The organism is Microcoleus sp. MON2_D5 (genome assembly GCF_036701905.1).
In the GTDB taxonomy this organism is placed as follows: Bacteria; Cyanobacteriota; Cyanobacteriia; order Cyanobacteriales; family Microcoleaceae; genus Microcoleus.
In genome coordinates, this window is the sequence record NZ_JAUBRM010000027.1 from 1 (window position 1) to 57,671 (window position 57,671).

General features: G+C 46.8%; 45 protein-coding genes (1 of these 45 running past the window's edge). 25 read left to right on the forward strand and 20 right to left on the reverse strand.

Going from position 1 to position 57,671, the window contains the following annotated elements; translation table 11 throughout:
- Positions 1-1,244: 1,244 nt before the first annotated feature.
- The 4 genes from QUA47_RS11895 (at position 1,245) to QUA47_RS11910 (ending at position 12,186) form a co-directional block, all read left to right on the forward strand.
- Positions 1,245-9,488, forward strand: coding sequence for a PAS domain S-box protein (locus QUA47_RS11895; protein WP_445302506.1), 8,244 nt, complete (start codon positions 1,245-1,247; stop codon positions 9,486-9,488).
- A gap of 3 nt (positions 9,489-9,491) precedes the next feature.
- Positions 9,492-10,568 carry a hybrid sensor histidine kinase/response regulator gene (locus QUA47_RS11900; protein WP_333430889.1) on the forward strand — a complete coding sequence of 359 codons (1,077 nt, stop codon included), beginning with the start codon at positions 9,492-9,494 and terminating at the stop codon, positions 10,566-10,568.
- A 57-nt stretch (positions 10,569-10,625) separates the two neighbouring features.
- Positions 10,626-11,759, forward strand: coding sequence for a hybrid sensor histidine kinase/response regulator (locus QUA47_RS11905; RefSeq protein WP_445302508.1), 1,134 nt, complete (start codon positions 10,626-10,628; stop codon positions 11,757-11,759).
- Between the two features lie 277 nt (positions 11,760-12,036).
- Positions 12,037-12,186, forward strand: a complete 150-nt coding sequence (locus QUA47_RS11910; RefSeq protein ID WP_333430891.1) for a hypothetical protein — start codon at positions 12,037-12,039, stop codon at positions 12,184-12,186.
- A gap of 71 nt (positions 12,187-12,257) precedes the next feature.
- Here the strand turns inward: QUA47_RS11910 and QUA47_RS11915 are convergent, their stop codons facing one another.
- Complete coding sequence (locus QUA47_RS11915) at positions 12,258-13,463, reverse strand: RNA-guided endonuclease TnpB family protein (protein WP_190661344.1); 1,206 nt, start codon at positions 13,461-13,463, stop codon at positions 12,258-12,260.
- 131 nt (positions 13,464-13,594) lie between these two features.
- Between QUA47_RS11915 and QUA47_RS11920 the strand changes: the two genes are divergently transcribed.
- The gene (locus tag QUA47_RS11920; protein ID WP_006632752.1) at positions 13,595-15,238 is read left to right on the forward strand and encodes a YcjF family protein; all 1,644 of its coding nucleotides are present in this window, start codon (positions 13,595-13,597) and stop codon (positions 15,236-15,238) included.
- A gap of 236 nt (positions 15,239-15,474) precedes the next feature.
- Positions 15,475-16,404 (forward strand): phosphoribulokinase, encoded by a 930-nt coding sequence (locus QUA47_RS11925; protein WP_333430931.1) that lies wholly within the window; start codon positions 15,475-15,477, stop codon positions 16,402-16,404.
- An 89-nt stretch (positions 16,405-16,493) separates the two neighbouring features.
- On the opposite strand, the gene QUA47_RS11930 is transcribed toward QUA47_RS11925, so the two are convergent.
- Positions 16,494-16,682, reverse strand: coding sequence for a hypothetical protein (locus QUA47_RS11930; protein WP_190661348.1), 189 nt, complete (start codon positions 16,680-16,682; stop codon positions 16,494-16,496).
- 110 nt (positions 16,683-16,792) lie between these two features.
- On the opposite strand from QUA47_RS11930, the gene QUA47_RS11935 reads away from it, so the two are divergent.
- Positions 16,793-17,773 carry an ABC transporter ATP-binding protein gene (locus QUA47_RS11935; protein ID WP_333430892.1) on the forward strand — a complete coding sequence of 327 codons (981 nt, stop codon included), beginning with the start codon at positions 16,793-16,795 and terminating at the stop codon, positions 17,771-17,773.
- A gap of 132 nt (positions 17,774-17,905) precedes the next feature.
- Here the strand turns inward: QUA47_RS11935 and QUA47_RS11940 are convergent, their stop codons facing one another.
- Complete coding sequence (locus QUA47_RS11940) at positions 17,906-19,549, reverse strand: NB-ARC domain-containing protein (protein ID WP_333430893.1); 1,644 nt, start codon at positions 19,547-19,549, stop codon at positions 17,906-17,908.
- A gap of 364 nt (positions 19,550-19,913) precedes the next feature.
- Here QUA47_RS11940 and QUA47_RS11945 point away from each other — a divergent pair, with 364 nt between their 5' ends.
- Complete coding sequence (locus tag QUA47_RS11945) at positions 19,914-23,846, forward strand: VWA domain-containing protein (RefSeq protein WP_333430894.1); 3,933 nt, start codon at positions 19,914-19,916, stop codon at positions 23,844-23,846.
- 241 nt (positions 23,847-24,087) lie between these two features.
- Here QUA47_RS11945 and QUA47_RS11950 read toward each other — a convergent pair whose 3' ends face one another.
- Complete coding sequence (locus tag QUA47_RS11950) at positions 24,088-25,104, reverse strand: adenosine kinase (RefSeq protein ID WP_333430895.1); 1,017 nt, start codon at positions 25,102-25,104, stop codon at positions 24,088-24,090.
- Positions 25,105-25,256: 152 nt separating this feature from the next.
- Between QUA47_RS11950 and QUA47_RS11955 the strand changes: the two genes are divergently transcribed.
- The 4 genes from QUA47_RS11955 to QUA47_RS11970 all read left to right on the forward strand — a co-directional run bounded on the left by QUA47_RS11955 (position 25,257) and on the right by QUA47_RS11970 (position 28,594).
- The gene (locus tag QUA47_RS11955; protein WP_333430896.1) at positions 25,257-26,822 is read left to right on the forward strand and encodes an AAA family ATPase; all 1,566 of its coding nucleotides are present in this window, start codon (positions 25,257-25,259) and stop codon (positions 26,820-26,822) included.
- An 86-nt stretch (positions 26,823-26,908) separates the two neighbouring features.
- Positions 26,909-27,235, forward strand: a complete 327-nt coding sequence (locus QUA47_RS11960) for a hypothetical protein (protein ID WP_333220791.1) — start codon at positions 26,909-26,911, stop codon at positions 27,233-27,235.
- A 181-nt stretch (positions 27,236-27,416) separates the two neighbouring features.
- Positions 27,417-28,211: a YdcF family protein gene (locus QUA47_RS11965; RefSeq protein ID WP_333430897.1), complete on the forward strand. Its 795-nt coding sequence runs from the start codon at positions 27,417-27,419 to the stop codon at positions 28,209-28,211.
- 149 nt (positions 28,212-28,360) lie between these two features.
- The gene (locus QUA47_RS11970) at positions 28,361-28,594 is read left to right on the forward strand and encodes a hypothetical protein (RefSeq protein WP_190661358.1); all 234 of its coding nucleotides are present in this window, start codon (positions 28,361-28,363) and stop codon (positions 28,592-28,594) included.
- A gap of 291 nt (positions 28,595-28,885) precedes the next feature.
- Here the strand turns inward: QUA47_RS11970 and QUA47_RS11975 are convergent, their stop codons facing one another.
- Positions 28,886-29,119, reverse strand: coding sequence for a ferredoxin-thioredoxin reductase variable chain (locus QUA47_RS11975; protein WP_006635793.1), 234 nt, complete (start codon positions 29,117-29,119; stop codon positions 28,886-28,888).
- A 275-nt stretch (positions 29,120-29,394) separates the two neighbouring features.
- Entirely contained in the window at positions 29,395-32,166 is a 2,772-nt protein-coding gene (locus QUA47_RS11980) for a DUF3536 domain-containing protein (protein ID WP_333430898.1), read from the reverse strand.
- Between the two features lie 509 nt (positions 32,167-32,675).
- Between QUA47_RS11980 and QUA47_RS11985 the strand changes: the two genes are divergently transcribed.
- The 5 genes from QUA47_RS11985 to QUA47_RS12005 all read left to right on the forward strand — a co-directional run bounded on the left by QUA47_RS11985 (position 32,676) and on the right by QUA47_RS12005 (position 35,089).
- Positions 32,676-32,930 (forward strand): hypothetical protein, encoded by a 255-nt coding sequence (locus tag QUA47_RS11985; protein WP_333430899.1) that lies wholly within the window; start codon positions 32,676-32,678, stop codon positions 32,928-32,930.
- A gap of 99 nt (positions 32,931-33,029) precedes the next feature.
- Positions 33,030-33,125, forward strand: coding sequence for a hypothetical protein (locus tag QUA47_RS11990; RefSeq protein WP_333430932.1), 96 nt, complete (start codon positions 33,030-33,032; stop codon positions 33,123-33,125).
- A gap of 378 nt (positions 33,126-33,503) precedes the next feature.
- Entirely contained in the window at positions 33,504-34,025 is a 522-nt protein-coding gene (locus QUA47_RS11995) for a hypothetical protein (RefSeq protein WP_333430900.1), read from the forward strand.
- Between the two features lie 33 nt (positions 34,026-34,058).
- A complete protein-coding gene (locus QUA47_RS12000; RefSeq protein ID WP_333430933.1) occupies positions 34,059-34,550 on the forward strand; it encodes a DUF4365 domain-containing protein in 492 nt (163 codons plus the stop codon).
- Positions 34,547-35,089: a hypothetical protein gene (locus QUA47_RS12005; RefSeq protein ID WP_333430901.1), complete on the forward strand. Its 543-nt coding sequence runs from the start codon at positions 34,547-34,549 to the stop codon at positions 35,087-35,089. The genes QUA47_RS12000 and QUA47_RS12005 overlap by 4 nt, the downstream gene beginning before the upstream one ends.
- 27 nt (positions 35,090-35,116) lie before the next feature.
- Here the strand turns inward: QUA47_RS12005 and QUA47_RS12010 are convergent, their stop codons facing one another.
- From QUA47_RS12010 to QUA47_RS12025, 4 genes are all read right to left on the reverse strand, one after another.
- Positions 35,117-35,932 (reverse strand): alpha/beta hydrolase, encoded by an 816-nt coding sequence (locus tag QUA47_RS12010; protein WP_333430902.1) that lies wholly within the window; start codon positions 35,930-35,932, stop codon positions 35,117-35,119.
- A gap of 32 nt (positions 35,933-35,964) precedes the next feature.
- Positions 35,965-37,164, reverse strand: coding sequence for an FAD-dependent monooxygenase (locus QUA47_RS12015; RefSeq protein WP_333430903.1), 1,200 nt, complete (start codon positions 37,162-37,164; stop codon positions 35,965-35,967).
- 78 nt (positions 37,165-37,242) lie between these two features.
- Positions 37,243-37,839: a Uma2 family endonuclease gene (locus tag QUA47_RS12020; protein ID WP_333430904.1), complete on the reverse strand. Its 597-nt coding sequence runs from the start codon at positions 37,837-37,839 to the stop codon at positions 37,243-37,245.
- 67 nt (positions 37,840-37,906) lie between these two features.
- The gene (locus QUA47_RS12025) at positions 37,907-38,323 is read right to left on the reverse strand and encodes a VOC family protein (RefSeq protein ID WP_333430905.1); all 417 of its coding nucleotides are present in this window, start codon (positions 38,321-38,323) and stop codon (positions 37,907-37,909) included.
- 379 nt (positions 38,324-38,702) lie between these two features.
- Here QUA47_RS12025 and QUA47_RS12030 point away from each other — a divergent pair, with 379 nt between their 5' ends.
- Both QUA47_RS12030 and QUA47_RS12035 read left to right on the forward strand, forming a co-directional pair.
- A complete protein-coding gene (locus QUA47_RS12030; RefSeq protein WP_190736601.1) occupies positions 38,703-39,077 on the forward strand; it encodes a response regulator in 375 nt (124 codons plus the stop codon).
- A gap of 239 nt (positions 39,078-39,316) precedes the next feature.
- The gene (locus tag QUA47_RS12035; RefSeq protein ID WP_333430906.1) at positions 39,317-40,642 is read left to right on the forward strand and encodes a HAMP domain-containing sensor histidine kinase; all 1,326 of its coding nucleotides are present in this window, start codon (positions 39,317-39,319) and stop codon (positions 40,640-40,642) included.
- Positions 40,643-41,001: 359 nt separating this feature from the next.
- Here QUA47_RS12035 and QUA47_RS12040 read toward each other — a convergent pair whose 3' ends face one another.
- From QUA47_RS12040 to QUA47_RS12055, 5 genes are all read right to left on the reverse strand, one after another.
- The gene (locus QUA47_RS12040) at positions 41,002-41,643 is read right to left on the reverse strand and encodes an ISAs1 family transposase (RefSeq protein ID WP_333430907.1); all 642 of its coding nucleotides are present in this window, start codon (positions 41,641-41,643) and stop codon (positions 41,002-41,004) included.
- Entirely contained in the window at positions 41,591-41,887 is a 297-nt protein-coding gene (locus tag QUA47_RS12045; protein ID WP_333430908.1) for a hypothetical protein, read from the reverse strand. Before QUA47_RS12045 ends, QUA47_RS12040 begins: the two co-directional genes overlap by 53 nt.
- Positions 41,847-42,155, reverse strand: a complete 309-nt coding sequence (locus QUA47_RS30985; protein ID WP_445302507.1) for a transposase family protein — start codon at positions 42,153-42,155, stop codon at positions 41,847-41,849. The genes QUA47_RS12045 and QUA47_RS30985 overlap by 41 nt, the downstream gene beginning before the upstream one ends.
- A 137-nt stretch (positions 42,156-42,292) precedes the next feature.
- Positions 42,293-42,829, reverse strand: a complete 537-nt coding sequence (locus QUA47_RS12050; RefSeq protein WP_333430909.1) for a GrpB family protein — start codon at positions 42,827-42,829, stop codon at positions 42,293-42,295.
- Positions 42,830-42,912: 83 nt separating this feature from the next.
- Positions 42,913-43,461: a GNAT family N-acetyltransferase gene (locus tag QUA47_RS12055; protein ID WP_333430910.1), complete on the reverse strand. Its 549-nt coding sequence runs from the start codon at positions 43,459-43,461 to the stop codon at positions 42,913-42,915.
- Between the two features lie 200 nt (positions 43,462-43,661).
- Here QUA47_RS12055 and cax point away from each other — a divergent pair, with 200 nt between their 5' ends.
- Positions 43,662-44,783 (forward strand): calcium/proton exchanger, encoded by a 1,122-nt coding sequence (gene cax, locus QUA47_RS12060; RefSeq protein WP_190659801.1) that lies wholly within the window; start codon positions 43,662-43,664, stop codon positions 44,781-44,783.
- A gap of 1,114 nt (positions 44,784-45,897) precedes the next feature.
- Complete coding sequence (locus tag QUA47_RS12065) at positions 45,898-47,964, forward strand: serine/threonine-protein kinase (RefSeq protein WP_333430911.1); 2,067 nt, start codon at positions 45,898-45,900, stop codon at positions 47,962-47,964.
- A 105-nt stretch (positions 47,965-48,069) separates the two neighbouring features.
- Here QUA47_RS12065 and QUA47_RS12070 read toward each other — a convergent pair whose 3' ends face one another.
- The 3 genes from QUA47_RS12070 to QUA47_RS12080 form a co-directional block, all read right to left on the reverse strand.
- Positions 48,070-48,621 carry a GUN4 domain-containing protein gene (locus tag QUA47_RS12070; RefSeq protein ID WP_333430912.1) on the reverse strand — a complete coding sequence of 184 codons (552 nt, stop codon included), beginning with the start codon at positions 48,619-48,621 and terminating at the stop codon, positions 48,070-48,072.
- 59 nt (positions 48,622-48,680) lie between these two features.
- Complete coding sequence (locus QUA47_RS12075) at positions 48,681-50,393, reverse strand: calcium-binding protein (protein WP_333430913.1); 1,713 nt, start codon at positions 50,391-50,393, stop codon at positions 48,681-48,683.
- A 227-nt stretch (positions 50,394-50,620) separates the two neighbouring features.
- Positions 50,621-51,259 carry a transaldolase family protein gene (locus QUA47_RS12080; RefSeq protein ID WP_333430914.1) on the reverse strand — a complete coding sequence of 213 codons (639 nt, stop codon included), beginning with the start codon at positions 51,257-51,259 and terminating at the stop codon, positions 50,621-50,623.
- A gap of 437 nt (positions 51,260-51,696) precedes the next feature.
- Here QUA47_RS12080 and QUA47_RS12085 point away from each other — a divergent pair, with 437 nt between their 5' ends.
- The gene (locus tag QUA47_RS12085) at positions 51,697-51,924 is read left to right on the forward strand and encodes a hypothetical protein (RefSeq protein WP_333217934.1); all 228 of its coding nucleotides are present in this window, start codon (positions 51,697-51,699) and stop codon (positions 51,922-51,924) included.
- A 176-nt stretch (positions 51,925-52,100) separates the two neighbouring features.
- Here QUA47_RS12085 and QUA47_RS12090 read toward each other — a convergent pair whose 3' ends face one another.
- Positions 52,101-52,769, reverse strand: a complete 669-nt coding sequence (locus QUA47_RS12090) for an ElyC/SanA/YdcF family protein (protein ID WP_333430915.1) — start codon at positions 52,767-52,769, stop codon at positions 52,101-52,103.
- Between the two features lie 96 nt (positions 52,770-52,865).
- Here QUA47_RS12090 and QUA47_RS12095 point away from each other — a divergent pair, with 96 nt between their 5' ends.
- Positions 52,866-53,537 carry an aminotransferase class IV gene (locus QUA47_RS12095; protein ID WP_333430916.1) on the forward strand — a complete coding sequence of 224 codons (672 nt, stop codon included), beginning with the start codon at positions 52,866-52,868 and terminating at the stop codon, positions 53,535-53,537.
- A 116-nt stretch (positions 53,538-53,653) separates the two neighbouring features.
- Positions 53,654-55,105, forward strand: coding sequence for an anthranilate synthase component I (locus QUA47_RS12100; protein WP_333430917.1), 1,452 nt, complete (start codon positions 53,654-53,656; stop codon positions 55,103-55,105).
- A gap of 385 nt (positions 55,106-55,490) precedes the next feature.
- On the opposite strand, the gene QUA47_RS12105 is transcribed toward QUA47_RS12100, so the two are convergent.
- Positions 55,491-56,651 carry a quinone-dependent dihydroorotate dehydrogenase gene (locus QUA47_RS12105; RefSeq protein WP_333430918.1) on the reverse strand — a complete coding sequence of 387 codons (1,161 nt, stop codon included), beginning with the start codon at positions 56,649-56,651 and terminating at the stop codon, positions 55,491-55,493.
- A 231-nt stretch (positions 56,652-56,882) separates the two neighbouring features.
- Between QUA47_RS12105 and QUA47_RS12110 the strand changes: the two genes are divergently transcribed.
- Positions 56,883-57,671: the start of a GAF domain-containing protein gene (locus QUA47_RS12110; RefSeq protein ID WP_333430919.1), read on the forward strand. The gene runs 2,133 nt beyond the window's last position; 789 of the gene's 2,922 nt are visible here — the first part of the coding sequence; its start codon is at positions 56,883-56,885; its stop codon lies off the right edge, out of view.

Here is a 57,671-nt window from a genome sequence, read left to right on the forward strand (position 1 = left end):
ATGCACCTTACTTGCTCTCCATTTTTGGACACCATACCTAATTTACCACTATTTGAGCCTTAACTGAACCGTATTGGAATAGAACGCTCTTTTTGTAATTTCTAATATAATCCTGTTGTATGTTGGGAGCTTTTTTTGAGGTTTTATTATAAAAACTCTATGTCTTCTTCTTTTAACTTCTGTTTTAAAAAGCGGTCACGAAATTACCCAACCTTTTTCGTTCATAGTTTGTGCCATTTAGGTAAAACCTATTTCCCTGTTTGTGGAGTCCAATTAATCCGGAGCAGCTATTTTTCCAACGTACCAGCCATGTGCATTTAATCTAACTAAAAGGGCGGGCGTACTTAAGTTTTTGTGTTCCATCCGCCGTTCTCAATTCTCAGAGATTTGTGTCTTGCTTTTGAGTCAAAAATACCCTTAATATAGCCCCCATATATTTAGTTTACTCAGTAGAAACATTCTCTGTAGTCACTTATATCTTTAACAGAGTTTTATTTTCTAACGCCTACTTATTAAAACTATATTTGGGTGTTGACCTCGTTTTAGAGAATCGGTTATATTCCCTTTTTTTAAATCTCCTACTTTATCAACAATAATTATAAAAAATTATTATGCTGGTAGTTCTTGTAGAATAAGGTTTAATCTAGCTCTCTCAAGCCTTCTAATTTTCAAGTAATTCGCTGAGAAAATCCCAGAGTTTTTGTTGATTGCTTAATCCCACTACACGAGATATTGCTGGTAGTGTTTTACGCTTCCTATCAGAAAAATCCCACATGAAAGTAATTAAACGCCTCACAATTTCTCACTTCGGGGAATAGTGTTCTGTATGCTCTGTATAATTCACCGTAATCGTCAATCGTCAACAAATTTTATCTTTACGCCGAGTTCTCCGAGCTTCAACATAGTCGTAAAGGGTTTACGGCACTTTCTTTTTTTATTATTTCAGGAAAGTAATGAAAGAGCGTTACTTTGGGTTTTTATTATCTCATGAAATAGATGAAAGAGCGTTACTTTAGATTTTTATTATCTCATGAAATTGATAAGAAATCGTTATTTTAGAGTCGCCGAATTTCCCTAACTCATTTCATGCAAAAGCGAACTGTAAGTAAATATAATATTTAGAGAATGTCGTGCAGCTAAGTAACTATTCTCGTTACTATGGCTGACGCCAAGCTACGCTATCAGCTCATGTGTTTAAGGCGAAGTGTTTAAAAAAATAATCAGCAATAAAACCCTATAAACTCATGTTCATGCGTACTACGGCTCTCACTCCAATAGAACTCAGGACTGCGATCGTCCGGGAACCCTTGGTGGTTTCGCCCGATACGACGGTGATGGATGCGATCGCCCAAATGAGCGGCGTGCGATCGCTCTGCAACACTGCTAGAACGGCCGACGGTCAACTCGACGACCTCCACCTAGAGGCGCGATCGAGTTGCGTGTTGGTAGTGGAAAACGAGCAATTGGTCGGCGTACTGACCGAGCGAGACGTGGTGCGGCTGAGTGCCCAACAGCGTTCCTTGGAGAATGTGGCGCTCCGGGAGGTGATGGCACATCCCGTCGTCACCCTCCGCGAGTCCGCCTTCACCGATTTATTTTTTGCGATTAATCTGCTCCAGCAGCACCAAATTCGCCATTTGCCCATCCTGGACGAGCTCGATCGCCTAGTGGGCCTAGTGACTCACGAAAGTCTGCGCCAAACCTCTCGACCGATCGACCTGCTGCGGTTGCGTATGGTAGCAGAAGTGATGACCCGCGAAGTGATTTGTGCTGCGCCAGATTCTTCGCTACTGGCGATCGCCCAACTTATGGCAGAGCATCGCGTCAGTTCCGTGATGATCGTGCGCCCAGGCGGAATCTCTACTGAACCGCTACAAATTCCAGTGGGGATTCTTACCGAGCGGGATATTGTGCAATTTCAGACATTGGGCTTGCACCTGGAAACCTGTCTAGCTCAGGCGGTAATGAGTACGCCGATTTTTGCCGTTAGACCCGACGATTCGCTCTGGACTGTGCAGGAGATCGTGGAGCAGCGATCGATCCGTCAGTTGGCGGTGACAGGGGAGCTAGGAGAACTATTAGGCATCGTCACCCAGAGCAGTTTGCTGCAAGCCCTCAACCCGCTGGAGCTATACAAACTAATCCAGAAGTGGGAAGAGAAGGTGGTGCGCCTAGAGGCGGAAAAGGTGGCGCTGCTGGCAAATCGCAACCTTGAGCTCGAGCAGCAGGTGGAAGCTCGGACAGCCGCCCTCAAAGCAAAGGCCGATCGAGAGCAACTTCTCAATACCATTGCCGAGCAGATCCGCTCGTCCCTGAATTTGTCAGATATTCTGCAGACTACGGTGCAGGAAATTCACTCGCTTCTGGGGTGCGATCGCGTCATCATTTACGAGTTTCGGCCTGACTTTAGCGGCACCGTGATTGCGGAAGCGATTACCGACACTGCGCGATCGGTGCTCCATACAGAAGCCCGCGATCCTTGCATGAGCCCAGAATGGCTTGAACCCTATCGCCAGGGCACAATTCGCATCATCAACGACATCTACGGCGCAGAAATGACCCAGTGCCATCAGGAAATGTTAGTGCGGTTTGATATTCGCGCCAAGCTGATGGTGCCCATCGTGATTGAGCAACAACTGCGCGGATTAATGATCGCCAGTTATCGAGCCACTGCACACTCTTGGACGACTGACGAGATCGAACTCCTGCGACAAGTTTGTCTACAGGTGGCGATCGCCCTTGGGCAATCCACGATCCAGCAAAAATTGCAGAATGAACTGATAAAGCGACAGCGGATCGAAGCCACCCTGATCGAGAGCGAACAACGCTACGCCGCCCTTGCCGCTGCTGCTCCGGTGGGGATTTTTCGCACCGATGCGGAGGGGCTATGCACCTATGTCAACGATCGCTACTTTCAGATCAGCGGACTCACACCAGGAGCCACTATCGGACACGGATGGCAACAAGGAGTGCACCCCGACGATCGCGATTGGGTCATGGCCGAATGGAAGCAATTCACTCAAGGTAACCGCTCTTTTGAACTCGAATATCGCTTTCAATGTCCCGACGGTACGGTAACGTGGGTTTATGGGCAGTGCGTCGCCGAACTCGATGCCAATGGACATCGGAGCGGCTATATAGGCACCATTACCGACATTAGCGATCGCAAACGAACAGAAGCCTTCCTGCAAGAAAGCGAAGAACGCTACGTCAGCCTAGTGGAAGCCGTACCAGTGGGGATTTTCCGCGCCGATGCTGTGGGCAAGTGCATCTATGTTAACGATTGGTGGTGTCTGATCAGCGGACTCACCCCAACAACCGCCATCGGGGAAGGATGGCAACAAGGGCTACACCCCGACGATCGCGATTGGGTCATCGCCGAATGGGAGCAATCTCTCCAAGAAAAGGGCTCTTTCCAACTCGAATATCGCTTTCAACATCCCGACGGTGGTGTGGTTTGGGTATATGGGCAGTCCGTTCCCGAACTGGATGCAGACGGGCAAGTTGTCGGGTATGTAGGAACTACTACAGACATTAGCGATCGCAAACAAGCCGAACAAAAACTCCAGCAACTCAACCAACAGCTAGAAACCAAAGTCGCAGAACGCACCCAAGAGTTTTGGCAAGTCAACAGCCTGCAACGCGCCATCCTCGATTGTGCTGATTACTCGATCCTCTCCACTGACCCAACTGGCATCATCCAGACCTTGAATGCCGCAGGCGAAAGGATGCTGGGTTACAGTGCTCAAGAAATCATTGGCCAAGCCACCCCCGCACTCATCCACGATGCAAATGAGGTTATTGACCGCGCAGCATCACTCTCTGCCGAACTAGGGCAAAATATTTCCCCCGGCTTTGAGGTTTTTGTTGCCAAAGCACGCCAAGGCTTGGTCAGCGAAGAAGAGTGGAGCTATATCCGCAAAGATGGTTCTCGATTTCCGGTGTCGCTATCCATCACCGCCCTCAAGGATATCAATCAGCAAATTATCGGCTTTTTAGGCATCGCCAAAGATATTAGCGATCGCAAACGTGCAGAAGCGGAACTAAAGAAAGTATCGGATCGCCTCGCTTTGTCTCTCAAATCAGGGGCGATCGGCTGTTGGGACTTCGATCTTGCACAGAACACCGTCTTTTGGGATGAGCGGATGTACGAACTGTACGGTGTCACAAAAGAATCTGATTCCTCTCTGCCTTACCACATTTGGGCAAACCGCCTACATCCCGAAGACCGCACTGCCACCGAAACATTGCTCCAGCAAGCCGTCTTAGGACAGGCAGAATACGATATCGAGTTTCGAGTGGTGCATCCCGATGGCATCATCCACTTTATTAAAGCCAATGGAGTGGTGGTACGAGATGCCCAAGGCCATCCCCAGAGCATGATTGGGATCAACTTTGATATTAGCAGACGCAAACAGGCTGAACTCCAACGACAGCAGTTAATTCAAGAATTATCAGCCTTTAAACAGGCCTTGGATCAGTCTGCCCTTGTGGTCATCACCGATCGCGAAGGGGTAATATCCTACGTCAACGATCGCTTCTGTGTAGTCTCTGGCTACTCCCGCGATCGGCTGATCGGACAAACCCATCGCATTGTCAACTCTGGCTATCATCCCCCTGCTTTTTTCCAAGACTTGTGGCGCACCATTAACAGCAGTCAGATTTGGCGCGGTGAAATTTGCAATCTGGCAAAAAACGGTAGCCTGTACTGGGTGGCCACCACCATCGTTCCCTTTTTGGACGAACAAGGGCGACCTTTTCAGTATCTAGCCATTGGCTTCGACATTACCGATCGCAAGTTGGCCGAAGCAACGCTTCGGCAGGAAAATACTTTCCGTCAACAAATTGTAGAAAACATGGCAGAAGGGCTGTGCGTTTTCCATCAAGTTGAGGAGTTTCCCTTTGTCCGCTTCACAGTCTGGAATCAGCAAATGCAAACGATTACGGGTTACACCTTAGAAGAAATTAACCGTCTGGGGTGGTATCAAACCTTGTACCCGAATCAAGAAGATCGAGAACAGGCGATCGCCAACTGCAGACAGATGCAGCCGATCGCTGTGGAAAGGGAAATCCAGCGTCAAGATGGACAGCGGCGCACTATCTCCATTTCCACCTCTATCCTATCGGGTGATGATGGACATCTCTATTCGCTGGCCCTGATCCAAGACATCACCCATCGCCAACAGACAGAGCGAGAAAATCGCCTGTTGAAAGAACGCCTCGAATTTCTTCTGGCATCCAGTCCCGCCATGATCTATAGCTGTAAGCCCTATGGCGACTATGAATTAACCTTCATGAGCAAAAATATGTCAGCTATTTTGGGCTACAAGCCAGAAGAATTTTTATCGGAATCTGGCTTCTGGGCTAACCATCTTCACCCAGAAGATGCCCCTAGAGTTTTTGCAGATCTATCCACTCTCTTTGAGTACAATACTCATCAGCATGAATATCGATTTTTGCATCGCGATGGTCACTACGTTTGGCTACGGGATGAGCTGCGCGTGGTGCGAGATGAAGAAGGTCGCCCAATCGAGATTATCGGCTATTTTGCCGATATTAGCGATGTCAAACAAACCGAAGAAACCCTAAAAATACAACTGGCGGCAATTGAGGCAGCGATCGACGGCATTGCCATTATCCAAGGAGATACCTACCTCTATTTGAATCAAGCCCATCTAGAATTGTTTGGCTACGAACGCCCTGAAGAAATTTTGGGCAAATCTTGGAAACTTTTGTATTCCCCAGAGGAGTTAGAACGGTTTGAGCGGGAAGTCTTTCCGGTGCTGGGGCGCGATCGCGCTTGGGAGGGAGAGGCGATCGCCATGCGTAAAGATGGCTCTACCTTTGCCGAAGGGCTGTCCCTCACCCTCACAGACGATGGATTATTGATTTGTGTATGCCGCGATATCAGCGATCGCAAACAGATCGAAGCCGAATTAGCAGAGAGTGAAGCTAAATTCCGGCGGCTGGTAGAAGGGGCTAATGATTTGATCTGGTCATGTGAACCCGATGGCATACTCACTTATGTGTCACCGCAATTCAAGACCATGTTTGGCTGGGACGAGAGTGCATGGATTGGTAAGTCGTTTATATATCTGGTGCATCCAGACGATCGCTCTTTGGTGGTTACTGATTATCGGGAGAATATGACACTTGGTAAAAAGTCAAGTGATTATGAGTTCCGACACCGCCACCGAGATGGCAATTATGTCTGGGTGAGAAGCAGCGCCACACCCGTTATAAATGCTGAAGGGGAATTGATTAGCATTCAGGGAATTTTATCGGATATCAGCGATCGCAAAGAAGCTGAACTCGCAAGAGAAAGCAGTGAAATTCGCTTCCGCCGGGTGTTTGAGTCCAGTGTGAGCGGCATGATGTTTGCCGATTTTCAGGGGAACATTATCGATGCCAACGATCGCTTCTTACAGATGGTTGGCTACACTCGGGAGGAACTAGATGCGGGGCTAATTCATTGGGATGCCATGACCCCCCCCGAATATGCCCACGCTGATGTTGTAGTGATGGAGCGCCTGATGCAGGATGGCGCGATCGATTCCTGGGAAAAGGAATACTACCGTAAGGATGGCAGCCGGATTTCTGTGCTGATCGGAGCCGCACTCCTCCCCGGCTCAGACGATCAAAGTATTTGTGTATTAGTAGACATCACCGAGCGCAAACAGGCCCAGAAGGCTTTGCAGGAATCTCAGCAGTTTCTGCAAACGGTACTCGATACCATCCCGCTCGCCGTGTTTTGGAAGAATCGAGAGTCGGTTTTTTTAGGATGCAATCAGCAGTTTGCCAAAACTCTAGGCTTGCCATCTACGATCGAAAGTATAGGTAAAAAAGACTTAGATATTTGCCAGGAAGAAGTCGAGGCGAACGAGTATTGTGCGATGGATCGGCGGTTAATGGAAACGGGTGAAGCTATATTAGGGATCGAAGAAACGCTAACTCTACCCAATGGTCAACTAATATTTATCGAAACCCACAAGGCTCCCCTGCGAGACTGCTCAGATAATGTTATTGGTCTGGTAGGCACGTTTCAGGATATCACCGATCGCAAAGAAGCCGAACAGAGATTGCAACAACAAGCAAAACAGGAACGTTTGCTGGGAGCGATTACTAAACGGATGCGATCGTCTCTGAATCTGGACGAGATTCTCAATAGCACTGTTGAGGAAATCCATCAGCTCTTGCAATCAGACCGAACGCTGGTTTATCGGGTTTTTCCTGAAGGGACGGGGGCTGCCATTGCTGAATCTGTTTCGCCAAATAGGCTTAAGCTCCTGGATATCCTCTTCCCAGAAGAGGTTTTCCCCGAAGACACCTACGAGCGCTATATCCAAGGAAGAGTTTATGCCCTCAACGATAGCGAAGATGAAAACGAGTCAATCTTACCCTGCTTGGTTGAATTCCTCGCAGACATCGAGGTCAGAGCCAAACTCGTAGTTCCAATTATTCAGAATCAAACCCTCTGGGGGTTGCTGATTGTTCATCAATGCGATCGTCCGCGCCAATGGCAAGACTGGGAAATCAATTTACTTAAACAAATTGCTAACCAATTAGCGATCGCAATTCAGCAATCTTACCTCTACGAACAGGTACAATCGGAACTGGCTATCCGCAAGCAAACAGAAAATGCGATCGCTTTACAACTGCAACGGCAGCGAACTTTGGGAGCGATCGCCCAGCAAATTCGCGAATCGTTAGATATTAACCAAATTTTGGCGGCTGTGACACAGCAAGTCAAAGAAATCTTGCAAGGCGATCGGATCATCGTGTTCCGGCTATTTGGGGATGGCAGAAGTCAAATTGTTGAAGAAGCTGTGTCTAGCGAGTTCCCTGCGCTCAAAGACCTTCACTGGGAGGACGAACGGTGGTCGCAAGAAATCCTAAACCGGTACTGGCAGGGCAAGCCCCGCATCGTCCCCGATGTAATGACCGATATCTGGACTGATTGCTTGGTGGAATACGTAAGGGTTGGTCAAGTCCAGTCCAAAATCGTTGCACCTATCCTGCAAGAAGTCCGAACCAGCGAAAGCCATAGATGGGTTGCCCCGGGGCAAACCAAGAAGCTGTGGGGGGTTTTAGTCGTCCATGCCTGTCGAGAACAACGAGTATGGCAAGAGTCTGAAGCGCAACTCCTGCAACAAATTGCCAACCAGTTGGCGATCGCAATTCAACAAGCTAGCCTATTTAAGCAGTTGCAGCAAGAACTCACCGAACGACAACAAGCCCAGCAGCAACTCACCGAGCGCAACCAACAACTAGGAGCCTCTAACGAAGAACTCGCCCGTGCTACCCGTCTCAAAGACGAATTCCTTGCCAACATGAGCCACGAACTCCGCACCCCCCTTAACGCCATTCTGGGCATGAGCGAGGGGCTACAAGAGCAAGTCTTTGGCACCGTCAACGAACAACAAATCAAAGCTTTACAAACCATCGAGCGCAGTAGCTCTCACTTACTAGAGTTAATCAACGACATTTTGGATGTCGCCAAAATTGAATCGGGCCAAATGGAACTCGATTGCACCCCAGTTTCAATCAATCATCTCTGTCAATCCAGTCTGGCCTTTATCAAACAACAAGCCCTGCAAAAACGCATCCAGCTAGAGATTCAAATGCCACTCACTCTGCCCGACTTATTGATTGATGAACGGCGGATGCGCCAAGTCTTGATCAACCTGCTCAATAACGCTGTCAAATTCACTCCTAATGGAGGACGCATCACCCTAGAAGTCAGCCGTCAACAGCGCCCTGCCGACCCAGACTCTGCCGATTCCCCACCCCATTTTTTGGTCAAAGAGACCCTGCGAATTGCCGTCATCGATACAGGTATTGGTATTGCCCCAGAACATATCAACAAACTGTTTCAGCCCTTTATCCAAATCGATGGCGCGCTGAATCGTCAATATACAGGCACTGGCTTGGGGCTTGCCCTGGTGAAACGCATTGTCGAACTCCACGGCGGGCAGGTGGGGCTCAGCAGCACAGTGGGTGTAGGAAGTTGCTTCACGATCGACCTTCCCTGCACTGGTTGTGCGCCCTCCTCTGTTGATGTGGAATCCCAAACAGAGTCCCGCATCGAACCCAGCCAGCCCGAACAGGGAGGCTCTCCCTTAATCTTGCTGGCAGAAGACAACGAAGCTAATATCACTACGATTTCGAGCTACCTGAGAGCTAAAGGCTATCGCATTCTCTTGGCTAAGAATGGAGAAGAGGCGATCGCCCTGGCAAAGTCTGAAAACCCCAATCTAATTTTGATGGATATTCAAATGCCTGGTATGGATGGTCTAGAAGCTATGCAGCGTATTCGCAGCGATCCAAACTTAGTTGATATGCCGATCGTTGCCCTAACTGCCTTAGCCATGACGGGCGATCGCGATCGTTGCCTTGCCGCCGGAGCCAATGATTACCTCACCAAACCCGTCAAGCTGAAGCAATTGGCAAGCACTATTCAACAACTTTTAGCTTCTAAGCAAAGATAACCCGTGAACAGACCATCCGTTTTAATCATTGACGACGATCCCAATAATTTTGATGTAATTGAAACCCTCTTGAGCGAGCAAGACTATCAATTGCATTACGCTGCCAGCGGGCAAGAGGCGATCGCATCCCTCGACATATTTGATCCGGATCTTATTTTGCTGGATGTGATGATGCCAGGAATAGATGGCATCGAAGTTTGTCGCCAAATCAAAGCCATGTCAAAATGGCAAGCCGTTCCCATCATTATGGTGACAGCATTAAACTCAAAATCAGACCTTGCCTATTGTCTCACTGTCGGTGCTGACGACTTCATTAGTAAACCTGTAAATGCTATTGAACTGCGTGCCCGAGTTCACTCCATGTTGCGAATTAAGCACCAGTATGACGACCTGCAAAGCTTACTCAAATTGCGGGAAGACATGGTTAAAATGGTAGTCCACGATTTACGCAATCCCCTGGCTGGTATCTTGCTTGGCTTGGAAGTCCTAAAAACCATAGAGTATCCTAGAGAAAAACTACAAACCCAACTGGCTCGACTTTACTCTTCAGCACAAGCAATACAGCTATTAATTGATGATTTATTGCAAATTGCTTTACTAGAATCCGGTAAAACTCGTCTCAATTACACAGAGGTTAATCTGTCCGAACTCGTCAACTCTGCCATATCAAGCTTTGAAGCTATCGCTGCTAAAAAAAATCAGTCGCTGGTCGCTCAATTACCCGAAGAAACCAGTAGGAAAGTCTCGCTTGATGCCACCATGATACATCGAACGCTGGATAATCTCCTCTCGAATGCCATTAAGTTTTCCCCACGCAATAGTCAAATCATAGTGAATGTAGAATTCCCCAGATCGGGCAACGCCAAAATCCAGGTTATAGACTCTGGGCCTGGTGTTCCTGATACATTGCGACACAAGATTTTTGAGAAATACGAGATTGGAAATCTGATGTCGGATGTCTCTCAAATAGGGTTGGGTTTAGCTTTCTGCAAAATGGTCGTTGAGGCACATGGGGGTGACATTTCTGTAAGAAGTAATCAACCACAAGGAGCCATTTTTGAAATCAGTTTGGCCGCCTAGCTGATGGCTATCACATCAACTAATAAAAAATTTTCCATTATTGAAAGGGTGGCAATTATGTCTCAATTCTCTCTCTTAATTGTTGATGATGAGCCGGATAACTTTGATGTAATTGAAACCCTGTTATCAGAGCAGGATTATCAATTGCATTACGCTGCCAGCGGGCAAGAGGCGATCGCATCCCTCGACCTATTTGATCCGGATCTTATTTTGCTGGATGTGATGATGCCGGGAATAGACGGCATCGAGATTTGTCGGCAAATCAAAGCCATGTCAAAATGGCAAGCCGTTCCCATCATTATGGTGACAGCATTAAGCTCAAAATCAGACCTTGCCAACTGTCTAACTGCCGGAGCCGACGACTTCATCAGTAAACCTGTAAATGCTATTGAACTGCGTGCTCGCGTGCATTCAATGCTCAGAATCAAGCAACAGTATGATAATATCCAGAACTTATACCACATCCAAGAAAATACCATCAATCTCTTGGACAGCACCCTCAATGAGCTGCGTGGCAACTTAGCTTCTACTCTATCCCACGAACTGAATACGCCCCTCAATGGCATCTTAGGCACGATCGGGTGGCTCAAGGACGAGATCGGAGACATTGAGATCGCCGAAATCCGTGAGCTCTTAGGCTGGGCATATAACTCGGCCCGTCGCCTAGAAACATTAACGAAAAAATTCCTGATTTATTTAGGATTAGAACTATCGGCAAGTCAACAGCACAAGATCGAATCTGCGCGGACTGAATTTTCAGCTTCCGCCATTGAAGCCGAGTTGAAATATCAGGCTCAGAAGGTCAACCGTAGCAACGATCTGTTGTTCAGTCTTGAGGAAGCGGAGATTGCTCTATCAGAGCGATATCTATCAACGATGCTCCGTGAATTAATTGATAATGCACTGAAATTCTCCGCACCAGAGACAACCATTAAAGTTAGCAGTCAAGTCGTAGGGGAGATGCTGCATTTATCTGTACAAGACTCGGGGCAGGGCATGACAGAAGAGCAAATTGCTAAAATTGGTGCCTTCATGCAGTTTGAGCGCAAGAAGTATGAGCAACAGGGTACTGGTATCGGCTTAAAAATTGTCCAGAAAATAGTCGAACTGGCAGGAGGAGAGTTCTCAATTACCAGTATCTATCAAAAGGAAACAACGGTACATCTCACTCTGCCGATTGTCGGCAATTAGCATGAGTTTTTCTATCAAGTCTGGTGGCATCGTTATGGAGAATGAGAAGGAATAAATTTGCTTTGTATCGGAGCGGCAACAGATAAAAAAAGATGAACTAGCAGGATAAATATTTGACTCCGAATTAGAGCTTGCTTCTGCGCTAATTCATGGAATAGAAGCTAAAGAAAAAACCGTACACAACCCTACACAACCCATTAAATTTAACTCGAATCACCCTACTTCATCTTTTGTTACATACTGGTGGCGAATTTTCCCACCGACTTACTGAGTTCTCGTGCAAGCTACAATTGGAGACTCCGGCGCGATCGCACTTTATCTGCACCCGCTACCGCTAAAACCCCGCAAATCGCGCCCGCAGTGCGACAGAATCGGGATTTGCGGGTTCGCGCAGTACGATCGGGCGCTTCGCCATTTTAGATTTTAGATTTTAGATTAGCAATGACTGATGACTATCGGCTTGACATCCTCCCCGGCCGTACCGCAGGATTCCAAGAATCACTTCTTGGGCTTCCTCTTTCCACGACTCGACTTACATTGAGGAGTTGCCTCACCAATGCAGAGGTCGATGTCTTCAGAGGCGTTTAACGTTCCCGTGTGCCCCACGGTACGGAGTGCTAACTCAAGTATGTTAATTGCTGCATTCCAGTCTCGGTCTATTACAAAACCACAATGGTGACAGCGATGTGTTCTTTGACTCAAAGACTTCTTGATGACTTCCCCACAGTTGGAACAGTTTTGAGAAGTGTAGTGCGGTGGTACGGCAACCGTTACCACACCAAACACCTTGCCAAAATATTCTAACCATTGACGGAAAGCCGACCACGCAGCATCAGATATAGACTTTGACAGTTGTCTGTTTCTAACCATGTTACGCACCTGCAAGTCCTCATAGGCAACCAAGTCGTTAGACTGGATGACGCATCTTGCTAACTTCACGGCAAAATCTTTACGCTGCCTACTTACCTTGAGGTGCTTTCGACTCAGGCGATTTCTCGCTTTGACTCTGTTTTTCGACCCTTTGGTCGTGCGAGAAAGTTTACGACTAAGACGCTTTATCGCTTTCTCGGACTTTCTCAGATGACGGGGGTTCTCGATTGTCTGACCGTCCGAATCGGTGTAGAAGTGAGTCAATCCAACATCCAGTCCCAGGGTCTTACCCGTTGGCTGTCTCTTCTCTACCCGTTCTTGGTCAAGGCAAAACTGAACGTAGTACCCATCAGCTCTACGAACAACACGCACTCGCTTAATCTGCTTCAACTGGTAGAAGTGAAGGTCACGAGTTCCCCACATCTTGAAGCTTCCTGCTTCAAACCCATCAGTGAAGGTGATAGTTCGTCTATCGAACGACAACTTCCAGCCCGTTGTTTTATATTCAACAGAGCCATGTGTTTGATGCTTCTTAAAGCGTGGGAAGCCTTTCTTCCCTGGCTTGCTTTTTTTGCAGTTGTCATAAAACCGAGCGATAGAACTCCAAGCCCGCGAAGCCGAAGCTTGTCGAGCTTGGGAGTTAAGTTTGCCAGCGAACGGGAACTTTTTGGCGAGAACAGCGCAATAGGCGCTCAACTCGTACTTGCCAATCCCCAAGTTGTCCAACCAGTATCTAAGGCAGCTATTGCGGACAAAGCGAGCAGTACGAATGGCTTCATCGAGCCGCTCGTACTGCTGTGCAAGTCCCTCTAGTTTTGCCTCAAAAACAAGCATACTTACGCTGACATAACTAGCGTAAGTATACCACCGTTAAAGAAAGCCGTCCTAGAAGGGCGGGGCTTTAAACCCATTATTTTTGGTAATGTAAAAATCAAAGCATAACCCTTTTATTTGCCACTCCCCTCATGCCTTTGCCGCGCCTGTTAACCTTAATTGCTGCTTTCTGCCTCGCCCTGGGGCTGATTATTGGGCTGGTGAGTTCCTTAACAGGGCTTTACAGTCAAGTTGCGTGGTCTGCTTCTCCGCTGCTGGCTAATTTGCTGATTTTCCTGATAATTGTACTTTTGGGAACCCTAATTTTTGCGCTGGTTTACTATTTTAGGCTGCTGCAACGCCCTCAGAAAGTTAAGGGAAAACGGCCGATTACTCCGAAGGTTCCTGTTGTCAAAAGTGAAGCTGCTTCGGAAAATCTCAAAGCAATCAGGCAACAAGTCGATCGCATTCAAGATGAAGTAGCGCGGCAAGCTTTGCTGTTGAGAGCCCGCGAAATTGAAGCTAGCATGGCTAGGGGCAGCGTTCGAGTAGTTGTTTTCGGCACCGGTTCTGCGGGCAAAACTTCCGCTGTGAATGCGCTGGTGGGGCGGATGGCGGGACAGGTGGGCGCGCCGATGGGAACTACCGAAGTTGGGGAAACTTACACTCTGAAATTGAAAGGAATCGATCGAGAATTAGCAATTACTGATACCCCAGGCATCTTGGAAGCGGGAGTTGCGGGAACTTACAGAGAGGAATTGGCGAGGCAGTTGGCGGCGAGGGCAGATTTGATCTTATTTGTTTTGGACGGCGATTTGCGAAAATCTGAGTACGAACCGCTGCGGACTTTGGCGGAAATTGGCAAAAGGTCGATCGTGGTTTTTAATAAAGTTGACCTTTATCCCGACACCGACAGAGATGAAATTCTCGATCGACTGCGGCAGCGAGTCAAAGGTTTTGTATCAGCAATGGATGTAGTAGCCATTAGCGCCAATCCGCAAAAAGTTGTACTAGAAGACGGCACAATTTTTCAGCCAGACCCGGATATTATGCCATTAATTCGGCGCGTCGCTGCGATTTTGCGAGCTGAAGGCGAAGACTTAATTGCGGACAATATTTTGCTGCAATCTCAGCACTTGGGAGACCAAGCGCGCAAGTTAATTGATGCTCAAAGAAGGCGGCAAGCTGATAAGGCAGTAGAGCGATTTCAGTGGATCGGAGCCGGAGTAATTGCCGTAACGCCTTTGCCAGTTGTGGATTTGTTAGCGACAGCAGCAGTTAACGCTCAAATGGTAGTAGAAATTGCCAAGATTTACGGCTGCGAATTAAATATCGATCGCGCGAAAGAATTGGCATTGTCTCTAGCAAAAACCCTAGCAAGTTTGGGAATAGTTGAAGGTGTAATTCAAGTAGTGTCAAGGGCGTTGCAGCTAAGCGTAGCCGGGTTTGTACTTGGCAAAGCAATTCAAGCCGTCAGTGCCGCTTATTTAACTAGAATTGCTGGTAAAAGTTTTATTGAATATTTCCGCCATGACCAAGATTGGGGCGATGGCGGCATCGCCGAAGTCGTGCAAAGGCAGTTTCAGTTAAATAGGAAAGACGAGTTTGTCAAAGCATTTGTCAAAGATGCGATCGCCCGCGTTGTCGAACCTCTGAATATTTATCAGCAAGAATCGGAACCAGAATTAGAAATGTCCGCCGAATTGGAATCAGAAATAGAACCAGAAGCATTGTATCAGCGGCCGCAAGACGACGATTGGGAAACCCACAGCAACAAACGAAAGGATGAGTGGTAATGGGCCAAACAGGGAATTGGGCAAACAGGGAATTGAGAATTGGGTAATTACGATCGTTCAATGAGATGTTCCCTGAGTATGCTTTGTTGAATTTTATTAAGAAGTTTTACAAAAATTTTACACATGGGAGAGACTCCGGGGGGGATCAAGTCAACCCGAGCGATCGGATGGAACACAATTTTGATAAAATTGAAGATTCACAACAAAATTTGCTATTGTGCGTCCGGGTAAAAACAATGAGCGATCGACCAATTATTCTCGGTATTGTCGGAGATAGCGCAGCGGGCAAAACCACCCTCACGCGGGGAATTGCCCAAGTATTGGGGCCAGAAAATGTCACGGTGATTTGCACTGACGACTATCACCGCTACGACAGAAAGCAGCGGGCCGAAATCGGAATCACAGCATTGCATCCCGACTGCAATTACCTCGACATCATGCAGCAGCACCTCAGCCTGCTTCGTACCGGACAAGCAATTCTCAAACCCATCTACAACCACACGACAGGTACATTCGACCCACCGGAATACATCAAGCCGAGCAAATTTGTCATAGTTGAAGGTTTGCTGGGTTACGCAACTCGAACAATCCGCGATTCTTACGACGTAAAAGTGTATCTTGCTCCTCCCGAAGAGTTGCGAACTCAGTGGAAAGTTAAGCGCGATATTATGAAGCGCGGCTATACTGAAGAACAGGTGCTTGCAGAAATAAAAAAACGGGAACCGGACTCTGAAGACTTCATTCGCCCTCAGCGCAAATCGGCCGACGTTGTAGTTAGTTTTTACCCGGCAGAAGCGGACAATCAATCGGATTTGAGCGTCCGTTTAGTGCTCAGACCGACAATTCCTCACCCTGATTTTACTGAAATTTTAGGTCGAGGCAGCGAGAGTTTTCAACCTGCAATTCGCTTGGGACTCGATCGGGATATGGGCAAACCTGTTGACGTTTTGGAAGTAGACTCCCACGCTACCAGCGAGCAAGTAAACGAACTGGAAATGCTCTTGTGCAGCGAGTTGCCACACCTGCGGGGATTTTGCACCGCCCAAGGCAACCCGGAAATTGGCAAACTGATCGGCACAACTGGCGAAGTTTTGCAAAGTTACCCGCTCGCTTTGACGCAGTTGCTAGTTGCATATCACATGATGAAAGCAATTCATGTGTATTAGTTAGTTGTTAGTTGTTAGTTGGCAGTTCTTGGTTGTTAATTGTTAGTTGTTATTGCAATGATTAATAACCAATAACCAATAACCAATAACTAATGTACTCGCAAAGTCGGGTTGGCAGTGCCTAATTGCTGAATTGGCATGGAGACTGGCAACTGACTTTGAGGTGCGGGCACCATTTCGCCTCGGAAGTCGAGGAGGGTGACGAGCAGCAGGTAGGCAACTGCTAAAATTATAGAAATCACCCCAGTGATAATAGCAATAATTTTTGAACGATCCATATTCTGCCAATTTTAAGTACAGCTAATATTAGTTTAACATTAAAAACAGCAATTATTACTGAAGTTATGCAATAGAATATAATCAGGTGCTAGTTATTTCTCTGACAAAAATGGAACCTCTTATAGATGCGCCAACTTTCACCGAGATGCCCGGAGCTACCCCAGTGGTGGAAACATTTAATCTGGGGAAGTTCTACCGTACCGGCTTCTGGATGAATGAAAAAATTGAATCGCTCAAAAATTGCACTCTGACTGTCTCTGAGGGGGAAACTTTCGGGTTATTAGGGCAAAATGGAGCGGGGAAAACTACGCTGCTGAAAACTTTGCTGGGTATAGTACGGCCGACTTCTGGCAGGGCACTGCTGTTGGGGAGGCCTTTGGGCGATCGCACCGTGAAGCAGCGAGTCGGCTATTTGCCAGAAAATCCCTATTTTTACGATTATCTCACCGGCTGGGAATTCTTGCAATTTGCGGCGGGCTTGTTTGAAATTCCCCCCTCAATTCAGCGACAGCGAATTCCGAATTTGCTAGACTTAGTTGGGCTATCTAAATCCGCGGCAATTAAAAAACAGTTGCGCCAGTATTCTAAGGGAATGCTGCAACGGATCGGCATGGCTCAAGCTTTGATTAACAATCCAGATGTGGTATTTTTGGATGAGCCGATGTCGGGTTTAGATCCGATGGGACGCTATCAGATGCGGGAGATAATTTTATCGCTGAAAAATCAAGGAAAAACAATTTTTTTTAATTCGCATATATTGTCTGATGTGGAGAAGATTTGCGATCGAGTGGCTATTTTGGCAAAGGGTGAATTAATCTGCATTGGTGCGATCGACGAAATCCTAGGTAATACTGAAACTTACCGGGTTGAAGGTAGGGGCGGCCACTTGAATATCCTGAAAAAATGGATACCGGATATGGAAGTGGATAATGATTTGTGGTACGGTCATTTGCAGGGCGATCCGAAGGAGTTTCTTTCTAGTCTGAGCGGTACGGGAGGGCAGCTAATTGGGATGAATTTGGCTAAGCCTACTTTGGAAGAGTTTTTTATGCAGCAACTGCAAGAAAGAGGGATTTATTCGAGTAGTTGAAGTCTATACATCAAGTTGATTGTGGGGAGTAGGGATTGGGCATCTTGCCCGCCCTGACTAATAAGAAAACGGGCAAGATGCCCGTTCCACAGCAGATCAAATTTCTTGTGGGGTGGGCATCTTGCCCGCCCCTTAAAGGCTAATGTTTTTTACTTCCGTTAACAATGGCAACTGTAGATTTACACATACTAACTCTGCACAATTCCACTGCCGCAAATACTCATAGACTTCAGAAATAATCGCATTTGCCGCATCTAAATCTCCTGCTTGAGAAGCATGATAGTGCGCTCTGATTAGGGGCTTAATATCCTCGATATCTTGCCATTCCGATTTAGTTTTGAGGGGAATGCTTATATAATAGTGATAGGCTTGGCTGTGGGCGGTACGGAGATTTTCGGGAGGTTGACTTAGTAGGTACTCGCCCTTTTCTCGGACTAGCGGATGCAACTGATAGGATTTAAAGTGGCGATCGTAATATAGCAATTGTCGGCGCTTGAGTGCCTGAATAATATTTTCTTTAAGTTCATACTTGCTAACTTCTGGCATTTGAGCGCTAATTCCTGCAAAAGATAGTGGATATTCTGAGGTTTGATAGACAGAAATTCGGCTGAGACAAGTTTGCTCGCCGTCGCTGAGACGCGCTATGATTTCATCGATCGCTCTTTCAATATCTCGAATCAGCAACCAGTCTCTCTGGTGTAGAAAAATTCCGACATTTCCCTGAAACTCGGTATCGTCTCGAATCAAAGCTGCGACGAGTTGTAACGCTTTGGGATGTCCAGAATAGCGATCGCACATTTCGGCTAATTCTTCTGGATTTGCAGTCAGATTAAAAGATTGCAATAGGGCAACTGCTGCATCTCGATCCAATCCGTTTAGCTGGATTTCGCGGGTGACTGTTGACGGCAATTCGGCTAAGCTTTCGCGACTGGTGAAAATAATTTTGCTTTGATGTTCTGTTTCTAAAAGTTGTTTGAATAACCAAGCATATTCTGCACAATCGTCGGCGAAATAACCAGCCGCTTTTGCCTCTCCTGTTTTCAAAAGTGTGTCGGCGCGATCGAAAACGAGCAAGCAAGGTTTAGCTTTGAGAATTTTTATCAGTTTTTCGGTTTTTTTGAAAGAGTCATCTTGAGCATTGACGGCTGCGGTAATGTCGCCGTTGGAGAGGGTGAATAGCAGCGAGTCAATTGTGCGATCGCACCGGGGTGCTTTGCCAGTTGCGGATTGCAAGGATTGCCAAGCGGCGCAGGTGAAGGGGGTATTTTCTGTGTGGAGTTGGCGAATTAGTTGGCTGACGAGGGTGGTTTTTCCGATTCCCGGTAATCCGACTATTGAGATGGCGATGGGAACCCCCCAGGGCGGGCACGGGGGCACCGCCCCTACAAGATGGGGTTCAACAATTAGGGTTTTTAAGGTGTCGATTTCTTTGGTGCGCTGTACCCAATTTCTGACGGGGGGTAAGTTTTCTGGGAGGGGGAAAGTGCGATCGGTTTGGTTGTCTTGGGGGATATCTGCGATCGCGGCTGATAGTAATTCTGGTTCTTGAATTTCCCGCGCAACAATGTCTTGCCAGTTTTTCACACCTACAGCTTTGCAAATGTGTATAAAAGTCTCTCGTCTAATTGGTTGCTGCGTCCAAAATCGCTTTAAAGTTGCTTTTGAAGTGAGAGCAGCCTGACACCAGAGCTCATCTGCTTTATTCCATCCGAGATTGCGTCTTACCATGTCAATGATTTTTAGCCCTTCTTCGGATGCTCTGAGCAAACCTGCCATTGCTACTCCTCTAGGGAAACTCTGCCTTAGTCAAGAATTTTACATGATTTGGTGAGCCAAATGAGCCAAATGAGCCAAATGAGCCTTTGATGTTGAGCCAAATGGTGAGCCGTTAAGCCTATACAGATTCAGGATTGTGGAGTATTGTGAAATGATGTGTTTGGCTGTCAGCTACGTTTGACGGTGCATCTGGCGGGCGATCGGGGATACGGCCGATCTGCTGTTGGGAACAATGTAAAGTTTTGTTACAAAAACAGGGCGAACTGCATAAAAAGCAGATGAAGGCCCTGATAGATATCTAGGAAGGCTTGCTAGGCGGGCTTTGCTGGTTTTGACGCAACTATATTTTTGGGGAGATGGGATTATGAACTTACTGACAGATGATGTGTTGTTGGGTAGTGCAGTGGATGCAAGTGCGATCGCACCTCTAGAGGAAGAGATTAAGGGCGATCGAATCTTGTCCTATGGTTTGGATACCCGCAGTGCTAGCCAGTTAGGGGCCAGTTCGTCTTTCATTTCGACCTTCGACGGACTAAGGGGACAAGTTGGAACGATCGATCCGTCAGCCAAATTTACCCAAATTGCTAGTACCTTCAGTTTCTCCGACATCGCTGTTTCTAAAGACGGGACGATTTTCGGAATTACCCCCACTCAGTTATTCAAAATCGATCCAGTATCGGGTTTAACTTCATATGTTGGCGATCTGGGTGCAGGTGTTGTCAACATTAATGCTCTAGAATTTGCCAATGATGTCCTCTATGCGGCTGGCAATTCCAACTTATATACAATTAATACCAGTAACGGGGCAGCATCTTTCGCAGCTAACTTAGGCCCTGGGTTTACCAGCAGTGGGGATTTAGTATTTGACGCTGCGAACAATCGATTTTTAGCCACATCGAGAGGAGATACAAGCGATAGTTTGTTTGCGGTATCTCTCACAGGTCAAGCAACGAAAATTGGTGACATTGGTATCAATAATGTTTGGGCATTGTTGTTTGAGGGCGGAAAACTTTTCGGTTTCACAGGAGATGGGAAGCGAATTGCGATCGATCCTGCAACAGGAAGAGGTGCAGTTGATAGTAATATCACTGGTGTTAACACTCAAATTGGGGGAGCCTCTGGTATTCAAATTAAGAAAGGAGAGATACTGTCGAGCACTCCGGGAACTATTCTCTCAGCGGATACGATAGATGTGTTTTTGCCGCCCGGTGGCGAAATTACTTTAGATATTACAGTGACGGTGCCTGGGGATGCTTCTAGTTCAACCACTCGCAGCGCATTAAGTGTTGAAAGTGTGGATACTGTGGCTGCTCTGATGCCAAGTTCTTCAGCGGTTAGTGCAAGTGCGACGAATGACCAGCTTCCGCTTGATGTTTTTCTGCTGCAAGACGCTTCTAACTCGTTTAATGACGATGTGTCTACTTTCCAGCGTCTAGTACCAAATTTAGTTGATACTCTGTCAAATCAGCAGCCGAATACTCAATTTGGTCTGGGCAGTTTTGTTGACAAGCCAATAGAAGGAATCGGAAATATTGAGGATGGTCATTATGTTTATCGTACTAATCTAGCACTAACCCAAAATGAAAATGAACTGCAATCTGCAGTGAATAATCTAACTATTCTCCCTGGTAATGCTCAAGAGCCGGAAGCATCACTGGAAGCCCTGTTACAAACGGCACGTCGTGCTGGCACTTCTGAAATTGGTTTCCGAGATAGTGCGCGACGTGTTGTTGTTGTAGCTACAGATGCACCGTTTTACCAAGCGGGTGATGGTGGGATTCAGGCGGGAATTACCAGACCAAACAATGGCGATGCTGTCCTTGATGGCAATCCGCCGGGAACCGGAGAAGATTATCCGAGTATTCAGCAAGTTCGCGAGGCCCTGATTGATGCAGGTATAGTGCCTATTTTTGCTGTTACATCTATATCCGAAATAGATAAGGTAAACAATATTTCAGTATATAACGACCTAGTTAATAAATTAGGTTTCGGTAAAGTTGTCAGATTAGACTCAGATAGTGCTAATTTGGTGAGTGCAATTACAGAGGGCTTAGATCGAGTCAGTCAGGAAATTACTCTCGTACCTGCTGATGATGATTTCAACTATGTGAAAGATATTTCACCCAAGAAATTTGAAAATGTCAAGCCGGGTGATCAGCTAAATTTTAAAGTCACATTAAAATCGGATAGTGCAGGTGGTGACGATAATCTGAAACTGCAAATACCTGGATTTGGTAATCTGGGTGATACGAAGATTAATGTGCGAACAGATCGAGTTCCCACATCAGTCAACAACCCTGCCGCAGTCATACAAGGTTCTGTAACTGGTGACTTCAAATTATCACCTGATGATTTTTTATTGCAACAGAATTTGGTAGCAACGGCTGGGGGTCTTCTTGGTGGTGCAATAGGAGTAACCTTTGTTAACCCGTTAGCTGGACTTACGGCAGCAGTAGGAGCCGCTTATGCTGTTCCAAAACTTGGTGAAGGTGCCGGATCTTTTCCTTATGGAGTCTTGGGTCGTACAAAGTTTGAAATCACAGATCCCGACAATCCTTCTCAACTAAAAATGGTTGATCTACGAGATATTCGAGATCCTTCTTCTCCACAACCGAAACCTGGTGATTCGACAACTTCAGAGCGCCAAATTGAGCTAAAACTGTTTAGCCCTACAGATAAGCAACCATCTCCCTTTGAGTCAGAAACTGAAACAGGAAAAACCTGGGTTGTTATTCACGGGTGGAATGATGGGCCGACGGGAAACTTACGCCAACTAGCAGCAGCTTTAGCAAATGTCCGACCTAATGATAGAGTTTATTTCTTAAACTGGGAGCAAGCTTCTGTTAATGGTCGAATAAGTAATGATGATACAAACCCTGTTGATCCATCTTTAAGAGTAGGTAACTATTTGGCGGCGAAGTGGATTAGACCTGTTGCAGAATTTGTGGTTACAAAACTACTAAAAGAATTAAAAATAGATTCTGTGGCAGCTAGCAAAAGTCTAAACTTAATAGGTCATAGTCTGGGTTCATTAGTCAGCGGTGAAATCGGTCGCCTCTACAAAGAAGGCTTCAAAGATGACCAAGGCAACGAAATAAAACCTAATGGAGTAGGTGTTAGCACAATTACTGCTTTAGATCCACCATCAGAAAGCAACATCGATCTCCTAAGCCTTGCAGGTGTTGATTATGATTTAGATGGTCGAAATACTCAAGCAGATTCGCCCAATAAATTTAGTGAAGTCTCTAATTACTCTCTAGCACTTGTGGGAGCACGAAGCCTTGCCGGAAATCAGCAACTTGCTGCCACTGCTGATGAGTCATTTCAAATTAATTTTGGAAGTACACTAGATTTTAGTAGTGAGCATGGTCAGGTTGTCCAGACTTTCACAAAGTTGCTTAATCAGGATATAAAGGATCAGCAACTAGGATTAATCCAGCAAGAAATCATCAAGGATCGCATTCTTACTGAGCGAGAGCGGTTTAAGGCAAGATCGGACTCTTATTCTCCAGGCCATGAAGGAGTGATGGCAGTTAAAGCAACCGATCAGCCAATCTTTCTGGCTACTAAGGATATTAACTCAGCAAATGATGAGATAATCTATGGCAGCATTGACAATAACATAGGCGATCGCAAATTAGACGGCAGTAATATCCTGTTTGGTTTAGGAACTGGGAACCCAATTTTCACAGGCTCAGGAAATGACAAAATCTTCGGCGATGCTGGTAATGATGAAATTAATGGCGACAGCGGTGATGACACTCTTGATGGTGGAGCAGGTAACGATACGCTCATAGGCGGCAATGGGTTATTTGATTCTGGAAAAGATGTACTTGAAGGCGGTGAGGGTAATGATTTAATAACAGGCGGTGGTGACAAAGATATCCTCACTGGTGGAACCGGTTCAGATAGATTAGATGGTGGGAACGATGATGATGTTCTTTTTGGTGGATTGGACAAAGATCAAGACACCCTAATAGGTGGTTTAGGTAGGAGTTTATTTCTGTTGGCACCTGGTACAGGTTTGCCTATTACAGATCAAGCTAATCTAGACAAAGTTGACATAATAGAGGATTTTCGTGCAGGTTTCTTGCCGGACGGCATAGGTGGCGATATTCGTGGTATCAGCGCAATTGGTTTACTCAACGGTTTAAATCCCGCTCAAATTGAAGTGGAAAAATTGGGTGATTTCTTTAACCGAAAGACAGCCATTATTGCTAATGGTCAGTATTTTGCTGTGCTCAAGGGTGAGTGGTTCACGCAGGGTGATTTGAGATTGACAGAAATACCAACTTGAACATTAGGATCTATCTTTAATTGTATCTCATCTGAGTGCTAAAAATACAATTGTATTGTGTGCGATCGCCCTTAATCCCTGCCCGTTCATCCGCATTCATCTGCAGTTCAAAAAAGAGCGATCACCCTTACGACAAAAAGCGCGATCGCCCTTAATCCCTCGCCACCCATCCACCTTTATCTACGGTTCAACAAAGTGCGATCGCCCTTACGACAAAAAGTGCGATCGCCCATTTCAATTCCTAACCAGAAATCACCTCACTCAAAAGATGAGCCTGAGAACCCTCAAGCCGAGGCCCATGAATCTGCACCACCCTAGAAGCCAAGAAATTGCCCCAGCGAGCCGCTTGTGCAGAACTCAAACCGTTAGTAATTCCAAACAAAACACCCCCCGCAAAAGCATCCCCAGCACCCACAGTATCGATCGCCTTTACCGGAAATCCAGCCACATCAACAATCTGTTTGTTCTCCACCACCATGCAGCCTTTTTCCCCATTAGTGATAAAAGCCAAATCCGAAATCTCGCTCATTTTCCGAGCGCACTCTTCCAGAGATTCCTCCTTAAAAAAGCTCCGAACTTCATCAGCATTGCAAAAAATTACATCGCAATATTCCGAAACCACCTTGTGAAAATCATCAGCAAATCGATCGACTAAAAAGCCATCCGAAAAAGTAAAAGCCACCTTCACGCCCAGGCGCTTAGACTGTTCCATCGTCTCAATGCTAGCCTTTCTCGGATCGGGAGCATCCCAAAGATAGCCTTCAACATAACTGTACTTGCAGTGACTCAGGCGATCGACATCAATATCAGTCGCAGCCAGAGTAGTAGAAACACCCAAATTAGTACACATTGTGCGTTCCGCATCCGGCGTAGTCAGCACAACACAAGTACCCGTGGGCTCCTTCGACGACTCAGCAGGATGCACGTTAAAATCAATCCCTGCCGCCAGCAAATCTTGCCGATAAAATTCCCCGTTAGTATCCTTAGCAACCTTGCCCGAATAATAGGCTTTACCGCCACTCTGAGCCAAACCAATCATCGTATTTGCCGCCGAACCGCCCGATCGCATTTGCAGCGAATTGTGCTCTAAATCGTGCAAAATCCCCCCCTGCGTTTCCGAATTCATCAGCGTCATCCCGCCGCGATTCAGCCCGTGGTCGAGTACAAATCCATCTTCTACCAATGCTAGGATGTCTACCAGGGCATTTCCCACGCCAAACACATCCACGGAACGGGAATCTTGATTGTTTTCTGTCATTAGTAATTTTTGCTTTACACTAATTATCAACTTTATAATAAATCGACTTCAACTCAACATCTATTTTCTTTAAGTTATCTTTATCTAAATCCCCAAGCCCCAATCGATCTAATCCAAAATCCAAAGTCTAAAATCCCCAATCTAAAATCTATATGACTGATACTTGTCTCCCACCTCTGATTCAGCAAATGTTGCAGCCCGGGTTTTACCCGCACGGGGTGACAGAACCAGTGCAGCTAATTCAGACTCATGGCTCCTTTGTTCTCCTCACAGGAGACTATGTTTACAAAATCAAGAAATCAGTTAATTTTGGCTTTTTCGATTATTCAACCTTGGAGAAGAGACAGCATTTTTGCAATCAAGAATTGCTGATGAACCAGCGCACTGCACCGGAAATTTATCTAGAAGTTTTGCCAATTCTTCAAACGGGCGATTCTTTTCACTTGGGTAGCAGCTTACCTGCTATAGCTTCTGGCGAAATTGCTGTAGAATACGTGCTGAAAATGCGAGAATTTCCTCAAGATTCGCTGTTGCTCAGTTTGTTGGAACGCGGACTTTTGACCGAGCAACTTATGGCAGACTTAGGGCGGGAAGTTGCCAATTTTCACAGCACGGCAATTAGTAATAGCTACATTCGCCGATTTGGCGAAGTCAGTCAGATTCGCACAACAATAGATAAGAATTACCGAATTTCGCAAAAATATATCGGCGGGCCGCAGAATCAGAGACAATATCAGGAAACTAAAGATTATAGTGATGGGTTTTTTGCCAAAAATCAAGAGTTATTTAAGCTGCGGATTGCCAATAATAAAATTCGCGAGTGCCACGGAGATTTACACTTGCGGAATATAGCATTCTGGCAAGATAAAATATTACTGTTCGACTGCATTGAATTTAACGAGCCTTTTCGCTTTGTTGATGTCATGTACGATGTCGCTTTTACAGTAATGGATTTGGAATCGCGGGACCGCAGAGACTTAGGCAATGCTTTTCTCAATACTTACATCGAACAAACAGGGGATTGGGAAGGACTGCAATTGTTGCCTTTGTATTTGAGTCGTCAAGCTTATGTTAGAGCAAAAGTAACTTCGTTAATGTTGGACGATCCCGCTATTTCAACTTCCCAAAAAGCAGAGATTTCACAGACGGCCACTCATTACTATAAACTGGCTTGGCAATACACAAAACCGCGCCGGGGAAAGTTAACTTTGATGTCTGGTTTGTCTGGTTCGGGCAAGAGTACAGCGGCTCGATATTTGGCTCGCCGTACAGGGGCAATTCACATTCGATCCGATGCTGTTCGCAAGCATTTAGGCGGAATTCCTTTAAATGAACGCGGCGGGCAAGATTTGTACTCGGATGAAATGACGGCACAGACTTATGGTAGATTGTTAGAGTTGGGGATAGTGCTGGCTGACCGAGGTTGGGATGTGATTTTAGATGCAAAGTTCGATCGCCAAAACTTGAGAACCGATGCGATCGATCGGGCTCAATCCCACGGCTTGCCCCTGCAAATTATTTACTGCACCGCACCAATTGAAGTATTGCGAGAACGACTGCAACAGCGCAGGGGCGATATTGCCGACGCGACAGCAGAACTATTGAGTTCGCAGCAAGCAGCTTTTGAACCTTTTACAGAATTAGAGCAAATTTCTGTAAAGATTGTAGATACCGCCCAAGACTTAGAGGTACAATTAAACTTGATTTGTGGAGAGTAGTTGCAGATCGATCGCCCTTGCTAATTTGATTGTCTGCTAATATTGTCAATATCTTTCTGTGTTATTACAAACACAACTTGCAGCTCATGCCAAAATTTACCGGAGACTCCAAGGGGTTTAACCCCGCGCTGATATGGTTTGTGTTGTTTACCGTTGGGTTTCGCTTAGTAGGATGTAGCCTGCCCGTGAGTCTCGGTCTTGGTGTCATCGGTGGCGTGGCAGCAGGTTTAATTGTAGCTTGGTGGCACAACGAACTACTACTCAACCCGAATATGCGTTCCAAGGATAAAACCTCGGATGCTATCCTCAATAAAGAAGTAGTGGAAACCGAGAGCAAACTATATAGCAAAACCTCTAGGCGTGAAGCTCCTACATTGTTCGACTGGTTGTCAGGGCCAGAGGATCGTCGCTAGCACCGAAAATAGTTTTTAGTATTGAGTTTTAAGCTTTAAGTTAAAGAGTTCACTATTCAAAACTCAATACTAAAAATTAACAACTCCCGCCACCTAAATTACTAATTACAGATTAGCGAGTAACGATATTCCATTACCAATTACCCATTACCGCTAACTAGCAATTTGAATTACTTGCTGAATGTTTGTATTTCTGTCGAAACTCCTGCCGCTGTTTATTTATCCTTTGGGGTTGAGTTGCCTGTTAATGATGGCGGCTTTAATCACACTTTGGAAGCGTCCGAAATGGGCGGCGGCGCCAATTGCTGCGGCTCTAATTATTTTACTGCTCGGAAGTAGCGGTTGGGTTTCAAAATCGTTAGTTCGATCGCTCGAATGGCAAAACTTACCAACCGCCGAACTCCCCCAAGCTGAAGCGATTATCGTCTTGGGCGGCGGTGTCAAAGCAGCTTTACCTCCCCGTCCTTGGGTAGAATTAGCGGAAGCGGGCGATCGAATAATCTACGGTTCCCGACTTTACAAGCAAGGCAAAGCTTCCCTGCTAATTCTCAGCGGCGGTAGAGTAGATTGGAAAGGCGGCGGGGCTCCCGAATCGGCAGACATGGCAGAAATTGCCCAAACAATGGGTGTACCGGCATCAGCAATTCTGCAAGACCCCGATTCACACAACACTTATCAAAATGCCGTCAACGTGCGGAAAATTTTAGATGGTAAAGGCATAAAAGGGCCGGTTTTGCTAGTGACCTCGGCGATGCACATGACTCGATCGCTCTTAATTTTCAAGCGGCAAGGCATAGCAGCCATTCCAGCACCAACAGACTTCCAGATAACGCAGCAGGATATCGCAGCATCCCAAAGCAATTGGCAAGCAGTCGCCTTGGATTTATTGCCGGATACCTATCAGTTAAACCAGTCAACTAAAGCTTTGAAAGAATACATCGGCTTAATTGTTTATCGGCTGCGGGGATGGCTTTAACAGAATTACAAAATTTTAGATTTGGGATTTTGGATGGAAGAATTTAAGTAGTCTCAACCGTGAAGTCACTGGCCAAATCCAAAATTGATTCTGTGTGCTAGCTTAAAGTCATTACAGCAAATATTAGCCACAGTCGCCCCCAAACAATCATGCTGCCCCACGAGTTGCAAAACATTGCCCCAGAACCGACTCCCGCGGCCGAAATTTTTCAGAGACACCAAATTGTCCGCGAGTTTTACGAGGAAATTAAGTACCGTCAAGAACTAGAACTTCACTGCCAGTGGTATTACGCTACAGCCAAGCAGCATCAGCAGGAATTGCAGAAAATGCAGGGAGATTTGAATATCTTCGGTTGGTTTAGCCGCGGACGGTCGAAAAATTAAGGGTTAAATAAAAAAGATGGTTTGTAGTAAGGAGTTTAGCCCTGCAGACCGACTAAAAGCTACAGAAAAAAGTGAAGTCCTCACTACAAACTGTACAACAGCTATATGACTCCCGCCCAAAAACGGATACTTGCTTTCCGACAGGAGTCGCGACCAGCGCAAAATTTTAGACCTTAGTTCAAGATTCCAGATTCATCTGTGGAGTAAATCTAAAATCTAAAATCTAAAATCTAAAATCGACTGACCGGATTTGATATTGTCTTTGACCTCGGGCTTCTACTTTGGAGACAGCTAGACTTCCGAAGATATCAATTCGACCTCATCCTCTTTCAGGTGAGCTCGAAATTTTTTGTCAAATTGTACTAGAATCGGCCAATTAGCACTGACAGGTCGGCCGTGCCATTCGTGAACGATCGCCACGACTTCTCCTTCCATACCCTTAATATCAAATGGTTGACTGCGATTTTCAGGATGGTGGTAGACAACAACAGAGTTTTTAATGCAAACGCGATCGCCAACTTTCATAGACTTAAATTTAGTGTTCTCTCTTCAAAACTCTGCAAAGCCTACTGGTGCAGAACACCTGTAGGCTTTGCGGACAGTCTTTTTATCTTCCCACACAAGTACAGCGAAAACTCAAAGAAACTTGTCGGTGTTCTGTCGGTGCTTCGATCGCCAGCCGCGATCCCGGGAAGCCTCCATGCCGATAGATCCTCGGTTGATCCCGCAGATCCGATCGGGATTTAAACCCCGATCGGGCGGATTCTCAAGGGCGGGAATTGATTTGGCTAATCAGGAAACTATTTACTTAACTGATTTAACCAACACTCAACATCAACGCCCAAGGTTTGACCCAACTCCAGCAACTGCCGGATCGAAGGCAAGTCCCAGCCGGCGCCGGAACCTGCAATCCCCAAGGCAACGGCAGCGACCACACTGTCGCCCGCCGACACCTCTTGCAGTTGCAGCCAGCCCAAACACAGAGGCACAATTTGACTGTAGAGAGAATTGAAATACAGTTCCTGCGATCGATCCAGACACAAACCCAAACTCAGCCGATCGCCTACTGCAATCAAACGCTCGATCGTGCGGATATCAGCTTCTAAATTGACAGGCGAGCGATCCTCCGCGCCCGCTCCAGCTTGCAGCAGCGTGTCTAGCGAGCGCCAAACCAGCCTTTCCAAAATTTCCTTGACTTCGGGAACGTTCAACCGACAGCGGAGATGGCCGCTTTCAGTGGCGATCGCCTCAATTTCGGCCAGCAGCGCCTCCGCGTCCTCCGTTTCCAGTTCTAGAGCCTTGGCCGCCGTCAAACAGCGGTGTCCCAAAGCCACCTCAGCAGCCACCTGCAACTCTACGGGCACCTGCAGATCGTCGCGGTGGAACGCCATTATCACCCCGTAATTTTCCCGGTAAACCTGAGTGTAAAGCTGATCCAACCGAGTCAAATTTTCCTGACTCAGCAACTGCACGATCCGGTGGCGTTCCTCCGCAAATAAATCCCGCAAGCTAAAGGACTGATCCCCAAACAGGCGCACCATTTCCAGAATCGCGTGGGACGCCGAAGCTTCTTGCATAACTCCAAACAACCGCTCTTTGAGCATAGTGTAAGACCGGCGGCTGCCAAAAGGCTGAATGCAGCAGTGGAAGTCCCAGCCGCCGAGGTGCAACGCAGCAAACACAAAAACCTCTGTTTCCCGCGTAATTTCCGAGGTTAACTGCAATTGACCCACAGCCAGAGTCATCGAGCCCATGCGCTGAATTTGGAAATCTTCCTGCTCGGCCTGATAGCAGTAAACTCGCTCTTCGCGGGGAAATTTGGCAAATAGAGAACTGATTGCGTAGTGGGCGGCCACTTGTCGGAGACTAATTTGAGCTGTCACCACCAGTTGGCGGTAAACTTCTGCCCCTGTTTTAAAACAGTCAACGTTGCTGGGTACGAGGGCTAGTTGAGCCACAAAATCCTTTTCTAGCTGGATGCCGGTAACTTCCCCCGCCAATTCCAGCGCCCGGGCCGCGTAGCGCAGAATTTGCACGCCTTCTGGCCGCGAGATTTCTTCAAAAAACCAGCCGCAGCTAGTGAACATTAACAGGGCGTGGCGCTGCATTTCCAGCAGTCGCAGGGCGTCCACCTGTTCGGCGTCGTCGAGGGGGCGAACTTGATGGCGTTGAAGGAAACTGTCAACGTTAGCGGGCGATCGATCGCGGATAACCTCAATATATTCATCTCTGGCTTTCCAGGGATCGCTCAACAGCTTGCGCCCCGCTTCTTCGTAAATCGGAATCAGCCGATCGCGCAGCCAATTGAGAGTATCCCGCAGGGGGCGGCGCCATTTGAGGTGCCATCCGCCGCCACCACCGCAGCCGCAATCATCTTGCCAGCGATCGACCCCGTGAGAGCAACTCCAGGCCGTCACGGGTTTGAGTTCAACTTCCCAAGCGCTCGGATTTTGACTTAAATAATGAGCAAAATTCGTCACCGTCCAGCCTCGGCGGGGAAACTCTTCTGTGAAGGCGTAGGCGAGGCATTTTTCGGTACTGTTTTTGTGGTGGCCGAAAGTTTCGCCGTCCGTCGCCACGCAGATTAATTGAGCCGGTCGGTGGTCTCCCCGTACTGCTTGACCCAAGCGCCCGGCCAAGTGGTGGCTGCTGCTGAGAACGTCATTGAAGCCCATATCTCGCGAGATCGGGCCATCGTAGAAAAAGATATCGATGTAGGGAGTGTTGGCAGTTGGGGCTGCAGAATTTTGGGAGTGCTGGCGGCCAAAATAGTGAGTGCTCAGCGGCGAGAGTTGGTGGTCAGCCATCAATCGCATTTCCGGTTTCAAATAGCAGCGGTACGGGCGAGTCGGATCGATTTGACCCCCGCCGACTTCGTGCCATTCGGAATTGTGCCCTGGTTCCCCTTCGTGGTTTTGCCCGATTAGCGGGCGGCAGCGTTCGGCTTGGGAGGGGGCTAAGACAATGAAGCGGATGCCTTCAGCGACTAAAACTTCGAGGGTGGCGTAGTCTACGGCGGTTTCGGCGAGCCACATTCCTTCGGGATCGCGACCGAACCGGGAGCGGAAATCTGCGATCCCCCACCGAATTTGGGTGTATTTGTCTCGCTCGTTAGCGAGGGGCATGATGATGTGATTGTATACTTGGGCGATCGCGTTGCCGTGACCGTTGAGCCGCTGACAGCTTTTGCGATCGGCTTCCAGAATCCGCTGGTAGACTTCCGCATCGTAGCGTTCCAGCCAGCTCATCAGTGTAGGCCCGATGTTGAAGCTCATATACTCGTAGTTGTTGACGATCCCCGCGACTTCGCCGCGATCGTTGAGTATGCGGGCAAAGGCGTTCGGGCGGTAGCACTCGATGTCAATGCGTTCGTTCCAGTCATGGGCGGGAGAGGCGCTGGCTTGGCGTTCGATCGCGTCCAGGTAAGGGTTTTCCCGGGGTGGCTGGTAAAAGTGACCGTGAACCGTCACGCAGACCCCTGTTGCGGCAGTCACGCTGGTTTGGGTTGCAGCGGTAACGGTTGGCGAAGGCAAAGGTAGCACATCGGATTGAGTTGTAGAAAGCGAAATCATGCGATCGAATCCTCAAGTAGTTAAAGACAATAAAACGAGCCTAATTAGAAACTGAAACCTTACGCAGCAAGAGTTACAGCTAGGCATCTGTTAGGACTAAATTTGGCTGACAAGTTTTGATACATTTGTAGTATTGCGAGCAAAGCATTCGTTCCAAGATGCCAACCGTCGATCCCTGGGTTTTTTGCCAATGCTTTGCTGTTGAAAGAGTTAAAAAATGTAGCTTTTGCTGCTTTTTGGCACTTGCGACCCATTTCGGGTTAGTGCTTGCAGCACTGCTCATTGAGAGTTTCATTTACCTTGCTGGATTGTAAAGTCTTATTCATTAAATAGCAACTTTTCGCCGGAAAGATTTAATTTTTGGCAATAAATCTTGGCGGTTGTGGATATCGGTTTAATGCCCGATGAATTTATAGAATAAGAGTATTGCCCGAGTTTCGCATCATACTTTAGGTGCTTTTTACCTAAGTTCTGGACAAGTTAGGCTAGTTGGGTTAGGGCGGGGCAGATTGGCTGCAAATGTACTTTCCAGAAGAGTTGTAAGACTGGTGCGGAGTCAAAAGGCAACAAAAAAGCAAAACGGTAAATGTTATGTTTTAACTCCTGAGAGGTATGTGGGGGCGGAGGCCTGGGAGGAGGAGGAGGAGGGTTTGGACGAGAAGAGGCTGCCTTTGACGGCGAAGTTGGAGAGGCAATTTGCCGAGAGTGCCAAGTTAGAGGCGATGATTCGGGAAAATCGGCAGAGGGTGGGTTCTGGCCGATAGTTCGTCAATTGCTGAAGATTATCATGATTTTGGCGAGAACTTAAGGAAGGTATTGTGCAATATCAAGTGCGGGCCGTACTTTCTGTTATTCGCGAATTAGTGTTGCTTTACTGGTCAATTGGACGGAATATTTTAAACAGGCAACAGCAGCGAGGATGGGGAGCAAAAGTTATAGACAATTTAGCTGTTGACTGAAAAACAGCTTTTCCTGAAAGGATGTTTGCCGACGATTGAGCAGTTGGAAGCTGAGTTAGAAGCGGTGGATGTGGAAATTCAGGAGCAATGATAAAATTGGAGAGTGCGAAGTCAAGATAACTCTTATCGAAAAATCTTAGAGCAATTCTTCACCCTAGCTGTAACCCGTGATGTTTGGCGACCCAAGGTGCTCTCAGGTGAGATTCGGGTGAAGGATTTAGAGAACCTAGCTAGAAATATCAGGAACCCGCACCATCATTTCTCCTATGCACCGTCTTTTCAAACTTGATGCGTTCAGGAGGTTTTGGAGGTTCTGGAGGTTTTTGAGAAGTATTAGACTCTTGCTGATCTGCTGAATTATTAGACATGGAGGTTCCGTTGAGGAATAATGAATGTAATCCCAATATAACGCTAATTTACGAATACGCAGAGCAGGCATTAAAAGATTTAGATATGAGTAGCAATAGGCTTACTACAAAACTAGGTGTAGTGCTGGGATTTGATGCAGCTCTAATTCGCTTTTTTTCCAGCTTACCCGATCGTTCGCTTGCAGTAAATATTGATGCTTTGGATATTTCGTTGGAGTGTAATTTTTGTTTGTTTTTAAAGATTCTCAGTTACCTTGCTTTAATAATTTCTTTGATTTATTGTTTCTTGGGATTTAAGCCGCAAATAGCAGGAAAAATAATTTTACCAGAAGAATTAACAGAAAAATGCCTTGACATAACAGAGGAAGAGTATAGACTCTCAATCATAGAACACTCGAATCAATCTATCAAGGAATTGGCCAAAAATAGAGACAAAATATCAGATTTGTTTAAAGGGGCTATCTGGGCACTAATATGCGCTGCTATTTTGTCCGCAATTGACGTAATTTTATCTTCTTTCTTAGTCAAGTAAACTACTAAAATACAGAGAGAATTAATTAATGGCATCCACCAACAAAAAGAACAATTAAGCAACATCTACCTGCAAGCTGTCACCACCGTTGCCGGCTATTCCGTCTACAAACCTTCCGTAGACGATGACAGCGTAGACTGGGGAGTAGCTGCGAAAGGCGCGACAGGCCCCATTAGAGCACCTCGCTTAGAATTGCAGTTAAAATCTACATCAAGTGATATCCAAGACGATAACTCCATCCGCTACCCCCTCAAGCTCAAAAACTACGACGACTTAAGAATGGATGACTTCGCCATACCCCGAATTTTAGTTGTCGTTTTAATTCCAGAAACACCCGAAGATTGGTTAACCCAGTCGGAAACAGAACTCTGCATCAGAAACTGCGGATATTGGATCTCGCTGCGGGAAAAGCCAAAAACACAAAACACAAACGCTGTCACCGTCCCCATCCCCAGAATCAACCAATTTACCGTCGCAGCCCTTCAGTCAATTATGGAGAAAATTAGCCAAGGAGTTCAACCATGAAAATCACCGTAAAAGATAGCCAAACTCTCGAAACAATCAAGCTAAATCAACTGAGAAATTACTTACAAACTCACGGCTGGCATGAAGACCAACCTTTTTTAGATAATGCCACACTTTGGCACCAACCAACAGCCGATGCAGAAGAATTTGAAATATTGCTACCTAACCGGGAAAACCTGGGAGATTATGCAGCCCGCATCCGCGAGGCAATCCAAACCCTAGAAAACGCAGAAAATCGCCCTCAAATTGAAATTTTAAGCGAACTACTTACCAGCATTCCCAACACGATAATTCAGGGAATTGTTATGCAAATTCACACCCCCAATACCGACAAATTAAGTGGCGAAATAATCTTAATAGGCGTCATTGCTGACAAATTGCGGAAAATTCAAACTTCACTCGCAGACAAAGATTATATCCTGGCGATTAAAGCTTATCAAGAACGCTTACCGATTCTCTGTAGCGGTGACTTAATCAAAGACAACAACGCCTTCATCCTCAAAAACCCCCACAACTTAACTCTCGATGAATTGTCGTAAGACTAACAGATTTTGTCGAAATCTATATTAAACACCTTCCAAACAGATATCAAGTTCCCTCGCAAAAGCCTCTGGCGCATCCAGCATCAGCCAGTGTCCAGTATCGGCGATCGTAGTTGTCGTCAGTGTGGGACGGAGGATGTGGAGGCTGAACGGAAAAGTGTTTGAGGGAGCAATAATTGCGTGGGCCCGTGTTCCAGGCGCTGCTAGGTAGCGATCGAGAGCATCAACAGCTTCAAAGGGAAACATCCCGCGATACATTCCACACAGGCAATCCCGTGGAGTCGCCGCCAAGCAAGCGAGAATCCGATCGCGCGTATGGGCCCTGCTTCCTGTCAGCGCCTCGTTGAAGCTGGTTTCCACAGCAGCCCGCCAATCCTCCGTCTCCAGAACCCTCTGGTAGGGGACGATCCGTGCCTCGTGCACCTCTGCAGACACCTTGGTAAAGTCTCCAGGTGGGTCTGCCAGGATCAACTGCGCGATGCGGTGCGGTGCGGCTGCTGCTGTGGCGAGGGCAATACAAGCACCGAAACTGTGCCCGACGATCGCCACTCGATCGAGTCCCAGCCCATCCAGTACCGCGAAAACATCCGCTGCACAGGAGGCGGGCGCATAGTTGCCGTCCTCTGGCGGTGCGGAATCACCGTGTCCCCGCATATCAAGGGCGATCGCGCGTCGGGTACGGGCGACATGGGCAAGCTGCACATCCCAGATGCTCGCAGAAACCGCCATACCGTGCACGAATACCACCGGCAGCGACTCGGACTCCCCAGCGGTGACAGCGGGGCTGGCTTCGATGATGTGAATAGTGCCGATCGGTCCTTTGAGAGTTGTCGATCGCATACAATTTTCTCCTAACTTTGAATTTCCTCTTTTCACACAACCAATTTTACCTGCGTTACCCCTTGGCGCAATTCATACTGTCCTTTAACCCAAAATTGTTTAATTTTTTCACCCAAAAACGGAGCAATTTGCATCATTAATAAACGTATAAATACATTATTTCGCAGTTGTTCACCTTTCCAGGCTTCTTGTGCTTGCAGTTGTTGGGCGCGAATAATTTCTGGTTCGCGTTCTGCCTGAATCCGCGATAATGCTAAATCAATTTCCTCGTAATTAGCCCCTGCTTTCAATAAAGGTACAAGGTGATTGGCGGCAACAATTACATCGCGCAAAGCCATGTTAATTCCTTGAGCGCGAACCGGAGACATGGGATGTGCAGCATCCCCCAAAAGTATGATTCCTGGTCGATGCCAGCGCGGACAGCGACCAACCACAACAGATAATCGCATCGGAGATTCGATCGTATCGGCACAGTTGCGGAAATGTTCTGCCATCCACGCAGGCGATCGCGATGCGAAAGTTTCTGCCCAGTCTGTGTGTTTCCAATCGGTTTTGTCATCGGCAGATAGCACCCAAGCCAGATGAAGTTTTCCTGATTCTGCCCCATGAAAGACACTGAATCCGCTACCGCCATTCAGGATGGAATAAAATACATTATCCGCCACAAACCGAGGATGAGCGGCAAGTTTAAACCACAGAACATCTATACTATTCTGCTGTTTTACTAACTCTAATTCTGCACGCTGTCGTACAACCGAGTTTCTACCATCTGTACCAATCACAAGTGCAGCAGGAATCTCTCGCCCATCTCCTAGCTTTACACCCGCAATGCGATCGTTGCTGTACAGTAAATCTTTTACCGGAACACCTGAGATAAATTGAAACTCTGGATGCAACTGAGCTTCTGAAATTAGTGTTTCTAGCAAAGGCGGTTGCGATACCAGCGTACAAGGTCGATTTGACCCCATTGGCTCATCAACTCGAAATAGTTGCCGATCGCCCACAATGAACTCCCAGGCATCAATTGGTCGGTGTGGAACACCTTCTAGCATAGTGGATAAGCCCATTTGTGCGATCGCATCCAATCCGCTGGGCATTAACGCTTCACCCCGAAACACTCGGTAGGAATCTTTTGCAGCCTCAACCAAGGTTACGGCAATACCTCGTTTCACCAGCAGTAAGGCAAGTGCCGCACCAGTTGGCCCCGAGCCCACAATTACAATTTGCATCATTGCCATTCCCCATTGCTTTTTGCGGATATTGAGATATCAAAAAAGGTGGTAAAAGGAGGCAAAATCCCCTATTCCCAGCTATTTCTGGAGTGCCTGTTGAAAAGTCTTAACTGCATCAACATGATTCACCATATTGATGCAGCGCAACAACAAATCCAAATCGATCCCTTTCACTTCCTCACTACTGGAAACCTTTTCATAATGAAGTGTATTGCCCTCTCCCCGGAGGTGATAAACCTCTAACAATCCATCTTCCCAGAACCACACTTCCTTTATCTTCAGCCGCTTGTATGCCTCTAGTTGGTTGATGCCACCACTGGAAAACACGATCTCGATCGCCAAATCGGGTAGCTTACGACCAGGGGCAAGTTTATAAGATTCATCCGCCTCTCGCTTAACGGCTACCCCTTCACTTTCTAGCGTCATTGAGCCAGTTGGAGTAAAGTCAAACCCCGCCATCAGCAGGTACAGTTCCACCAATGCGGCAATTCTCTTCTTAACGGTTTCGTGGGGTTCTCCAGGCATTCGTCGTATCTCCAGAATTCCATCCAGGAAAGAAAGTCGATATCCTGGACGGTCTAACAATTGCTCAACTGCTTTGAACTCTCTCCAAGTGAGTCCCTCAAACAGAAGGGGTGATTCTTTTCTGGGTGGTGCGATGATTGCTGCGGTCATTTGATTCTCCAGTCTATTTCCAGATGAGAAACGATCGGGTTTGGAGGGCTATTTGTTTATTATAACTTTAAGTAGCTTTCTCCACTGTAAATCCGATTTCTTGCCCGTATGATAGTTCCAGCGTGTGACCGTCCGGGTCTCGCAAAAAAGCCCAGTAGCCGATCGGATATCCAGAATCTTTTGGTTCCTCAAGCAGTACGCCTTCTTGACGTGCTTTGTCGCAGAGAGAATCCATGTATTCGCGGCTTTTGCAACCTACTCCGAGGTGTGCAAAGGGAGACAGAACGGGATGTACGGAGTCTGTTTGAATTAGCACAATTACAAAAGGGCGAGTGCGATCGGAAAGCCAGACCACAGCAACACCAGTTTCTGCATCAATGCGGCGGTGAACGACCTGCATTCCAGCATACTTGGAGTAGAATTCAATACTGCGATCGACATCAGAAACGGCCAGTGCGATGTGTGTGAGACCGATATCAATCATATGTTATCTTGCTCCCGTTATATGAGGCTTAAAATCAATAATTGCCACTTCCAATATCATAAATTTAATGAGACGATCGCCACTTATACCAATTTTTTATGAGGCCCCGTAGAATCCGATCCCCCCTAGCCCCCCGCGTCCGGGGGGGGACAAGAGTCTGATCTTTCGTTCCCCTACTATCAGGGAGATGCGAGGGGGATCGAGATATGTGCAACTTCACATTAAATTGGTATAACCGCTCGTAACTGTCCATCGTTTTGCTGCCTAGTATTTGTAAGCAGCAAAACCTGAGCGGAACCAAGACGATTTACCTCTCAAGGTAGATGTCGGTTAATCCTGCCTTTGAGATACTCCATATGAAATGTAACTATTTATACTAATGCCGCATCTTTTGTTGGTAGACGACGAAGCCCCACTCTGTGAAAGCCTTGCTTACTCACTGAGAAAGGAAGGCTATGAGGTCACTACAGCACCAGATGGACACAGCGCGATCAAACAATTCCACAAGCAAGTACCCGATATCATTCTGCTCGATCTGATGATGCCAGAAGTTGATGGGATGGAAGTGTGTTGGCGTATCCGGGCTTTTTCTAATGTGCCTATACTGATGCTAACGGCTAAAGACCAAGATATGGATAAAGTGTTGGGCTTAGAGGCAGGGGCAGATGATTATGTGACCAAACCCTTCAATACGCAGGAATTGCTCGCACGGATTAAAGCTTTGCTGCGCCGCCATCATGCGGAATCTGCTTAAAAGCGGTTAAGGCATCCTTCAAGGGTTGGATAGCTCGGTTGGCTCAATCCGTGACCAATGGCGCTAGGTTAGGATCGCTTGCAACGGATACACCATTTATCCCAGCCATGTTTGAGCCGATGAAACTTTTTGCCCAAGACTCCTTTACGAGCAGATGGTTAGCATCTCTTCGGTGGAATTCAATCCACACGAAGCTCTTGGCTACCTACCTGATCCTGATCGTCTTAGGAACCTCGCTTATGTCTGGTTACATCCTATGGACGTTTTATGCCTTTTTCATGCAGTCTCGTCAGACAGATTTAGAAAACTGGGCAACAGCACTGAGCGAGAGCGTTGCAGATGCCCTCGAAGAAAAAGATATGCAACGGGTGCAGATCATTGTCCGGCGCTATGGGGCACCCGCCAATATCACACTCCGTGTCTTTGATGCCCAAGGTTCGCTGTTAGCCACCTCTGACCCTCGAACAGATCGACAAATCACCAATTGGCTGCTGATATCTGGCGTTTCAGAAGCACTAGACGGTCATTCGGTGCAGGGCGTTACTAAAGGGGTTTTATCAAGGGAAGATCGCCTCTATATTGTCAAACCGATGACTCGCAACGGTCAGATGTTGGGGATATTACGCATCTCGATTACTTTAGAACAGTTTCAGAAACAGTTTGTAAGGGTGATCTGGACAATTTTAGCCGCCCTTGGCATTACCATTCTTCTCTGTACCTTGGTCAGCAATCGATTAGCCCGGAGTCTCTCTAAACCCATTGAGGTGATGCGAAACTTTGCGATTCGCGTGGGTAGAGGACAGTTTGATGACAAACTCGTAATTCGTCAAAGCAATGAACTAGACCAACTCGCAACGGAACTGAATCGTATGAGTGAACGGTTGAAATCATTGGACAACGAACGCAGAGCCTTCCTAGCGAATGTTTCCCATGAACTGCGGACCCCTGTGAGTAATGTTCAGGTCACCATTGATGCGCTGGAGCGTGGCGCTGTGGATGAGCTGGAGTTGCGCGATCGCTTCTTTCAAACCATCAAAGAGGAGACGAAGCGACTTTCGGGCTTAATTCACGATTTGCTTGATTTAGGACGCTTAGAAGCGGGTGTCACGCTATTAGAAATCCAAGCCATTGCCTTAGAAAGTGTCATCAGCCGTGCGATTAGAGCAATGGAAGTTCGTATGCAGGCTAAAAACGTGACTGTAGAAGTTGATGTTGCTGACCTTCGGATTATGGGCGATTCGGAACGCTTATTACAGGCTTTTTTGAATCTCTTAGACAATGCGATTAAGTATTCTACCCCCAATGCTCGTATTTTCATTGCTGCCTCTGGCAACAAGCAACAGGCTCTGATTTCAATTCGAGACCAGGGAAGCGGCATTCCTGAAACCGATTTACCTCGCATTTTTGAACAGTTTTACACCACGAGCCGCTCTAGTAAGAATGGGGTTGGTCTGGGTCTAGCGATTGCCAGACGCATTATTGAAGCGCATGGAGGCAGTATTACAGCCAGTAGTAAACCCGGTCAAGGGGCTGTATTCACCCTTTCTCTACCCTTAGAATCATAAGTAGTTGAGCCCGTTGTCTGGTTCCGTGTCACTTCTTCCACCTGACTCACAGCAGTATTAGTCAAATGGATAGGAAAACCCGACTCTGCCAAATCAGACAATCTAGATTTAATTATCTTTTTATTTAAAGAAAAATGTTGTGCTAATTCTTTGTCAGGACATTTGCATTTTTTATAATTATTTAGTAGTCTCTAATACCAATTTAATGTGAAGTTGCACATATCTCGATCCCCCTCGCATCTCCCTGATAGTCGGGGGACGAAAGATCGGACTCTTGTCCCCCCCCGGACGCGGGGGGCTAGCAGGGTGGATTAATTGTCGAAAGAGTAAACCAAGGGGACTGGGCTATTTGCTGGCGATCACATAAAGGATTTAACTGGTTTGTCTCGATTAGACAAATCGAAAAGTAACTCACTAACATTTCCAAGTTGGTTAGCCATAAATCTTAAAGCTTGGGGAAGAGTATTCGTGCCCATCATCCGAGCGATTGATACTAAAAACTGTCTAACCATTGCCCAATTAGCTGGTGCGTTGCCACCGCGATGAATACAGTTATCCTCATTTAACGTCACATCTTTCACCCAATGCAGTCGATTTTCAATTAACCAGTGTCCTCGAATAGCCTCGGCCAATTTACTTGCCGACCAATCCAAACTGCTTAAATAATAGTGTTGTTCATGGAACTTAACTAATCGGCGACGACTTTTTTTGCCTGACCATCGACTGCCTGTTCTCTCGATCACAATTATGTGTTTTGCTCCCGCCCAAAGGGGTAATAATTCACTGCTAATGGCATAAATTGTGGTGATTCGAGTTGTGCTGCGTCCATGTAGGTTTTCGGAGGTTTGATTTGAGTCGCTGGCTCGTTGAGATTCGACTACTTTTTGAGCGGCTAGAAACAGGCTTAATTGATTCTTTTTGATGGTAACTATATAGTCATTGCCCCCATCAATAATTAAGGCGAGTGTTTTTTTTTGACAATGCAGTGCATCCGCGCTCAATTACTACATGAGAACCTGAGAGTTCTTTGATGAGTTCCTCTACCACAGAGATTTCACTTTGTTGCTGATTTTCCATGACTTTATGTCGCACTACCCAGCCGCGCTCATGACTGTAAACAGAAACCATGCTCACAAAATTTTGGTAAGAGCTATTGCCACCTACTAAGGTGCTTTTGATGCTTTTTCCGTCAATTGCCATCAATTCAAAGAGGGTTAATTGGCAAAGTCTGTTGTGACCATACATTGAAAAGAACGGCGATCACCTCAAAATCTAATGAGTGAATTATGTTGCGAAAAGTTGAATCTGATGGGAAGCGAATATCAGGCGGGAGGTTGAATAATTTTATGAGAGTTGCTCGAGGATTTTTGGTAAAATTAACTAAGGGCTTATACCCCCAATATCCCGTACAACTACCCAATAAAATTATTGTTAGTATCAACCATAAGGGATGTCTAATTCCTCTCGGATGTCGATGGTCGGGAACTGCAATAATAGCTTCAATTAAGTTCATTAGCGATGCACCGAGTTAGGATAGTATTGGCGATCGGGTCTGACCCGATCGCCAATACTATCCTACATTTATCCTGTGACAATAAATCCACCCTGCCCGGACGCGGGGGGCTAGGGGGGATCGGATTCTATGCAGCCTCATAAAAAATTGGTATTAGCCGCTTTCAGATCCATTGCTTTAATGAAACCATCTTTTCCGTCCATGTACCCTTGAATATTATCAGGGTATTTTTGGGCAAGTTTTCTCTTTAGTTCGCTGTATTGCTGCGCGTCCTCAGGATGGGAAATCATATAATCTCGAAACGCTAAATGGCGCTCTATCTGCGCTGAGTTCACTTCAAACCCGTGAAGTTGGTGTGTTCTAATCCCTGCTTCATTACCCTTGCGAAAATAACGACGACCGGATATCCCAAACTCACCCATTGCTTCATAACCTAATGCCTCAAGTGCTGAACTCTGTGTATCGAGTTTTATAATATCTTTAACCTCAACTAACATATCGATAATCGGCTTTGCATGAATTTGCGGAATCGCTGTGCTACCAATGTGATGTATAGCAACCACATTGTCCCTAAGTGCAAGTGCAATCATTTTCGACTCAGTTTCAAAGGCGCTGCGCCAATTTGGATCGTGCGGGACGACTTCTACTTTGAAAAAACCTACTTTTATTGACATGGCTGATAATTATTTGCTTTCTTTGTCATCTCATTGATTTACCATCGCATTTAACCGAAACAGATTTTATTAGGCCTCATTTTTTACGGGTTGCGCCCAAAGCTCTTAAACATACGGACAACGGGGAGGAACTGACTGTTTGGGAGAGAAATTTCAAACCGCTCAATCACCTGATAGTCAAATTTTGTGTAAAATGGCTCTCCCGCTAGCGTCGCAATCATCTCAACTTCCTTAAATCCAGCACGCTCAGCAGCCAGTTCGCATACTCGCATAATCTGACTTCCAATTCCTCGACGTGCCCAGGCTGGATGAACAAAGAATGCACGAATCTTTGCCGAGTCGCTGTCTGGGTTGAGCAGGCTGTCTTCTGGATTATTTTTGCCTGAATCACCTCCATAAAGCGTTTTACGCTTACTCCAACCACCGCAACCAACAATTTGGTGATTGTTCTCAGCAACAAAGTATGTTTGGTCTTGAATCAGTTTACTGTCAACCCCAAAAACTATGCCCAGTGCGCCTTCAATCTGCTCTGAACTATAGTAGCCTGCTTGCAAAGCTCTAGCAGAATCAGGAATTAAAGTTGTCAGCTTAGGAATGTCTTCTAAGGAAGCTAATCGAATACAAAAATCCATTGAACCGATCGGCTAAAAAAATCGCTCTCTTAGTTTGTCACATCCGTGAAAGCGGCAATGCAGCGATCGCCCGTTAGCGAAGCCCTCGAAGAGGATCGCCCACCCCCAGCTTTAAGCCAACACCCAAATCCCTCGCCCTCGCCCTTTTTTTCATTTGGTCACAGGCTATGATTGACGGTTGGCAGCTTTTGAGAATCTAAATGCTAAACACAAATACAATTATTTCCAGCCTGCTGTTATTTATCCCCGTTTCCATCGCCGGACACTTTCTCGGCTGGGAATCCTCCACAATCTTCATCACCTCGGCTTTAGCCATCGTCCCCCTAGCCGCCTGGATGGGCACAGCCACCGAAGAAATCGCCGTCGTCCTCGGTGCCAACTTGGGAGGTTTGCTGAACGCTACCTTCGGAAATGCCACGGAACTGATTATCGGCATCGTCGCCCTCAACGCCGGACTAATAGATGTTGTCAAGGCCAGCATTACGGGTTCAATTATGAGCAACCTGCTGCTGGTGATGGGATTTGCGATGCTGCTGGGTGGCTTGCGCTACAAAGAACAAGAATTTCAGCCGATAGTCGCCCGGTTGAACGCTTCAGCGATGAACTTAGCCGTGATTGCCATTTTGGTGCCGACTGCAGTTAATGCCACCTCTACGGGCATCCCTCCGCAAACTATGCAGAACCTCTCTAGCGCTGTTGCTATAGTCCTGATTCTCGTCTACGTGCTGACGCTGCTGTTTTCGATGAAAACCCACAGTTATCTGTACGATGCAGGGGTGGCAGAAATAGAAATGCTTGAAGAATTAGCCGAAAGTAACTTAGCACCAGACAGCCCTGACCACAAAGTCAATCTGCCGCTGTGGATTGGGGTGCTGTTGGCCTGTACCCTGATGGTAGCTGTCGAGTCGGAACTGTTGGTGGGTACTCTCGAAGAAGCGACGGCGCGTTTGGGGCTGACATCACTATTTACCGGGGTGATTTTAGTGCCGATTATTGGCAATGCTGCCGAACATACGACGGCGGTGACGGTGGCGATGAAAAATAAAATGGATTTGTCGGTTTCTGTGGCCGTGGGTTCGAGTTTGCAAATTGCTTTGTTTGTTGCCCCGGTGTTGGTTTTGGCAGGTTTTGTCTTGGGCAAACCGATGGACTTGAATTTCAACCCCTTTGAACTTGTAGCGGTTGCCGTGTCGGTGCTGATCGCCAATTCTATCAGTTCTGACGGCAACTCTAACTGGCTCGAAGGTACTTTGCTGTTGGCAGCTTATACGGTTTTGGCGCTGGCGTTCTACTTCCATCCGGTAATTGAGGGACTTGTTTAAAACGCTTTCTTCTGCTGAAGGAAGAGGGAAGAGGGAAGAAGGAAGAAGGCAGATTTTTTCACTCCCTCACTCCCCCACTCCCCTACTCTCACTTCTTTCTTCGAGAGTGGTGGTTGCGATCGTACAATTGAAATGTAGCTGCTCTCTCGTTATTAGTTCTGGTGTGTTTGTACATTATTTGCTGTCATCAGGGATTTGTGACCTCGATCGGGTGTGACAAACAACAAAACCTTTGGCATCAACCCGATCTTTAGAGCGCAGTGCCACAGGTTATACAAAAACACGGGATGCTGAAGTCAAGCGAGACTAAAGCCTCCCTTGACTTCAGAGAGGCTGCAAGATTTCAATCAAGGGTGCTCATGAGTCTTTTACTAGGTGTGCTACGATCGTCATAAGTTGAAAATTGAGTCTAACCAGACAACGTAAAACCTCGTACTCTTATTGTTGAGTACGTCGTCCCACAAACACGGTGTTGCCGTCTAGGAAAACTCGTATTTGAACAAAAACCGAACTAGATAAAGAGGACTAATCAAATACGGTATGCCATACCGCAATTAACGATTTTAGAGAAGACACCTCTAATGCGGCTTGAGTAATCTTGTCAAGGCAAGTAACGCAAGCTGAATCAAAAATCTCACTCACCAAGAGTACACACAGGTTAATCTAATCGCTTAATACTTGATTAAACTTCCTCCGAGCTGCTGATGACAAGCATATTGACAGAGGCGCAGTTTTGTGCAACATTCTCAGAATAATGCCCAAAATATGCAGGAAAAATTTTCAGGAAGAGTAAACGACGGTCGATTTAAAACTGACCAGCCTATAAAAAGGTCGAACGGGATACCACGATTCGTTAAATTGGTTGAAAATAATGGTTAAACAATGGCTAAAAGCTTCCACAATAATAAGTAGTTGTACAGAATTCAAAAATAGGGTGCTGCTCCACCCGAATTTACGCCTGTGGACAAGTAAGAGCCGACTCTCTTGGCAGAAGCAGGAATCAGACCCTCTAGAAAATACTTCTAGTTGAATGGTGAAGCTTAGATAAGTTTAGCCAAGTTTTGTATAGCAGTGTCCAAGTAAAACTTGATAGAGCAACCTCAATCAGGGTTATGTGGCTTCTGTGAGTTATTGCCTCAATCCCAAATGTCCGAATCCCTCCGATCCAGCCAACTCTGGCAAATCCGTGTGTATCCACTGCGGGTCTGAACTTTTGTTGCAAGGTCGATATCGGCTAGTCGCGCCTCTCGGAGGCGGCGGCTTTGGCAGAACATTTGAAGTGGACGACAACGGCGCCCGAAGAGTGCTCAAAGTCCTGCTCAAAGAACATCCCAAAGCTGTAGAACTGTTTAAGCAAGAAGCCGACGTGTTGGTCAGGCTAAGACATCCAGGTATTCCAAAAGTCGATCGCGACGGTTATTTTACATTTACACCCGCTCACAGCACAGAGTCTTTTCACTGTCTGGTGATGGAGAAAATTGCTGGGGCCAATTTGCAAGACTGGCTGAAACATCGGGGCCGCCCCATCAGTCAAGAACAAGCTGTGAACTGGCTCAAACAACTGTCGGAAATTTTAGACCAAGTTCACCGCCTCAACTATTTCCATCGCGATATCAAGCCGCACAATATTATGTGCAAGCCAAACGGGCAGTTAGTGCTGATTGACTTCGGGACTGCTCGGGAAGTGTCGGCGACTTATTTCGCTAAGGTGGGCCAGGGGCAAAATGTGACTGGTATTGTTTCCCCGGGCTACACGCCGCCGGAACAAACTAATGGCAAGGCTGTTCCGCAGTCAGATTTTTTTGCTCTAGGCCGCACTTTTGTTTATTTGCTGACTGGAAAGCCACCGACTGCGTTTCCAGAGAACCCGCGCACGGGCAGATTAATGTGGCGCAAAGGAGCTCCTCAGGTTTCCGACGCCGTGGCTAATGTAATCGATTATCTGATGGCGCCTTTTCCGGGAAATCGACCTCAAAGCCCGCAGATGGTTTTGCAGTGCTTGGAGGAAATTAATCTCGACGGCGCGGAAAGTCAGTTGCCTACTCAGTTGCCGACGACGGGGCAAACTAAACTTCGCGCAACTTCCGGGACGCCTGAGGTGAAGAAGCAGACTTCTGTAAACCGCCTCAGACCTCTGAATTCGGGATTGAAAAAGGCCGAGAAAGATGTTTTTGATTGGAAAAAGAAGTTGCTGGCGGGCACGGCTGTTTTGATGGTGAGTATTGGCGCGTCTCAAATTTACGGTTCGCTGCGTTACGGGGTGTTTCCGGCAGACCCGGTGTGGCTGCTTTCTACTTTACCTAGCACTCATTTTTTGCAAGGAAGGTTGGATAAGGTCGGGGGTGTAAATGCAATAGCCCTGTCCCCGGACGGTAAAACTTTGGTGAGCGCAAGCTCTGGGACGATTAGAATTTGGAATGTGAAGACGGGAGGTGTGCCGACTCTCAAGTCGGTGCATTCTCACAAATCGGTCAAGACGGTGGCCGTGAGCCCGAACAGCTCGATTTTGGCCAGCGGGGGCGGCGACAATAATGTGATTCTCTGGGATTTGAAGACAGGGCGGCGGATGCGGACGATTCCGGCTCACAAAGCCCCGGTCAACGCCATCGCTTTTAGCAGGGACGGTCAAACTCTCGCTAGCGGCAGCGATGACAAAACTATTCGCTTGTGGAATGTCAGAACCGGCAGCAGGTTGCGGACTTTGAGCGGCCACGCCGGACGAGTAAACGCGATCGCTTTGAGCCAGGACGGTAAAACTCTCGCTAGCGGCAGCCAAGACAAGACTGTGCGTTTGTGGAATCTCGGCACCGGAGAAGTCAGAAGAATTATCACAGGTCACGGGGGCGCAGTTAATGCTGTGGCTTTTAGCCCGAACGGGAAAATTGTGGCTAGTGCTAGCACCGACAATACGATCCGTTTGTCGAACGTGCAAGACGGGAAGCGCACCCGCACTTTAAAAGGGCATTCGAGCTCGGTGAGGACGATCGCCTTTAGCCCGGACAGCCGCACTTTGATCAGCGGGGGCGGAGATATTATAGTTTGGGATTTGAAGACGGGAAAAGAAAGAAGCACTCTTTCTGGTCACAGTCAGTTTGTGAGTTCTGTTGCTATTTCCAGAGATAGCAAGACTTTTGTGAGTGGCAGTCCCGATCGCACTATTAAGATTTGGCGAATGCCATAGTCCTACTATTTTAGATTTTAGATTTTAGATTGAAGAGTCGAGGCGATCGAGAAATCCCATCCCGACTCCGACGTGGAAGTCTGGGCATTGCCCGTCCTACAACTGTTACTTGCCGCAATTGGCAAAAGTAGAAAACAGGTTAAATTCTGTAACTCTCCACGCTTGCCATGTCTGCGCGCCCGCAAAAAGACTGTACCTAGTTATGCTTTTATCGCTGTCAACATAACTTTGCCAACTTAATGAAGCAACAGTTGGATACTGGGCTGCAAACTCCCCTGGTATAGGACTTACTTGAGAGCTCATGTTCCATCCTACTTGCTTGCTAAATTCTTTAATTTGACCTTCGCAAGTTCGACAGTTAGAACCGCCGACTTTCTGCCAAATCTCTAACTGCGGAGTCAATCCATATTTGCCATTGCTCGATTGCATCCACATCTGATCGATCGCGCGGAGGTTCGGACAAGACAGATTGGCGGAGTTGTTGCGGATCAGAGAGACTGTTTCTTGATCGGCTTCGTACCATTTTTTGGCTTCTAATAAGGATTGAAGTTTGCTAAATTCGCTGTTGCTTTCTTGTGAATAAGCGGTAAATGCTGGTTGCAAAACTGCAAGAAATGTGCCTATTAATGCGAGTGATTGTTTGCCAAGTTTAATCATGATGTCCCTCTGAGTAAAAGTGATTTAACAAATGACCAGTTTACCATCCATCTCTCGACCTAGATGAAATCTTCAGAGCCGATGAGGTTCGGAGCAACGCCTGTCAAAGAAGCTAAAACTTCACCGCTGCTGGCTACTCTAATTAATGTGCCGTCCGTTCCAGGGGAAATTGATAGCTGTCCGAAGGTCAAGCCGTTGATTAATTGAATGGTATCTTGAGAGTTGGTGAAATCAGAGATTGTATCAACTCCCAACCCCGCACCTAAAACAAATACATCGTTGCCCCCGCCGCCGACTAGATTATCGTTGCCCAAACCGCCGTTGAGAGTGTCAAAACCTTTGCCGCCAGATAGGTTGTCGCTGCCACCGCCCCCGATAAGGATATCGTTACCTTGTCTGCCGGTGAGTGCGTCATCGCCGTCTAAACCGCTGATATTATCGCTGCCGTTCGTGCCTGTCAGGTTGTCGTTGCCGTTCGTGCCGTTGATGACGTTTGGAGAGTTATTGATGCCACCTGGAGTGTTGCCGGTGTCAGCAATAAAGAGGTCTGGGCCGTTGTTGGTATCTCCCGGCACGAGATTGGCCGCAAAAGATGAAAACGCCACTTTCTGCCCGTTGGCCGAGATGGAGGGGAACTCGGAGTCGCTATTGCCCTGATTGCCTGTTGAGGAAACAGAGACGCGGGTGGTGGTATTGGTTGACAAGTCGCGCACGAAGATGTCCTCGCTATCGTTAGTGTCTCCCGGCACGAGGTTGGATGCCTCAGATGAAAACGTCACAAACCGCCCGTCAGCGGAGATGAAGGGAGTGTAGAAGTCTTCGTTCCCCTGATTGCCTGTTGAGGAAATAGAGACGCGGGTGGTGGTATTGGTTGACAAGTCGCGCACGAAAATGTCGGTGGTATTATTTGTGTCTCCCTGCACGAGGTTGGAGGCATCAGATGAAAACGCCACAAACCTCCCGTCAGCAGAAATAGAGCAGCGGGAGGAGCTATCGTTCGCGCGATCGCCATTGGAACTCACAGAGACGAGGGTAATGGTATTTGTCAACAAGTCGCGCACGAAAATGTCGCGTTCGTTGTTAGTATCCCCAGGCACGAGGTTGGTGGCAAAAGAGCGAAATGCCACAAACCTGCCGTTGGCTGAGATGGAGGGTAATTCAGAGTCGTTGTTCCCCCGATCGCCGCTGGAACTCGCAGAGACCTGAGTGGTGGTATTAGTTGACAAGTCGCGGACGAAGATGTCGGTGCTATTGTTAGTATCTCCCGGCACAAGGTTGGTGGCATCAGATGCAAACGCGACAAACCGCCCGTCACCTGAGATGGAGGAGCGCCGGGACAAGCTGTTCCCCTGATTGCCTGCTGAGCCAACAGAGACGCGGGTGGTGGTGTTAGTTAACAAGTCGCGCACGAAGATGTCGCCACTATTGTTAGTGTCCCCCGGCACGAGGTTGGTGGCATCAGATTGAAATGCCACAAACCTTCCGTCCGCAGAGATGGAGGGGTCGTAGGAGATATCGTTCCCCGGATTGCCTGCTGCGTCAACAGAGACGCGGGTGGTGGTATTCGTTAACAAGTCGCGCACGAAGATGTCGTCGCTATTGTTAGTATTATTGTTCGGCTCTCCGAGAGAGAAGATGGATTGTTGAAGTGTAAACGCTACAAACCGCCCATCGGCTGAGATGGATGATGAGACCGAGTAGCGGTTGCCCTGCACATCGCCTGCTGGGTCAGAGATGCCTGTTGAGTCTACAGGAACGCGAGTAATGGTCATAAGCCCTGACATTTAAGAGTAGAAGTTTGGAGATGCCGTGCGGTTGATTGACATCATTCAATAAGCAGCTCTCAAAGTCAATTCATAAAATTCATAACCTTGAGTTTATAAAAGTCATACTTATCAACAAATGTTACCAACAGTAGACAAAGTAGCCAAACTCATATATAGTCAGCGAGCGAATGATACTTCCTCCAGAATTAAGGAAGTTTTCTCTATTGCGACATCTAATAACTAATTCCCCGCCCGTTGTTGGCAAATTCATCAACTGTTTGCTGCGATAATTCGTGAACTGCGATCGCTTGCAATACATCCAAAGGCAAGGTCAAATGATGGGCGCCAGCTAATAAAGTCTTTACCGCTTCTTCCGGCGATTTAATGCTAGCTGCCAAAATCTCAGTATTAGTTCTGTGCAACACATTTGCCATATCCCGCACTAAGGCAAAACCGTCTCCTAGGAGTCGGGTGGCGCGATTCACGTAGGCGATCGCATATTTAGCCCCCGCTTCTGCTGAGACAACTGCTTGTGATGCGCTGTATATCGCCGTCACCGCGCAAGGAATGGACGGTGACAAATGCGCTACTGCTTGGAAACCCGCAGCCGTTGCTGGAACTTTCAAAACTGTTTGCCGCCCGATCGACTCAAAAGCGGCTTTTCCTTCTGCTACCATGCCATCAACATCAGATGCCATTAGCTGATAATACACTTCCCCAGGAATCAGTTGTGCCAGTTGTTTAAGGGTTTGCTCAGGAGATAACTCGCTTTTTGCCAAAAGTGTCGGATTAGTAGTAATTCCCGCTATCCATCCGAACTTGCTCGCCCGTGCGGCTTCCGCTACAATTGCAGTATCAACATAAATTGCCATCAGCTCTACACCTTCAGTTTGTTAATATTTCCCAGACGGTTGCTTGCAGATTGATATAAATCCGAGCGAAATTAATTGTTAATCTTTAACAATATCAGAATCTCGGAAATATTACTGTTAAGTAAATATAACACTTCAGTGATGTGCATCATCGGTAGTAGTGCGTGAGTTTTGAATTTAACAGGACTTAGGCTCCGAAACCCCGTTTATTACAAAAAATTGGTGGAGGACGACCTATCCGTGAATAAATCGGCTTTCTGAGGAAAATTGGCTAAGTGCTATTTAAGATAGCTAACAACTGAAATCACAACTTTTAAGTCAGTTGGTAACTGCGATTGTCGGGTAAGGAAAACTTGACTCCCCAAATCCCGGATACAAAGAAATTACATTTGTATTAAGGGTTATGTATGCAATAACTCCAGGAGGTGACTCAGAAAATGACCGAAGAAAAAAATCAGCAGCCACAAGTCAGCCTTGAGACATCTTCTGAACAGCCCCAGTTGGAAAAACCAGCAGAAACTGCTGAAGAATTGTCGATAAATCTTAAGTCTGAAACTCTGTCTCAAGCGGTTGAAAATAACGCCGAAGACCGTTTGAAGGCTCTAGGCCGCTTAATGATGGTCAGCTTAACTTGGTCGCTGGCGGGGCTTTCCAAACGCGAGTAAGTTATGGAACACTACCGCAACGGGCGAGTTATGATTTGTGAGTTGTGTTGTAAGTTTTGTGTAACTCAAAACTTACAACTCCCGGACTTACATGATGTTCGGTTAGTTGTAAGAAAACCAGTTTTTAGTGAAGACTTTAGTCCTTAAAGCAAGGACTAAAGTTTTCAACAGAGCACTCATAACTTTTCTTTAATTCCTTCAAACTGCCCCAAAAAAGTCGGTTCTGGACGGGTAACGCGCACTTCCCAAAGCGCTTTGAGGACTGCCAAAAATTCGCGGAAACTGTAGCGAATCATGCCCTTTTGGCGAAATTTGCCCCAATCCGGCGTTCCTAAACCGATCGCCTCTACGCCCAACTGGCGGCAGGTATAAACAGCGCGGGCTAAGTGAAAGTTTTGGGTAACTAAAACAGCCTGGGTTATGCCAAAAATCTCTTTCGCCCGGTAGCAACTTTCATAGGTGCTAAATCCGGCATAATCGAGAATGATATTATTAGTCGGTACGCCCTGGGCTGCGGCGTAGTCCTGCATTGCTTGTACTTCGTTGTAATCGACGCTGCTATTGTCTCCTGTCATCAAAAGTTTGTCCACTCGCCCCGCTTTGTACAAATCGACGCCTGCTTGGACTCGATCGGCTAACATGGGGGTTGGAGTGCCGTCTTCCCAAACTCCGGCACCAAAAACTATAGCGATGGATTCAGCAGGCACGTTAGCTATATCGCTGTGGCGGTAGTTGCGGGTAACAAGTCGGACGTAGTAGTTGAGGGCTAGGGGTGTGAGCACTGAGGTTAATATTAACAGCCCGATGGCAAGGCGCCATTGAAATATAAAGGGTTTAGACAACATAAATTCAAGTTAACTTCCTATATAATTACAAAAACAGGAACCTTCGCGGGTCTAAAAATCGTCAAGTTACCTAATTTACATTATATTGAAAAAAATATGATTCAACAACAGCAAAAATTTGAATTGCTGGAATCACTTTTATGGGAACCCAAAAACGGCTATTTTTTGCTAGACAGACATCTTCAAAGATTACAGCTATCGGCTGATTATTTTAATTTCCCCCTATCGCTAACAGAAGCAAGCAATGCTTTACAAGCATTAAGTATGACTTGCGGGTCAGTCAAACACAAAATACGGTTAACAATATCTTCTGAGGGACACATAAAATTACAAGCTCAGACACTAGATAGCGGTATCTTAAAAATCGGTGCATCTGTGGGAATTGCCCGCAAACCGATCGATTCTCAAAACCCATTTCTTTACCACAAGACAACTTACCGATTGCCTTATACAATGGCTTTGGAGTCGCAGCCCGAATATCAGGATGTCTTTCTGTGGAATCAAGATGGAGTTATCACCGAATCCACGATCGCCAATATCGCGATCGATACACCCGCAGGTCTAATCACACCTCCCGTCAAGTGCGGTTTATTACCGGGGACGTTTCGTTCTCAACTTTTAGAGGAGGGAAAAATCAGAGAAGAATTAATTACCTTAGATGATTTGCACAGTACCCAAACTCTATTTCTCATTAACTCCGTTAGGGGTTGGATACGCCTCAAAAAAGAAGCAAGCCGAGATGTTTGGAAAGTTGTCAGTAATGGCTGAGATAACGCTTTCAATCGATTTTAGTAGGTGCGAACTGTGAACCTTACTACTACAGATAGTGTCAAAATTGACTCGTAGCGTAAGTTCTGAAAGTGTTAACAATAGTGCAATCTATTATGAAACAAATACAACCTTGGCATTGGCGAAAGCTTCCCCTAAATCAGCGCAGCGGATCTGAAATTTTTCAAATTTTATTTCTCGGTCAAACTGCCGACAGTGCAAGCTCAATATCGGATTGTGTCCCCCGCGATATGGCCGTTCTCCTAGAAAGTCCAGTTACATCTTCTACTAACTTGGCACGATATTCTATTTGTGCAGGTTCTCCCCGGATAATTGATGGTCAATCTCAGCTATGGACACCGCCAGTCGGTGAAATTTTACCTTTTTTGCGCGCTCTTTTGGACTCTCAAAAGCAAAATTTAGCAGTAAATGTACCGCCGGAAATTCCTTTTACTGGGGGTTGGTTGGGATGGCTAGGTTATGATTTAGCATGGGAAATCGAACACCTGCCCCAACTCAATACCGATCCGCTTCCTTTCCCGGTTAGCTGTTGGTACGAACCAGAATCTTTTGCGGTTTTAGACCGTCAAACGCAAATTCTCTGGTTGGCTGCAAGTCAACCTTCTCACCTCGATGTTATGCAGCATCAATTAGAGCAAACCGATCGAGAAATAATCGAGAATAATTTACCCGAAAATTATCAACAAAATTCCGCTACTCCTATTTTTCAACTCTCTCAGAGTGAGTACAAAGAAATAGTGCAAAAAGCTCAGAAGTATATTCATGCGGGCGATATTTTTCAGGCTAATTTATCTTTGCGGTTTGAAGCCCGTACAGATTGCAGTAGTTGGTCAATTTACCGCGCTTTGCAACAAATCAATCCTTCGCCTTTTGCAAGTTATTGGCAAACTCCGTGGGGGGCGATAGTTAGTTGTTCGCCGGAAAGACTGGTTCAATTATTAGGAAAAAAAGTGGATACTAGACCGATCGCGGGAACAAGAGCGCGAGGTTTAACCGACATTCAAGATGAGCAGTTAGCACAGGAATTAATAGAGAATATCAAAGAAAGAGCCGAACATATTATGTTAGTTGACTTAGAGCGCAACGATATCGGGAGAGTGTGTGAATGGGGTTCGGTAAAAGTTAACGAATTTCTGACGATTGAACGCTACAGTCACGTGATGCACCTTGTCAGTAATGTTATCGGTACATTAAGAGGAGATTGCGACGCGATCGACTTGATTCGAGGGGTATTTCCGGGCGGTACGATTACAGGCTGTCCGAAAGTGCGCTGTCTGGAAATCATCGAAGAATTGGAACCCGTGAAGCGCAATTTATTTTACGGTTCCTGCGGTTATTTGGACTGGCGCGGCAACCTGGATTTAAATATTTTGATTCGCACCCTTTTATATGCACCAAAAAGTGACGGTACGACCGGGGGAATTGTTTGGGGACAAGTGGGTGCGGGGATTGTTGCTGATAGCGATCCGGAAAGGGAATGGCAGGAGTCGCTGCATAAAGCTCAAGCTCAAGTTAATGCTTTGAAATTAGCGGAAATAGTTGATTAGATGCGTGTTAGATAAATCGACTTGTTAAGATTATTGAAGATTTAGATCGCAGATTTAATTTTAATGTAATAGCGAGTGAAACAGAGCGAAAACAAAAGATTTCTTCTAGTATTAATGTTAGGGAACTGTTGGTATGGTGTTGCCTAATAGTTTTTTTAGCGATCGCACTGTGAGTCAGATTCTGGGTGAACTCATGGATATTAGACGAGACTGCCAAAGCTGGTTAGCTGTTGGATAAGCTCACTATCACGATCGGAAAGGAAAAGCACAAGCAATTAACAAAGCCCCTCAATGGCTGATTCCGGCCATAATTTATGAGACTTCTTCAACCATTGTTGTGGGGCAGGCAAAATGCCTGCCCAAGGCTTGCTTTTCACTCCTATGTCTATTGATTGTCCGAACCTACTGCCTCAGAAATAGAACTAAATCCGCCTTCTTCTAACTTTTGCAACAAACCTTGGAGAATCCGACGCACCATCCAAGGCCCTTCGTAAACCCAACCCGTGTAGACTTGAATTAAACTTGCACCGGCAGCTATTTTTTCCCAAGCATCTTCGGCGGTGAAAATGCCACCAACTCCAATTATGGGCAATTCGCCTTTTGTATATTGCCAGATAAATCGGATTACTTCTGTCGATCGCTCCCGCACTGGAAGCCCGCTAATTCCCCCGGCTTCTTCGGCGATTGGTTTGCCTGTTTCTCGTAATATTTGTGTTTTCAATCCATCGCGGCGGATGGTGGTATTTGTGGCGATAATTCCTGCTAGTTGGTAGGTTTTTGCTAAGTCGAGGATTGATACGATAGCCTCCGACTCCAAATCCGGCGCAATCTTGACTAAAATTGGCTTGCTTCCCTGATTTTCTTGTTGCAAAATTTCCAAAATTGTGCTTAGCCCAGCAGCATCTTGGAGCGATCGCAACCCAGGCGTATTCGGAGACGAAACGTTCACTACAAAATAGTCGCCCCAATCTTTCAGCAGCTTAAAACTCTCCAAATAGTCGGCTGCGGCTTGCTCTAACGGTGTTACCTTAGATTTACCGAGATTGATGCCCAAGGGGAACCGAGACTGAGACATGGGGCGCGAGGCATCGAATTTTGAGTGTTTCTGTGCTGCCTGAAACCGGGCTGCCATTGCCGCGGCTCCTTGATTGTTAAATCCCATGCGGTTGAGGGCTGCACTGTCCTCCGTCAAGCGAAACAAGCGAGGTTGGGGGTTTCCCGGCTGCGGTTGACAAGTGACAGTGCCGAGTTCGGCAAAGCCAAAGCCAAAATTTGCCCAAATATCGGCAGCTACGCCGTTTTTATCAAATCCGGCGGCTAAGCCGACAGGATTGTTAAAGCTCAGTCCCCACAAAGATTGTTCGAGGCGAGAATCTTGGACTCCCAAAGATTTCTGCAATCGCCAGAGCATTTGGCGGGTTGCGGGGTTTGACTGGGTTCTGGCTGCGAGTTCGAGAAATTGGAGAGTGCGGTTGTGCAGCCACTCGGCATCGGTTTTCAATACAGAAAACAACAGCGGGCGTACACTTGATTGATAAATATCCAATGATTTGTACTGGGGCAATTTACAAATTAGAAATGAGAAGGGAAATAAAAATATTCACGAGCAGACAGTGAAGGCGAAGTTTTTACTTCAACTTCGATCGACTTTATCCAATGTTTTAGATTGAGGGATAAGTGAGACGATTATATTATAAGTTGATTCTTTTGTATTTTATTTTTTTGAATTTTTAAGTGAGTAATTTTAAATTAGACAAAGGTGCGGGGAAGCTTGGAAATGGGGCAGCAGCAAAGACCAAAGGATTTAGACGAACAAATCGCGACCCTAGAGCGCGTTCTCCAGACTCTCCGAGAAGAGGAGAATGTGGAAGTGCTACTTTCGACCACACTCGGTTACTTGCAAACGGAATTTGACTGGCGGTTGATTTGGATCGGGTTGTACGATCGACAAGCCCACAGATTGTTCGGCAAAGGTGGCATAACTCCTAACGGCGACCTGTCTTTTCTCAAACAGCGGTTTGCCCTCAGTCCGGGGGATTTGCTCGAACAAGTGGTGATTCAGCTTCGGCCGGTGGGAGTTCCGGATTTGCGATCGGAAAGTAGAGCCGGAGAATGGCGCAAAGCAGCTCAAACTTTCAATATTCAAGGCACGACTCTGTTTCCGCTCCGCTACAAAGACCGCTGCTACGGCGTGATTTTGCTCGGCACAGACGTGTGGGGAGCGTCGCCAAAGTCGGGGGAAAAAACGCAGTTGGCGATCGTATTTGGAGCGCTGGCAACTGCTCTTTATCAAATAGAAAAAGACTGGCAGCGACAACAAGTTAAACACCCAGACGAGTCTCTTTTAGCGCTGATTTCGCAGTTGGGGGAACTGCGATCGCTCGACCAATACTTGCAAGCGGTGGTCGAACAAACTCATGAATTTATCGAGCCGACGCGCACCAATGTTTATTGGTTCGAGCGAGAGCGGCGCTATTTTTGGCGCCGAGTCAGCAACCGCGAAGTTGCTCCGGGTTTGGGCGGGCCGAGCCGAGCGGCTTCGGGCATCACCGTTCAAGACTTGGGC

Coding starts and splice junctions, on each gene's coding strand:
- QUA47_RS12030 (WP_190736601.1), top strand. CDS start 38,703: ATGCCGCATCTTTTGTTGGTAGACGACGAAGCCCCACTCTGTGAAAGC.
- QUA47_RS12025 (WP_333430905.1), bottom strand. CDS start 38,323: ATGATTGATATCGGTCTCACACACATCGCACTGGCCGTTTCTGATGTC.
- QUA47_RS12045 (WP_333430908.1), bottom strand. CDS start 41,887: ATGTATGGTCACAACAGACTTTGCCAATTAACCCTCTTTGAATTGATG.
- QUA47_RS12010 (WP_333430902.1), bottom strand. CDS start 35,932: ATGCGATCGACAACTCTCAAAGGACCGATCGGCACTATTCACATCATC.
- QUA47_RS11905 (WP_445302508.1), top strand. CDS start 10,626: ATGTCTCAATTCTCTCTCTTAATTGTTGATGATGAGCCGGATAACTTT.
- QUA47_RS12070 (WP_333430912.1), bottom strand. CDS start 48,621: ATGATTAAACTTGGCAAACAATCACTCGCATTAATAGGCACATTTCTT.
- QUA47_RS12100 (WP_333430917.1), top strand. CDS start 53,654: ATGAAACAAATACAACCTTGGCATTGGCGAAAGCTTCCCCTAAATCAG.
- QUA47_RS11950 (WP_333430895.1), bottom strand. CDS start 25,104: ATGACAGAAAACAATCAAGATTCCCGTTCCGTGGATGTGTTTGGCGTG.
- QUA47_RS12095 (WP_333430916.1), top strand. CDS start 52,866: ATGATTCAACAACAGCAAAAATTTGAATTGCTGGAATCACTTTTATGG.
- QUA47_RS12090 (WP_333430915.1), bottom strand. CDS start 52,769: ATGTTGTCTAAACCCTTTATATTTCAATGGCGCCTTGCCATCGGGCTG.
- QUA47_RS11915 (WP_190661344.1), bottom strand. CDS start 13,463: ATGCTTGTTTTTGAGGCAAAACTAGAGGGACTTGCACAGCAGTACGAG.
- QUA47_RS11960 (WP_333220791.1), top strand. CDS start 26,909: ATGCCAAAATTTACCGGAGACTCCAAGGGGTTTAACCCCGCGCTGATA.
- QUA47_RS12015 (WP_333430903.1), bottom strand. CDS start 37,164: ATGATGCAAATTGTAATTGTGGGCTCGGGGCCAACTGGTGCGGCACTT.
- QUA47_RS11965 (WP_333430897.1), top strand. CDS start 27,417: ATGTTTGTATTTCTGTCGAAACTCCTGCCGCTGTTTATTTATCCTTTG.
- QUA47_RS11940 (WP_333430893.1), bottom strand. CDS start 19,549: ATGGCAGGTTTGCTCAGAGCATCCGAAGAAGGGCTAAAAATCATTGAC.
- QUA47_RS11980 (WP_333430898.1), bottom strand. CDS start 32,166: ATGATTTCGCTTTCTACAACTCAATCCGATGTGCTACCTTTGCCTTCG.
- QUA47_RS12075 (WP_333430913.1), bottom strand. CDS start 50,393: ATGACCATTACTCGCGTTCCTGTAGACTCAACAGGCATCTCTGACCCA.
- QUA47_RS11920 (WP_006632752.1), top strand. CDS start 13,595: ATGCCTTTGCCGCGCCTGTTAACCTTAATTGCTGCTTTCTGCCTCGCC.
- cax (WP_190659801.1), top strand. CDS start 43,662: ATGCTAAACACAAATACAATTATTTCCAGCCTGCTGTTATTTATCCCC.
- QUA47_RS12050 (WP_333430909.1), bottom strand. CDS start 42,829: ATGTCAATAAAAGTAGGTTTTTTCAAAGTAGAAGTCGTCCCGCACGAT.
- QUA47_RS11935 (WP_333430892.1), top strand. CDS start 16,793: ATGGAACCTCTTATAGATGCGCCAACTTTCACCGAGATGCCCGGAGCT.
- QUA47_RS30985 (WP_445302507.1), bottom strand. CDS start 42,155: ATGAACTTAATTGAAGCTATTATTGCAGTTCCCGACCATCGACATCCG.
- QUA47_RS11975 (WP_006635793.1), bottom strand. CDS start 29,119: ATGAAAGTTGGCGATCGCGTTTGCATTAAAAACTCTGTTGTTGTCTAC.
- QUA47_RS12080 (WP_333430914.1), bottom strand. CDS start 51,259: ATGGCAATTTATGTTGATACTGCAATTGTAGCGGAAGCCGCACGGGCG.
- QUA47_RS11970 (WP_190661358.1), top strand. CDS start 28,361: ATGCTGCCCCACGAGTTGCAAAACATTGCCCCAGAACCGACTCCCGCG.
- QUA47_RS11930 (WP_190661348.1), bottom strand. CDS start 16,682: ATGGATCGTTCAAAAATTATTGCTATTATCACTGGGGTGATTTCTATA.
- QUA47_RS12055 (WP_333430910.1), bottom strand. CDS start 43,461: ATGGATTTTTGTATTCGATTAGCTTCCTTAGAAGACATTCCTAAGCTG.
- QUA47_RS11945 (WP_333430894.1), top strand. CDS start 19,914: ATGAACTTACTGACAGATGATGTGTTGTTGGGTAGTGCAGTGGATGCA.
- QUA47_RS12005 (WP_333430901.1), top strand. CDS start 34,547: ATGAAAATCACCGTAAAAGATAGCCAAACTCTCGAAACAATCAAGCTA.
- QUA47_RS12035 (WP_333430906.1), top strand. CDS start 39,317: ATGTCTGGTTACATCCTATGGACGTTTTATGCCTTTTTCATGCAGTCT.
- QUA47_RS11925 (WP_333430931.1), top strand. CDS start 15,475: ATGAGCGATCGACCAATTATTCTCGGTATTGTCGGAGATAGCGCAGCG.
- QUA47_RS11955 (WP_333430896.1), top strand. CDS start 25,257: ATGACTGATACTTGTCTCCCACCTCTGATTCAGCAAATGTTGCAGCCC.
- QUA47_RS12020 (WP_333430904.1), bottom strand. CDS start 37,839: ATGACCGCAGCAATCATCGCACCACCCAGAAAAGAATCACCCCTTCTG.
- QUA47_RS12085 (WP_333217934.1), top strand. CDS start 51,697: ATGACCGAAGAAAAAAATCAGCAGCCACAAGTCAGCCTTGAGACATCT.
- QUA47_RS11895 (WP_445302506.1), top strand. CDS start 1,245: ATGTTCATGCGTACTACGGCTCTCACTCCAATAGAACTCAGGACTGCG.